The organism is Patulibacter brassicae (genome assembly GCF_033949425.1).
GTDB lineage: Bacteria > Actinomycetota > Thermoleophilia > Solirubrobacterales > Solirubrobacteraceae > Patulibacter > Patulibacter brassicae.
In genome coordinates this window covers 55,814-104,833 of the sequence record NZ_JAXAVX010000012.1, presented here as the reverse complement: position 1 = coordinate 104,833, position 49,020 = coordinate 55,814, and the positions used below count along the sequence as shown (strand labels likewise).

46 protein-coding genes, 1 tRNA gene, 1 pseudogene and 1 riboswitch (1 of these 49 running past the window's edge) are annotated in these 49,020 nt (G+C 73.3%); of the genes and pseudogenes, 24 read left to right on the top strand and 24 right to left on the bottom strand.

The window, feature by feature from the left end; all coding sequences use genetic code 11:
- Positions 1 to 181: 181 nt before the first annotated feature.
- Positions 182 to 775, bottom strand: a complete 594-nt coding sequence (locus tag SK069_RS17120; protein WP_319955470.1) for an RNA polymerase sigma factor — start codon at positions 773 to 775, stop codon at positions 182 to 184.
- A 181-nt stretch (positions 776 to 956) separates the two neighbouring features.
- On the opposite strand from SK069_RS17120, the gene SK069_RS17115 reads away from it, so the two are divergent.
- Entirely contained in the window at positions 957 to 1,724 is a 768-nt protein-coding gene (locus tag SK069_RS17115) for a hypothetical protein (RefSeq protein ID WP_319955469.1), read from the top strand.
- Between the two features lie 144 nt (positions 1,725 to 1,868).
- Here SK069_RS17115 and SK069_RS17110 read toward each other — a convergent pair whose 3' ends face one another.
- Together SK069_RS17110 and SK069_RS17105 are read right to left on the bottom strand one after the other, a co-directional pair.
- A complete protein-coding gene (locus SK069_RS17110; protein ID WP_319955468.1) occupies positions 1,869 to 4,421 on the bottom strand; it encodes a S8 family peptidase in 2,553 nt (850 codons plus the stop codon).
- Positions 4,414 to 5,388: an AAA family ATPase gene (locus SK069_RS17105; RefSeq protein WP_319955467.1), complete on the bottom strand. Its 975-nt coding sequence runs from the start codon at positions 5,386 to 5,388 to the stop codon at positions 4,414 to 4,416. The genes SK069_RS17110 and SK069_RS17105 overlap by 8 nt, the downstream gene beginning before the upstream one ends.
- A gap of 573 nt (positions 5,389 to 5,961) precedes the next feature.
- Positions 5,962 to 6,091, top strand: a riboswitch (cyclic di-AMP (ydaO/yuaA leader).
- Between SK069_RS17105 and SK069_RS17100 the strand changes: the two genes are divergently transcribed.
- On the top strand, positions 6,091 to 6,906 hold the full coding sequence (locus SK069_RS17100; RefSeq protein WP_319955466.1) for a M23 family metallopeptidase: 816 nt from the start codon (positions 6,091 to 6,093) through the stop codon (positions 6,904 to 6,906). It overlaps the preceding riboswitch by 1 nt.
- Positions 6,907 to 6,991: 85 nt before the next feature.
- On the opposite strand, the gene SK069_RS17095 is transcribed toward SK069_RS17100, so the two are convergent.
- The 14 genes from SK069_RS17095 to SK069_RS17030 all read right to left on the bottom strand — a co-directional run bounded on the left by SK069_RS17095 (position 6,992) and on the right by SK069_RS17030 (position 17,750).
- Positions 6,992 to 7,228, bottom strand: coding sequence for a hypothetical protein (locus SK069_RS17095; protein ID WP_319955465.1), 237 nt, complete (start codon positions 7,226 to 7,228; stop codon positions 6,992 to 6,994).
- Positions 7,229 to 7,296: 68 nt separating this feature from the next.
- On the bottom strand, positions 7,297 to 8,049 hold the full coding sequence (locus SK069_RS17090; RefSeq protein ID WP_319955464.1) for a hypothetical protein: 753 nt from the start codon (positions 8,047 to 8,049) through the stop codon (positions 7,297 to 7,299).
- Positions 8,046 to 9,407: a fenitrothion hydrolase gene (locus tag SK069_RS17085; RefSeq protein ID WP_319955463.1), complete on the bottom strand. Its 1,362-nt coding sequence runs from the start codon at positions 9,405 to 9,407 to the stop codon at positions 8,046 to 8,048. The genes SK069_RS17090 and SK069_RS17085 overlap by 4 nt, the downstream gene beginning before the upstream one ends.
- A gap of 56 nt (positions 9,408 to 9,463) precedes the next feature.
- Positions 9,464 to 10,093, bottom strand: coding sequence for a vitamin K epoxide reductase family protein (locus tag SK069_RS17080; protein WP_319955462.1), 630 nt, complete (start codon positions 10,091 to 10,093; stop codon positions 9,464 to 9,466).
- On the bottom strand, positions 10,090 to 10,782 hold the full coding sequence (locus SK069_RS17075) for a DsbA family protein (RefSeq protein ID WP_319955461.1): 693 nt from the start codon (positions 10,780 to 10,782) through the stop codon (positions 10,090 to 10,092). Before SK069_RS17075 ends, SK069_RS17080 begins: the two co-directional genes overlap by 4 nt.
- A complete protein-coding gene (locus tag SK069_RS17070) occupies positions 10,779 to 11,456 on the bottom strand; it encodes an SCO family protein (RefSeq protein ID WP_319955460.1) in 678 nt (225 codons plus the stop codon). Before SK069_RS17070 ends, SK069_RS17075 begins: the two co-directional genes overlap by 4 nt.
- 14 nt (positions 11,457 to 11,470) lie before the next feature.
- On the bottom strand, positions 11,471 to 12,220 hold the full coding sequence (locus SK069_RS17065) for a cytochrome c biogenesis CcdA family protein (RefSeq protein ID WP_319955459.1): 750 nt from the start codon (positions 12,218 to 12,220) through the stop codon (positions 11,471 to 11,473).
- A complete protein-coding gene (locus SK069_RS17060) occupies positions 12,217 to 12,978 on the bottom strand; it encodes a cytochrome c oxidase assembly protein (protein WP_319955458.1) in 762 nt (253 codons plus the stop codon). Before SK069_RS17060 ends, SK069_RS17065 begins: the two co-directional genes overlap by 4 nt.
- Complete coding sequence (locus SK069_RS17055) at positions 12,975 to 13,127, bottom strand: hypothetical protein (RefSeq protein ID WP_319955457.1); 153 nt, start codon at positions 13,125 to 13,127, stop codon at positions 12,975 to 12,977. The genes SK069_RS17060 and SK069_RS17055 overlap by 4 nt, the downstream gene beginning before the upstream one ends.
- A gap of 261 nt (positions 13,128 to 13,388) precedes the next feature.
- Positions 13,389 to 13,724 carry a hypothetical protein gene (locus tag SK069_RS17050; protein WP_319955456.1) on the bottom strand — a complete coding sequence of 112 codons (336 nt, stop codon included), beginning with the start codon at positions 13,722 to 13,724 and terminating at the stop codon, positions 13,389 to 13,391.
- Positions 13,725 to 13,765: 41 nt separating this feature from the next.
- Positions 13,766 to 14,377: a methyltransferase family protein gene (locus SK069_RS17045; protein WP_319955455.1), complete on the bottom strand. Its 612-nt coding sequence runs from the start codon at positions 14,375 to 14,377 to the stop codon at positions 13,766 to 13,768.
- Positions 14,377 to 16,515, bottom strand: coding sequence for a heavy metal translocating P-type ATPase (locus SK069_RS17040; protein WP_319955454.1), 2,139 nt, complete (start codon positions 16,513 to 16,515; stop codon positions 14,377 to 14,379). The genes SK069_RS17045 and SK069_RS17040 overlap by 1 nt, the downstream gene beginning before the upstream one ends.
- Positions 16,512 to 17,345 (bottom strand): ArsR/SmtB family transcription factor, encoded by an 834-nt coding sequence (locus SK069_RS17035; protein WP_319955453.1) that lies wholly within the window; start codon positions 17,343 to 17,345, stop codon positions 16,512 to 16,514. The genes SK069_RS17040 and SK069_RS17035 overlap by 4 nt, the downstream gene beginning before the upstream one ends.
- A 6-nt stretch (positions 17,346 to 17,351) precedes the next feature.
- A complete protein-coding gene (locus SK069_RS17030; RefSeq protein ID WP_319955452.1) occupies positions 17,352 to 17,750 on the bottom strand; it encodes a superantigen-like protein SSL4 in 399 nt (132 codons plus the stop codon).
- Between the two features lie 18 nt (positions 17,751 to 17,768).
- Here SK069_RS17030 and SK069_RS17025 point away from each other — a divergent pair, with 18 nt between their 5' ends.
- Positions 17,769 to 18,146 (top strand): hypothetical protein, encoded by a 378-nt coding sequence (locus tag SK069_RS17025; RefSeq protein ID WP_319955451.1) that lies wholly within the window; start codon positions 17,769 to 17,771, stop codon positions 18,144 to 18,146.
- Between the two features lie 456 nt (positions 18,147 to 18,602).
- Here SK069_RS17025 and SK069_RS17020 read toward each other — a convergent pair whose 3' ends face one another.
- From SK069_RS17020 to SK069_RS17010, 3 genes are all read right to left on the bottom strand, one after another.
- Entirely contained in the window at positions 18,603 to 19,328 is a 726-nt protein-coding gene (locus SK069_RS17020; protein WP_319955450.1) for a DUF6338 family protein, read from the bottom strand.
- A gap of 157 nt (positions 19,329 to 19,485) precedes the next feature.
- A complete protein-coding gene (locus SK069_RS17015; RefSeq protein ID WP_319955449.1) occupies positions 19,486 to 19,848 on the bottom strand; it encodes a hypothetical protein in 363 nt (120 codons plus the stop codon).
- Positions 19,845 to 21,254, bottom strand: coding sequence for a tyrosine-type recombinase/integrase (locus SK069_RS17010; protein WP_319955448.1), 1,410 nt, complete (start codon positions 21,252 to 21,254; stop codon positions 19,845 to 19,847). The genes SK069_RS17015 and SK069_RS17010 overlap by 4 nt, the downstream gene beginning before the upstream one ends.
- A 120-nt stretch (positions 21,255 to 21,374) precedes the next feature.
- On the opposite strand from SK069_RS17010, the gene SK069_RS17005 reads away from it, so the two are divergent.
- From SK069_RS17005 to SK069_RS16985, 5 genes are all read left to right on the top strand, one after another.
- Positions 21,375 to 21,457, top strand: a tRNA-Ser gene (locus tag SK069_RS17005).
- A 178-nt stretch (positions 21,458 to 21,635) separates the two neighbouring features.
- Positions 21,636 to 22,232, top strand: a complete 597-nt coding sequence (locus SK069_RS17000) for a TetR/AcrR family transcriptional regulator (protein ID WP_319955447.1) — start codon at positions 21,636 to 21,638, stop codon at positions 22,230 to 22,232.
- A 441-nt stretch (positions 22,233 to 22,673) separates the two neighbouring features.
- Positions 22,674 to 22,994 (top strand): 2Fe-2S iron-sulfur cluster-binding protein, encoded by a 321-nt coding sequence (locus SK069_RS16995; RefSeq protein WP_319955446.1) that lies wholly within the window; start codon positions 22,674 to 22,676, stop codon positions 22,992 to 22,994.
- Between the two features lie 39 nt (positions 22,995 to 23,033).
- Positions 23,034 to 24,476, top strand: a complete 1,443-nt coding sequence (locus SK069_RS16990; protein ID WP_319955445.1) for a cytochrome P450 — start codon at positions 23,034 to 23,036, stop codon at positions 24,474 to 24,476.
- A 32-nt stretch (positions 24,477 to 24,508) separates the two neighbouring features.
- Positions 24,509 to 25,750 carry an NAD(P)/FAD-dependent oxidoreductase gene (locus SK069_RS16985; protein WP_319955444.1) on the top strand — a complete coding sequence of 414 codons (1,242 nt, stop codon included), beginning with the start codon at positions 24,509 to 24,511 and terminating at the stop codon, positions 25,748 to 25,750.
- A 64-nt stretch (positions 25,751 to 25,814) separates the two neighbouring features.
- Here SK069_RS16985 and SK069_RS16980 read toward each other — a convergent pair whose 3' ends face one another.
- Positions 25,815 to 27,110, bottom strand: coding sequence for a flavin monoamine oxidase family protein (locus SK069_RS16980; protein ID WP_319955443.1), 1,296 nt, complete (start codon positions 27,108 to 27,110; stop codon positions 25,815 to 25,817).
- Positions 27,111 to 27,312: 202 nt separating this feature from the next.
- Between SK069_RS16980 and SK069_RS16975 the strand changes: the two genes are divergently transcribed.
- The 12 genes from SK069_RS16975 to SK069_RS16920 all read left to right on the top strand — a co-directional run bounded on the left by SK069_RS16975 (position 27,313) and on the right by SK069_RS16920 (position 39,883).
- Positions 27,313 to 28,155, top strand: coding sequence for an MlaE family ABC transporter permease (locus tag SK069_RS16975; protein ID WP_319955442.1), 843 nt, complete (start codon positions 27,313 to 27,315; stop codon positions 28,153 to 28,155).
- Positions 28,155 to 28,961: an MlaE family ABC transporter permease gene (locus SK069_RS16970; RefSeq protein WP_319955441.1), complete on the top strand. Its 807-nt coding sequence runs from the start codon at positions 28,155 to 28,157 to the stop codon at positions 28,959 to 28,961. Before SK069_RS16975 ends, SK069_RS16970 begins: the two co-directional genes overlap by 1 nt.
- A gap of 79 nt (positions 28,962 to 29,040) precedes the next feature.
- A complete protein-coding gene (locus tag SK069_RS16965; RefSeq protein WP_319955440.1) occupies positions 29,041 to 30,513 on the top strand; it encodes an MlaD family protein in 1,473 nt (490 codons plus the stop codon).
- On the top strand, positions 30,510 to 31,880 hold the full coding sequence (locus SK069_RS16960; RefSeq protein ID WP_319955439.1) for an MlaD family protein: 1,371 nt from the start codon (positions 30,510 to 30,512) through the stop codon (positions 31,878 to 31,880). Before SK069_RS16965 ends, SK069_RS16960 begins: the two co-directional genes overlap by 4 nt.
- A complete protein-coding gene (locus SK069_RS16955) occupies positions 31,877 to 33,355 on the top strand; it encodes an MlaD family protein (protein WP_319955438.1) in 1,479 nt (492 codons plus the stop codon). Before SK069_RS16960 ends, SK069_RS16955 begins: the two co-directional genes overlap by 4 nt.
- Positions 33,352 to 34,887 (top strand): MlaD family protein, encoded by a 1,536-nt coding sequence (locus tag SK069_RS16950; RefSeq protein ID WP_319955437.1) that lies wholly within the window; start codon positions 33,352 to 33,354, stop codon positions 34,885 to 34,887. Before SK069_RS16955 ends, SK069_RS16950 begins: the two co-directional genes overlap by 4 nt.
- Entirely contained in the window at positions 34,884 to 36,173 is a 1,290-nt protein-coding gene (locus SK069_RS16945) for an MlaD family protein (protein ID WP_319955436.1), read from the top strand. The genes SK069_RS16950 and SK069_RS16945 overlap by 4 nt, the downstream gene beginning before the upstream one ends.
- Entirely contained in the window at positions 36,173 to 37,585 is a 1,413-nt protein-coding gene (locus tag SK069_RS16940; RefSeq protein ID WP_319955435.1) for an MlaD family protein, read from the top strand. Before SK069_RS16945 ends, SK069_RS16940 begins: the two co-directional genes overlap by 1 nt.
- Entirely contained in the window at positions 37,582 to 38,196 is a 615-nt protein-coding gene (locus tag SK069_RS16935; RefSeq protein ID WP_319955434.1) for a cytochrome c oxidase subunit 3, read from the top strand. Before SK069_RS16940 ends, SK069_RS16935 begins: the two co-directional genes overlap by 4 nt.
- Complete coding sequence (locus tag SK069_RS16930; RefSeq protein ID WP_319955433.1) at positions 38,196 to 38,465, top strand: cytochrome C oxidase subunit IV family protein; 270 nt, start codon at positions 38,196 to 38,198, stop codon at positions 38,463 to 38,465. The genes SK069_RS16935 and SK069_RS16930 overlap by 1 nt, the downstream gene beginning before the upstream one ends.
- Positions 38,462 to 39,202, top strand: a complete 741-nt coding sequence (locus SK069_RS16925) for a hypothetical protein (protein ID WP_319955432.1) — start codon at positions 38,462 to 38,464, stop codon at positions 39,200 to 39,202. The genes SK069_RS16930 and SK069_RS16925 overlap by 4 nt, the downstream gene beginning before the upstream one ends.
- A gap of 12 nt (positions 39,203 to 39,214) precedes the next feature.
- Complete coding sequence (locus SK069_RS16920) at positions 39,215 to 39,883, top strand: TetR/AcrR family transcriptional regulator (RefSeq protein ID WP_319955431.1); 669 nt, start codon at positions 39,215 to 39,217, stop codon at positions 39,881 to 39,883.
- 363 nt (positions 39,884 to 40,246) lie between these two features.
- Here the strand turns inward: SK069_RS16920 and SK069_RS16915 are convergent, their stop codons facing one another.
- Positions 40,247 to 40,831: a TetR/AcrR family transcriptional regulator gene (locus tag SK069_RS16915; protein WP_319955430.1), complete on the bottom strand. Its 585-nt coding sequence runs from the start codon at positions 40,829 to 40,831 to the stop codon at positions 40,247 to 40,249.
- Between the two features lie 65 nt (positions 40,832 to 40,896).
- Here SK069_RS16915 and SK069_RS16910 point away from each other — a divergent pair.
- Together SK069_RS16910 and SK069_RS16900 are read left to right on the top strand one after the other, a co-directional pair.
- Positions 40,897 to 42,404 (top strand): annotated as a pseudogene (locus tag SK069_RS16910) (carotenoid oxygenase family protein).
- A gap of 23 nt (positions 42,405 to 42,427) precedes the next feature.
- Positions 42,428 to 43,894: an aldehyde dehydrogenase gene (locus SK069_RS16900; RefSeq protein WP_406628310.1), complete on the top strand. Its 1,467-nt coding sequence runs from the start codon at positions 42,428 to 42,430 to the stop codon at positions 43,892 to 43,894.
- Between the two features lie 45 nt (positions 43,895 to 43,939).
- Here the strand turns inward: SK069_RS16900 and SK069_RS16895 are convergent, their stop codons facing one another.
- Positions 43,940 to 45,178, bottom strand: a complete 1,239-nt coding sequence (locus SK069_RS16895; RefSeq protein ID WP_319955426.1) for a LuxR C-terminal-related transcriptional regulator — start codon at positions 45,176 to 45,178, stop codon at positions 43,940 to 43,942.
- Positions 45,175 to 46,428: a cytochrome P450 gene (locus SK069_RS16890; protein WP_319955425.1), complete on the bottom strand. Its 1,254-nt coding sequence runs from the start codon at positions 46,426 to 46,428 to the stop codon at positions 45,175 to 45,177. The genes SK069_RS16895 and SK069_RS16890 overlap by 4 nt, the downstream gene beginning before the upstream one ends.
- Before the next feature lie 160 nt (positions 46,429 to 46,588).
- On the opposite strand from SK069_RS16890, the gene SK069_RS16885 reads away from it, so the two are divergent.
- Together SK069_RS16885 and SK069_RS16880 are read left to right on the top strand one after the other, a co-directional pair.
- The gene (locus SK069_RS16885; protein WP_319955424.1) at positions 46,589 to 48,181 is read left to right on the top strand and encodes a GMC family oxidoreductase; all 1,593 of its coding nucleotides are present in this window, start codon (positions 46,589 to 46,591) and stop codon (positions 48,179 to 48,181) included.
- A protein-coding gene (locus SK069_RS16880; RefSeq protein ID WP_319955423.1) for a long-chain fatty acid--CoA ligase crosses the window boundary here: on the top strand, positions 48,178 to 49,020 show its 5' portion. Its footprint extends 837 nt past the window's final position; only the first 843 of its 1,680 coding nucleotides appear in the window; its start codon is at positions 48,178 to 48,180; its stop codon lies off the right edge, out of view. Before SK069_RS16885 ends, SK069_RS16880 begins: the two co-directional genes overlap by 4 nt.

The window sequence follows — 49,020 nt, the reverse complement described above, 5'->3', positions numbered from 1 at the left end:
CCGCACGCTCACGCAACTCGGTCGGGTACTTCTTCGGTCGGGCCATCTTCGATGCATCCTCTCCCAGGCGAAACCTGGAAACGAGGCCTCCACGAAAACCGGCCTGGCTCAAGCCGCAGGTGCTCGATCGCCTGGCCGCGACCGCCGGCCGCACCGGCCACGGCCCACCTCTCCAGCGCGCTCATGCGTCGCATCCCGTGACCTCCCGCACCAGCAGCGCATTGGACCGCAGCCGCCGCCGCGCCTTCCCCAACGCGCGATCAACCGCCCGCGTCGAGACCCCGCGACGCTCCGCGATCCCCGCATACGACGCCCCTGTGGCCAGCAACGCCAGCGACTCCCGCTGCCCAGCCGGCAACGACCGCAACGCCACCCCCAACGCACGGCGACGCGCCCGACGCTGCTCGCCCACGAGAACCGCATCCTCCGGCTGCACGGCGACGCCCACGCGCTCCTCGCGCACGAACACCTCCGTCTCGACCGCCGACCGCCGGGCGTCGCGGCCGGTGCGGCGCAGGAACTCCCGCCACGCCACGACCACCAGCCACGCTTCCAGCGCTGCCGGCTCGGCGCCGCGACGCTGCCGCAGACGGTGCAGCCGCAGCAGCGCGTCGCTGGCCGCGTCCTGCACCTCGTGATCCTCAAACGATCGCCGCGCGCGAGCGGCGACGACACGGCACAACCTGGGGTGCTGCTCCTCCCAGATCCGCCACAACGCCTCCAGCTCGATGGGCGTCTCGTCGGTCGACGGCGGGCAGCAGGTATTCGTAGACATCCAGGGCCTCCACCGGCTCGGTCGCGTGCTCTGACAGAGCCGCGACCAGCCGGCCACCGAACCGAGCGCCCTACCGTGCCGAGATGCTCGCCCGACGTCGGGCGGGGCCGGCTACCCTCGCGGCGTCAGAGCACGCGCCGACACCGGCGAGGAGGTCCGGACGTGGAGCTAGCCTCTCGCCATGACGGTGCCCGCCCTGGAGCCCAAGCTCGCGACGTTGCTCCTGCGGCTCGTTGAACTCGACGCTGGGCGGTACATGCAGTTCGTCCCGGTCTTTCGCGGCGGGATGGGCGGCTCGGAGTTTCTCGGTGTGGAGTTGCGTGATGGCGAGGTCTTCGACGAGGGGCCGATCAACGAACTCGGAGCACTCGGCTTGCTTGACATCGAGCCGACGACGAAGAGGCTCGGAAAGCTCCGGATTACGCCGCTCGGCCGGGAAGCGGCAGGCGACGTTCGGACCGCGGCGGCGGCAGCACATCAGCGGCGAATCGATCGTGGCGAGGACGAGGCCATCGACCTCGACTGGTCGGCGGTGGAACCCATCGCGGCCGGGATCTACCGCCTCCACAACGAGGCGGGAGGCGATCGAGGACTCAGCGGCCAGGTGGTGCGTGACCGGCTAGCGCCAGGCGTACGTGATGCACCGTTCGCGCGCATCCTTCGCGAACTCCGAGACGCAGAGTGGATCACCTACCGCAGCGAAGCTGGACCGGTGATCCCCAACGGCATCCGAGCCAGCCCGAAGATGGTCGGGCATTTTGGCCGATGGCCCTCGGGCGCGACGGACGACGACCTCGTGCTGGTGAGGTTGCTCTCGGCTATCGATGACGCTGCGAAGGACGCACCGCCAGAGAAGCAGGAGAACGCACGGAGAGCGCGCGACTTCTTCCTAGACCTAGGAGCGAAAGCAACTGCCGAACTCGCGGCACGCGTCGCTGGTGTCGGGTAGCTCTGGGGGAAGGGCTCGCACCGGCGCACCGTCTCGCCTGACGTAACCCGGGGCCGCACGCGCCGCGCCTGCCTCGAGAGCGGCATTCCTGACTGGTGCTTTGAACCGACCGGCGGCGACGGCACGCGGCAGGAGCCGGTTCTTCTACGTTCCCGGGGTCTGGATAGTCGCCGCTGTGGCGATCTCGGCCTGCGCCGCGATCGGCGTGTAGAGGTCGATGCTCTGCTCGTCGGTCTTGAGGGAAACGATGAGGGCGTAGCGGATCGTGCGGTTGGCGCGGTCCTTGCGCTTGTTGTTCTTCCACCATCCGCCGACCGGGTAGACGGCAAGGGCATCGCACGCGGCGAGCTCTTCGGCGGTCCCTTCCCAGAGGTCTTGGTGCAGCGAGCCGCCATTACGCTGGTTCTTGCCGATGAACCATCGATCGGTCTCGGCGGAGGACCTGGAGGGTGGCGAGTCGTCTTCCTCCTGCTCGGCTTCCTGGTTGACACGGCGCAGCAGCGCGTTGGTCGTCTCGGCTGGAGCTTGGAGCTCGAACCGGAGGCCGTGGGAGGCGTAGGTGTAGCGCTGGCGCCATCCGCGTCGCGAGGCGGCCGGCTCGATGAAGTAGGAGAGCGTGATCCGCAGCACGACCTCGGCGGCCGGGATCTCGCGCAGCGCGGCTGCGGGCCAGGGGAGGCGGTGCAGGCGGAAGCGCCGGGCCTTGTGCTCGTTTCCGTCGAACGGCACGAACTCGTCCTGGATGACGAGCGTGGCAGCGTTGGCGGCGGATGTCAGGACGGCGTCTTCGGTCGGGACGCCCCAGCCGTAGCGGCGCAGCAATGCGCGTCGCTGGGTCTTGGCGCTCTTGGCCCCGTCGAGATGCGCGCGCATCGCAGGCGTCCACTGCGCGGCGTGGACGAGAAGCGCACGGATTGTCTCGGGCCAGTAGCTCGGGTAGCGGGCCTGCGCGAGCGCCGCCAGGCGGGCGGCTTGAGCGGTGGCGGCGCTGGTTGCGTTGGCAGAGCCCAACGCGAGATCGTGACGCGCGTCCGTGGTCCGGATGGACAGCAGAGGGTGGCTGCCGTCGTAGTCGCCGGCACCGTCGGTCAGGACGTTCCCGCCCTCCATGCAGATCTCCGGCTTGTTCGGCCACATCGAGCCGAAGAGGCCTGCGGTGCGGCTGTGAGGCGAGATGTCACCTTCCGGCGCGACGGGGCTCCAGCCGGCGAACGTGGGATCGACCGGTCGATCGGTGAGTTCGGTGTGGGCGCCGACGGTGAGGACGTTCCACGCCTGGGCGGGGTCCTCGACGGGCGCCAGATCGCAGGCGTCGGGGTAGCCCGCGGTCTTGAGATCTTGTGCCTCGACGTTCCCAGCCGAGACGACGAACAGTCGGCTGGCCTTGCGGTCGGGTGCTCCGAGCAGCTGAAGCTGGTTGCCCGCGAGCGTGATGTCGACGCCTGCGGCAAGCGCGTCGACGCTCGCGGACCAGAGCGTGGGCTCGCCCGCGCCCCGGTCGGGCGTGGTCGTGACGGGCATGCAGAAGACGCGGCGGCGCCTCGCTGTGGCCTCGGGCTGTGCGACGGCATCCGCGGTGATGAGTCCGTACGCCAACGGGTCCGTTTGCGGTCGTCCGGGGTCGGGCAGGAACTTCACCGACTCGAGGCGGTGGTGGAGGGCAATGGGCTTCGTCGTGAGCAGCAGGTCGTCGAGCGATCCGTAGAGCGCGAGGCCGGCCATCGGGGTGCCGTGGTTCTCAGGGTCGCTGCCGCCGGGTGATCCGACGACGCTGTGGACGTCCGTGGGGTTCAGCGATCCGGCGAGCAGCGCATGGGTGTGCCGGACCCCGGTGTCGAGGTGGCAGACCGCAGGTGCCGTGGGGTCGCTTGTCGGTTGGATGCGGCTGACGAGGTCGGTGGTGAGGTCGTCTTGCTCGTCGTCTGGAAGGTCGTCGATCGTGTCGACGAACTCGGGGCGGCGGATCTCGGCGAGTGGCACGTCGGTGAACGGCAGTGCCTGGAGGTCGTCCCATCGCGCTTGGATCCAGACGACGAGTCGGTCGCTGAGCTCGAGCGAGCGGACGGCGAGCGGTGCCCCTATGACTTCGGCATAGCGGCGAACGCGCTCGGCTGCGTCGTCGGTGCGGCGCAACCAGAGCTCCCACCAGTGCTTGCCGTGGATCGGCGGGCGTTCGCTGGACTGCCAGAGGTCGTCCAAGACCGCTCGGCGGATCCGCCCGATGTTGGCGACGAGCTCTTGGTTCTTGGGGTTTCCCTTTTTCGTGTCTGTGTCGAGGTAGTCCTCGAAGCGCTTCAGGAACTGGGCGCGGTAGGTATCGCTGACCCACACCTGGGCACGTTCGGGACGCTCGTCTTCGGAAGGAGCGACCGACAGCAGCAGCCACCGTGGAAGCCGCTTCTTGTGGGTCGTGAATTGTTCGAGCGCGTCGAGCTTGAGCCGGTACGCCGTCTCGGCTCCTTCGAGCACGAGGACGACCCCGAGTGCGCGCAACTCGTCCAGCGTCAGCTCTTGCTCGTCGCGAAGCCGATCGAACTCGTCGAGCGCCTGCCGTAGCTCGCCCAGGCGGGCCTTCCCGTGGGCGCGGCGCTCGACCGGACGAATCGTCCGGTCGCCGCCTCCCCGGCGATGGAGTTCCTCGGTCTGGGCGCGATCGCGGACCCAGATGTGCGGGAACGTCGCGCTGGGATCAGGCACGGCTCGCGGTCTGACGGACACGGAGCGCGTCGACGAGATCCGCCGCGGTGACGTGCTCGTCGTCGCGCATGAGGGCCTGCTTGGCGGCGGTCTCGGCGGCTTGGACCAGTTCGGCGTGGCTGAGGCCGTCGACGAGCTCGATGACCAGCTGCCAGTCCACGTGCTTGGCGAGCGGCCCGAGGCGCGCTTGCATCACCGCGGTGGCGTGCTCGTGGTCGGGGAGCCCGTAGGTGATGACGAGGTCGAAGCGGCGGAAGAGCGCACGATCGAGGATCGCGCGATGGTTCGTCGCGGCGACGACGAGGCTCTCGGGGCCGGTGTTCTCGAGGAAGACGAGGAACGAGTTGAGGATGCGGCGTGCCTCGCCGACGTCGTTGCCGGACCGGTCGCCGCCGAGCGCGTCGAACTCATCGAAGAGATACACCGCGCGCTGGCTCTCGACCGCGTCGAAGACCGTGCGCAGCTTGCTGGCGGTCTCGCCGAGGAACTTGCTCAGCAAGCTCTCCAAGCGGACGGTCAAGAGCGGCAGAGAGAGCTCATGAGCCAAAACGGACGCAGTGAGCGTCTTGCCGGTCCCGGGAGGACCCTCGAGGAGGAGGCGATGGGCGGGGGCGAACCCTCGCTCTTGCAGCCGGTGACGCTGGCGCTGCTCGGCAATGACGCGGTGCACCTGGCCCAGCAGCGGGGAGGGACCGACGAGGTCGCGTAGGCCGACAGAGGGGTAGCTCGCCGTGACGAGATCCGCCAGATCCCCCCGCGGCTGAGCCAACGACGTGACCGAGCCCTTCGTCGCAACGGGTGCTCGGCGAGACGCGTCGATCGTCCGCTTCAGATCGGACGCCAGTCGGTTGTGGCCCTGACGGGCAGCCCGCGCAGCGATCTGCGAGGCGACGGCGTAGAAGGAGTCTTCATCGCCGGAGGCGTGGCTACGAACCAGCGCCTTGATGTGTTCGCCGGATCCGGCCATCGTCTCTGCCTCCTCTCGCGCCGCGTTTCGCCTTCGCAGCCACGATACCTGCGCGATCTCGCAGCCACGATACCTGCGCGATCAGCGCCAAAGGCAGGTGCTGATTACCAAACTCCGCCGATAGGCCGACTCGACCACGAGCTAGGCCGGACACTGACACCGTTGCCCGATGATCCAGCCCGCGCCGGTCGTCACTTCGGGGGGTTCGCGCGTGCAGGGCGTCTGCGCCCTCGACGGACGCGGTGCGGGCCTTCGATCGTGCTCTCGAACGCCTCGCGGCTCACCGCCACCTCGCGCTGCGCGCGTGCGGCGAACCGGCCGCGTCGGGTCTCACGGCTCGCGCTGGATCCGGCCGCTCATCGCGCGTCCCAGTATCCCGCACGGTCGCGGCGGCGGACCGGCGCGGCGACGCGCCGGCGACCGGCGCTGACGAGCACCCGGCGTCGAGATCAGGCGCGCCGGTCGATTCCTCAGACGCGAGAGCCGAGCTCGCCGCGCCGCGCGAGTCTGCTCGGCTCCGGGTCCGGGCGCCTGCTCCTGACTCGCGCCGCGGCCGTTAGAGTGGGCGCCGCCGAATCTCGCGGACCGTGTCCCGGGAGCGGGGGACCCGAGGATCTCGGGGCTTGTCCACGCGATGTCGTGGAGGCGCGACTCTCCTGCGCCAGCCCGTCAGCTAACCCCGTAGGCCGACGAGAGAGAAGCATGCTTCGCCCCACGGTTCACCACGTCGTCCTCACCGCCATGGCGGTGTGTCTCATCGGGCCGACAGCGGCGCGGTCCGACAGCGGCGGAACGACCGCCACCGTGGCGACGAGCACCGTCGGGTCGACGGCGGCCGCCGCCGCCCCGTCCCGGACGCGGACGGTCCGTCTGACTCGCCGCCAGCTGCGCAGCGTGCAGCGCCGCATCGGCGTTCGCGCGGACGGCGTCCTCGGACCGGGGACGCGGTCCGCATTGCGGCGATACCAGACGCGCAAGCGGCTGAAGCGGACCGGGCGACCGAATCTCGAGACCCTCCGCGCGATGCGTCTCGCGTTCGCTACCGCGGTGGAGGAGCGCCTCCGCGCCGCGGCCGCTCCCACGGCGCCGGTGGCCGGGTACGCCTTCCCGATCCGGGGCGCGTGGCGGTTCGGCGGCGCCCGGACGGGCTTCGGCGAGCGCGGTGGTGCGCACCAGGGCGTCGATCTGCTCGCGGGCTGCGGCGTACCGGTCGCCGCAGCATCCGCGGGGCGCGTCAAGACGAACGCGCGCCAGACGGCGGCGGGTAACTACCTCGTCGTCACCGACACACCGTCCGGCGAGGACCAGGTGTACATGCATCTGCGCGAGAAGCCCGACCTGCGCCCCGGTGATCCGGTCGCTCCCGGTCAGGCCCTCGCGACCGTCGGCGAGACCGGCAATGCCACCACCTGCCTGCTGCACTTCGAGCTCTGGAGCGCCCCTGGCTGGTACGAGGGCGGGAAGCCCCGGGATCCCCAACGGGATCTCACCAGGTGGTCCGGCGCCGCGGCCCGCTGATCACCGGTTCGTCCGGTCCCGGGCCCCCCGCAGGCGCACGACTGGGTGCGGGCTCCGACGCGCGCACCCGCGCTACCGCCAGATGCTAACGACGCCGGTTCGGCTGACGGGCCCGAGGTTCGGCGAGCTGCTCCCGCCAGTCCGGCCCCCAGATGTGATCGCGATAGCGGAGCACGAATCCGCCCCCGACGGCGAGCGCGACGAGCATCCGAACGGTGCCCGAGTCCGTGACGATCGAGGCGACGCTCCAGGCGGCGGCCTCGATCAGGACCAGAAGGCAGATCCAGAAGAGGCGTCCGCGGCGCGCCGGGGGCTCGTCCACGGGGCCGCTGCGCACCGCCCGCGCAGGCGGCGGCGCAGGGCGAGGCGCGCGCGGTCGCCGAGAGCGCGTCATCGGGATCCTCCTTCTCCGTCGGAAGGCTCCTCGTCATCGGTCAACCGGCGGTTGCGGATCACCACCGCCGTGCCGCCCGCCAACGCAAGGACGACCAGGCTCGGGAGGACCCAGCCGGGAACGCCGTCGCTCTGGCCGGAGACGTCCTCGATGTCCTCCTCCACGGCGGCGGCCGCTGCGCTGGTCGACGGGGCGGGCGTTGTCCGCGTCACCGTGGCCGTCGGGCGCGCACGCGGCCGCGCCGGCCGGTTCGGGCCCGGCGGGCTGCTGCGATCGTTGGTGACGCGCAGGCGTCGCCCGGTGCTCAGCGTGACGTAGGCCGAGACGTCCCAGTCCTGCCAGGAGCCGCGTCCTGCCGTGGGGATCTCGGCGTGGTGCGTGCCGCCCTCGTCGCGGTCGGTGGCGATGCGGACCGACCTGGTCCTGCCGGTGGGCCTGACCCAGTACACGACGCGCGACCCCTCCCCGCTCCCGGGGCCGTCGAGGGTCGTGGCGAGATCGACTTCGCCCGGCCCGGCGGCCGAGCCCTGCACGAGGATCCGGGTGCCTCCGTCGCCGCCCTCAGCGATGTCGATCCCGCCGTGGGCGCGCGCTGCGGCGGGCAGGGCGAACGCGACGATCGCGGCGGCAACGGGGAGCGTCATCGCGTCCCGGAAGGCGCGTGCGGGGTGCGTCGGCCGCTTCGCACCAGTCCTGGCGTCGATGGCTCGTCGAGGGTGGTCGGTGTCGCGGGGGTGGGTGATCGTCATGACAGCAGCCAGAGTCCGAGGGAGGTGAAGGCGACCATGACCGCGAGCATCCAGTACTGCGACCGGACGGCGGAGCGGGCGCCACGGAAGGTGAGCAGGGCGGTGTCGTGCGCGGCGACGAGCCCGGCGACGTGGCCTCCGACGAGTGCGACGACCTGCAGGTACCACGTCGCGTCGGGCGAGAGGACGTCGTAGTCGATGGTCCATCCGGCGGTGCCGAAGAGGTCGGAGCCGTCGCCGCGAGGATCCGAGAACAGGGATCCGAGCGCCTGGCCGTTGATGGCCAGCAGCGACAGGTAGTGCGCGATCGCGTACCCCAGTGCGATCGGCACGAGGCTGGGCGCGAAGCGGCCGAGCAGGTCCTGATCCCGCGTCCGCAACCGATCGACGCTGCGAACCCCGGCGATGCCGAGGAGCACGAGCGCGGTGACCAGGCCGACGCACAGCAGCAGCCCGACGGTCGCCGCAGCGGTGGCCGCTGTCGTGGTGTCCATGCCCAGGCCAGTGAAGCGCTGCTCGAGCCACGGACCGAGCGAACCGTCCGAGGTCCACAGCTCTCCGCCAGAGATGCCGTCGAACGTCGTCGTCCCGATGAGGGTCAGGACGACCGCGGGGAAGCCGGGGGACGAGCGGACGTCGGCCAGTCCGCTGCCAGGGAGACGCACGCGTAGGCGACCGTCTCGCCAATCGAGGGGCGAGAGCGTCGCGGCGAGGGCGAAGAACCGCGCGAAGCCGTCGGCGCGGTCGAGGAACTCCCGACCGTAGAGGCCGCTGCCGATGAGCATCGCAGCGCCGTAGAGCAGCGCCAGCACCGCGAGCAGGGACGGGTCATCGCGGTCGCCGGCCGCGAGCTCGAGCCACCCGAAGGTCAGGAGGACCATCGCAGCGGGCCACAGCCCGAGCCGGGTTGGATATCGGAGCGGTGCCGGGATCGCGTGCGGTCCCACGGTCCGCCGGGCGATCCACGCCCCGAGGTCGACGAGCGTTCTCCAGGGGCTCAGGGCGCGCCAGACGTCGCCGACCAGCACGGAGAGCACGGGAATCCCGACCCAGAAGCCGACGAAGACCAGCGTCGGGACGAGGTTGCCCTGCGGGTTCGACGTGCCTGTCAGCCCCGCCCACAGCGCCATCCCGTAGATGAGCAGACCGAGCGCGCCGAGCAGCGTCCTGCCGCTGGCACGCAACGGGAGGGACACCGCGATGCTTCGTCCCACGGCGAGATCGGCCAACCGCGGCCGGTGCCACAACAGGGAGAGCCCGACGAACGACACGACGAGCACCACGGCGGCCGCCCACGCGAACAGCCACTCGGGCAGCGGCAGCTGACGGCTGCTGTCCAGCCCGTGCGCGACTGCCATGGACGGTGTGGCCAGCATCGTGGCCGTGGCCGTGGCCGCGGCGAAAACGAAGCGCCTCATCCGAAGATCGACCCCCACGGCGCCCAGAAGCGCTCGGCGACCAGCCCCGCGACGAGCAGCAGCCAGGTCGTCACGACGATCGCGTGGTTGCCACGCAGGACCCGCGCCGCCGACGCCAGGCGGGAGGAGCCTGACGCGGCGCCTTCGAGATTGCGCAACGTGACGTACGCGAACGCTGGGATCGTGACCGCCCACATCGCCATGCAGAACGGGCACACGGCCTCGATCCGGTAGAGCGCCTGGAAGATCAGCCAGTGCACGAACAGCACGGCGAACGTCAGGCCGAGCTGCAGGGCGATCCAGAACGACCGGCCCGGCCGGGCCCCGCCGACGAGCGCGAGTCCGGCCGTGAGCAGGCCACCGAACCCCGCGAGGCCCAGGAACGGGTTGGGGATGCCGAAGAGCGCCTCTGCCTGGTCGCTGGTCATGATCGTTCCGCAATCGACGCTCTCCCCGAGCGAGCACGGCGGGACGTAGAGCGGGTTCTCGAGCAGCCGGAGCTTCTCGATCGCCAGCTCGCCGGAGACCGCGAGGCCGACGAGACCGGCGGCCAGCAGCAGGACGCCGATCCCCCGTCCCGAGGGTGGGGAGTCCGGACGCGACGGCAACGGCTGGGCGGTGCTCACGAGCCCGCGAGCGCTGCGTCGATCTCCCGACCGAGGTCCTCCGAAGACTGCGGCTGGATCATCCGTTCGTTCACGAAGAACGTCGGAGTTCCCTGGAGCCCGAGAGCAGCGCCGGCGGCGAGGTCGCGCTCGACGCGCCGTCGGGTCCGCGGTGAGGCGACGTCCGCGTCGAATCGAGCCAGATCCAGCCCCAGGTCCTTCGCGAACCCCCGGAACGTCGCTGCCTGGGAGTCGGACTGCTCACCCCACTGCCGCTGGGTCTCGAACATTCGACGGTACATCGGCTCGAGCTTGCCCTGCTGGTGCGCGGCCTCGACGGCGAGTGCGGCCGGGCGGGCGTTCCGGTGGCCCGGGAGCGGGAAGTACCTGATGTTGAACGTGACCCGCCCGTCGTACTTCTCGCGCAGCTGCTCGACGAGCGGATAGGCGGCGCCGCAGCCTTCGCATTCGAAGTCGAGGAACTCGGTGAACGTCACGCCACCGCGGCCTGGACGGCCGAGTCGCCGCGGGTCGTCGGTGACCACCCGCGGCCGGGCGGGAGCGGCCGAGCCGGTCGTGGTGGGGGCCTCGGCGATGGTCGTCCGGGTGGCCGGCGACTCGTCGTCGCTTCCGGACGCGATGGCGATCACCGTGACGACGACGGCGAACAGCGCGACGAGGGCGATCGGGACCTTGACGTTGCGACTCATGGTGAGCCTCCGGTGGTGGGTCGGGCTTGGAGGACGCGGATGTCGTGCAGCAGGCCGTCGTCGGTGACCTTGTCGGCCGGGAACGAGACCTGTTGGCGGCCTCGGTCGTCGAGGAGGACGACGTAGGCGCTGTGGTCGAACGCGGCACCCTGTGGCTGGATGCCGTACGCCCTCCAGACGGAAGCGAGCTGCTCGCGGCTGCCGAGGAGGTAGCGCATCCGGTCACCGAGCCGCATCCGGTTGAGGAACCGCTGGGCCGAGCTCGGCGTGTCGCCCTTCGGGTCGACGCTGATCGCGATCGCCGGGATCGGCTCGTCGAGCCGATCCAGCGCCCCGGCGATCTGCCGGGCGAGGATCGGGCACGTGTCCTTGCAGGTGCTGAAGAGGAAGGTCAACACGACCGGTTGGCCGCGCAGCTCGTCGAGGGTCGTGATCCGTCCCCGCTGGTCGCGCAGCCGAAACGGCGGCGAGGGGCGTCCGCCACGCGTGGCACCGAAGAACGCCGTCCGGGGGCCGATGACCCCGTCGGCAAGCCGTTGGACGGGATCGGTCGGACGGGCGAGAGCGAGGACCGCGACGACGCCGAGGGCCACCAGGCAGGCGACCACCGACGCGTAGAGGAGGCGCGGGGGGATCCCCGGGCCAGGGCGTTCGGGGACGGGCGGGTCGGCCATCGGGCTCCTCGGGGTCATCGCTCGATCGCGCGCAGGACGGGAGACAGGCCGAGGCCGTCGAGCAGCTCGCGGGCGTCTCCGGCGAGGCGCGTCATCTCGTGGTTGGCGGTCAACCACCCGACGAGGAGCAGGACGCAGCCCCCGATCACCGAGAGCGTCCGGTAGTGGTCGCGCAACACCCGCGCGGTCGCGGTCACCCGTTCGAAGGCCACGGCCGCCAGCAGGAACGGCACGGCGAGGCCCAGGCCGTAGAAGAGCAGCAGGAAGGCACCGCCACCGGTGCCGCTCCGGGTCGCTGCTGCGGTCAGGATCGCCCCGAGGATCGGCCCGGTGCAGGGCGTCCAAGCGAGCGCGAAGGCCATCCCGGCGAAGAAGGGGTTGCCGGAGGCAGCACGGCGCAGCGCGACGGCGGGGCGTGCCGAGCGATCGAGCATCGGCAACAGGGGTGCGAGGAGGTACAGGGCTCCCATGACCATGAGCAGGACTCCGGAGACGACCTCGAGCGTCGATCGGTGCCGGGCCAGCGGCGCGCCGATCCCCGTCGCGAAGAGCCCCAGGACGACGAAGATGAGCACGAAGCTGCCGCAGAAGACGAGGCTGGGACCAAGCAGCCGACCGACGCTCGGCCGACGGTCGCCAGCGGCCACCGCGTCTCCGGTGAGCACGGACAGGTAGCCGGGGACGAGCGGCAGAACGCAGGGCGACGCGAACGACAGCATCCCGGCCGCGAACGCCGCGAAGACGGTGGGATCCGCGGCGCTCACGCGGCATCCGTCTCCTCGTCCTCGTCACTGTCGGAGAGCGCCCGAAGGAACAGCCGCACGACCTCGATCGCGAGGAAGGGCTCTGCGACGACCAGCAGGATGCCGCCGGCCAGCGCTTGGTCGTTCTCGGCGTCGATCCCGAGGGTCGGCGGGACCGCCTGGTAGGTGTCGTAGACGAGGCTCGGGTACCAGGCCAACCAGATGCCGAGGACGCCGATCAACAGGTCGGTGACCGCCAGATAGCCGAGCGCTCGGAAGCCGCGCAGTCGCGACGGGCCCACGATCGGCCACAGCCACACGACGCCGACGGCGATCAGCGCGAGATGGCCCAGGTCGGTCAGCGGTGGACGCTCCAAGGCTCCGTCGAGCACCGGCGGGACGTGGGCGCCCCAGATCACGACGACGCCGATCGCGGCGGCGATCGCGGCGCCACTCGGCCGGGCGATCCAGCGCCAGGCCGGATGCTGCTCGACGCGCAGCAGGACGTCCCGGGGAGTCCCTGCGAGCAGCAGCGCCGGGATCGCCGAGAACGCCAAGAGGTGCTGCACCATGTGCGCGGACATCAGCCGCTCCTCCCCGAGCCACTCCAACGGCCCGGCGAGCACGACGACCGTCAGCGCGAGCGCACCAGCGAGCGACGCGCGCTGACGGCTGGTCCATCCCGGACGACCGGCGAGGCGCAGAAGCGCTCCGCCGCTAGCCGTCGCGGCGAGCGCGACGGGGACGAGCGTCCCGTCGGCGGCGCCGAGCCAGTTCATCGGCCGGGCTCCTCGTCGTCGCGCCACTCTCCGTCGTCAGTCTCGGGCAGGTGACGGCCGGCGATCAGGAGCCCGCCCGCCAGCAGCGCGACCGGGACGAAGTACAAGACGATCTGCCACCAGTGCCCGACGTGGGCAAGGACGAGCACGTCAGTTCTCGATACCGGGGCGGTAGCCGGCGAACAGCAGTGCGAGCGTCACTGCGGTGAGGGCGAGGACGAGGACGAAGATCGCGAGGGCGACCTGAAGCGAGGTGGGCTTGCGCATACGGCTCTCGGGAAAGGTCAGCGGAGGGGCGTCGCGCGTGCGCGACGCGCCTGCTCCGAAAAAGGGCGGCGATTCCAGGGGTGCCCGGCTCGGCAGAGGGCGAGCCGGCGTCCGTCAGCGGGGCCGCGAGTGCGGCCGCAGGGCTAGCGGAGGATCAGGCTGGCCGGCGGTGGCCGAACCGCCAACGCGCTGCCGAGCAGGCGCCCGCCGCGGACCGCCGCCGTCGTGCGCCCGCGGAGCGCCACGAGACCGCGCACGACGCGGAAGATCACGTCGGGCGGCGGTGAGGCGAGCAGCCAGCGGGCCGCGCCCGCCAGCGGACGCCCGAGCAGGACGGGCAGCAGCAGGAGCAGGGCCGGGAAGGCGTGCGCCGACTCGACGCAGCGAGCGACGCCGTCCAACAGCAGCAGCGCCACGGAGAGGGCGAGTGCGACCGCGAGGATCGTGACGAGCAGACGCCCGTTCCGTCGCCGGAGCATCGGTTCCGTACGGTAGCCGGTCGGTACGCGGCGCGATCTGATCATCCGGGTCGGCGACGACCGATGCCGGGTACGAAACGGCCGGCGCGGGCGGCATAGGCGGCGTAGGCGGAACCGTGCACCCGGGCGAGGTAGGGCTCCTCCGCCCAGCGGACCTGGAGCTGGACGGCGAGGAGCAGGGCGAGCAGGCCGCCGAGCGCCACGACGTTCGGCACGAGCGCCAGCAGGCCGGCGGCCACGACGGCCATCGCGGTGAAGACCGGGTTGCGGACGCGTGCGAACGGGCCGCCGGTGACGAGCGTCGTCCGCTCCCCCGCGTCGACGCCGATCCGCCACTCGCGGCCCATCTCGCGCTGGGCCGCCAGCGTCAGGACGCTGCCGGCGACCACGAGCGTCACGCCGGCCACCGCCGCGAGGGTGCCGTCGGCGGCCTCCAGCGGCGCGACGGCGCCGGTGAGCTGCAGCAGCGGGGCCAGCAGCCCCGCGGCGAGGGCGACGACGAAGAGGACGCCGCCCCACCACTCCGGGCGGGTCGGCGAGCCGCTCAGGCCGACGAAGCCGGTGCGGCCCGTCGTGCGCAGCTGGACGACGGTCCGCCAGCCGAAGGCGAGGAGCAGGAACGCGCCGTAGAGCGCGAGCGCCGGGCCCGGCATCAGCGGGCCGGGGTCGGGCGCAGCGCCGGCGCCGCCGGGACCGGGCCGGAGGGCGCGGCGGCGGACCGCGGCCAGCGCGCGGCGCGGACGCCGTTGGCGATCACGAGGACCTCGGCCAGCTCGTGGATCGACACGACGGCCGCCAGGCCGAGGGCGCCCGTGGCCGCGAGCGGCACGAGCGCCAGGAGGATCGCCCCCGAGAGCGCGAGGTTCTGCCGCATGATCCGGTTCGCGCGCCGGGCGTGCCCGATCGTCCGGGGCAGGGCGCGCAGGTCGTCGCCGAGCAGCGCGACGTCCGCAGTCTCGATCGCGACGTCGCTGCCCATCGCCCCCATCGCGATCCCGACGTCGGCGGTGGCGAGCGCCGGTGCGTCGTTGATGCCGTCGCCGACCATCGCGACGGTCCCCCGGCCCTCCGCGCGGAGCCGGTCGACGATCCGGGCCTTGTCCTCGGGGCGCAGCTCGGCGTGGACGTCCGCGATGCCGGCGCCGACGGCGAGCGCGCCGGCCGCCCGCGCGTTGTCGCCGGTGAGCATCGCCACCCGCCGCACGCCGTGGTCGCCGAGCCGGGCGACGGCGACCGGCGCCTCCTCGCGCAGCTCGTCGCGTACGGCGACCGCTCCGGCGAGGCGCCCCGCGCGCTCGAGCAGGACGACGGTGGCGCCCTGCTCCTGGAGCGTCGCGATCCGCGGCGCCCACGGTCCCGGGGACACGAATCCGGGCCGACCGAGGCGCACGGCCTCCCCGTCGACGACGCCGACCAGGCCGTCGCCGGGGATGGCCTGCACGTCGTCGGCGACGACCGGGTCGGGGGACGCCGCGAGGATCGCTCGGGCGAGCGGGTGCTCGCTGCGGGCCTCGAGCGCCGCCGCGAGCGCCAGGACCTCCTCCCGACGGTGGCGCTCGTCGTGCAGGACGTCGACGACCCGCGGCGCGTTGCGCGTGAGCGTCCCGGTCTTGTCGAGCGCGACGGTCCGTACGCCGCCCAGCGCCTCCAGCGCCGCCCCGCCCTTGATGAGCACCCCGGCGCGGGTCGCCGCGCCGATCGCGGCCACCACGGTGACCGGGACGGCGATCGCGAACGCGCACGGCGCCGCCGCGACGAGCACGACGAGCGCCCGGCCGATCCACTCCGCGGGGTCCCCGGAGACGGCGCTGCCGACCACCGCGATCAGCAGCGCCGCGACGAGCACGCCGGGCACGAGCGGCCGCGCGACGCGGGCGGCGAGCCGCTGGCCGGCGCCCTTGCGCTCCTGCGCCTCCTCGACGATCCGCACGATCCGGGCCAGCGAGTTGTCGGCGGCCGTGGCGGTCACCTCGACCTCCAGCGCGCCGCCCCCGTTGATGGTGCCGGCGAGGACCTCGTCGCCGGGACCGCGCTCGACCGGCATCGACTCGCCCGTGATCGCGGCGACGTCCAGCGCGGACCGTCCGCGGACGATCGCGCCGTCGGTCGCGAGCCGCTCGCCGGGCCGCACGACGAGGACGTCGCCCCGGCGCAGCGCGGCGGGGTCGACCTCGACCTCCCGCCCGCCGCGCAGGATGCGCGCGCGATCGGGCACGAGGTCCAGCAGCGCTCGCAGGCTCCGGCGCGTGCGGGTGACCGCGTAGCTCTCCAGCGCCTCGCTGATCGCGAAGAGGAACGCGAGCGTCGCCGCCTCGGTGACCTCGCCGAGCGCGATCGCCCCGACGCCGGCGATCGTCATGAGCGTGCCGACGGAGAGCCGCCGGGCCAGCAGGCCCCGGATCGCGCCGGGCACGAACGTCGCGCCGCCGGCGAGGATCGCCAGCGCGGCGAGCCCGAGCGCGACGCCCTCGACGGCGCCGAGCGCCCCGGCGGCGAGGGCCAGCCCGAGCGCGACGCCGGAGACGACGGCCAGCCGGATCTCGCGCACGTCGCGCAGCCGGGGCGGCGGCGCGACGTCGTGGTCGGGGATCGCGCAGCCGCACTCGTCGTAGCGGACGGCCGGCGCCGGCGCGCAGCACGCGTCGAACGGGTCGCTCGCTCGGGCCGGCGCCGGCGCCGGCGTGCAGCAGGTCGCGGTGGCCTCGCGATCGCTGCGCGCGCAGCCGCAAGGGCCGCCGGTGGGGTCCGGCTCGGTGGCCAGCGGCAGCTCGCGCGGACGGTCGGCGCTCATGCCGGCACCTCCGCGGCCGGACCGGTGAGCGCGTCGAGCAGGCCGGCGCCCGCGGGCGTCAGCCGGTACATGACCATCCGCCCCTCGCGCCGGTTCGTCACGAGCCCGGCCGCGCGGAGCTTCCGGACGTGGTGCGAGACGACCTTCTCCGGCCGCTCGACGACCCACGAGAGGTCGCAGACGCAGAGCTCCTCGCCGTCGCGCAGCGCCAGCGCGACGACGAGCCGGGTCGGGTCGCCGAGCCCGGCCGCGCGCTCGGCGAGGCGCTCGGCCTCCTCGGCCGCCGGTCGCGACCGGCGCAGCGCCTCGGTCGAGGCAGAGGAGGTCGCAGGCGTCGCCGGACATGACGATATCCTAACGATCGTTGGTATATGCGTCGGGTCGACCGCCGGCCGCGCGCGCCCGCGGCGGCGGGACCCGTCCGTCGTTCGCCCCGCGTCCCGCCCCGGTGGGGTACCACCCTCCTCGATCCCGGCGTACGCCGCCGGCGCGGCCGGCGCCGCCGACCCGGTGAAGCTCGACAGCGGGTCGCTCAGCACCTCGGCGTTCGCCACGAGCGCGATGAACCGCGACGGGGTCGCGGTCGCCGGCTGGGTGAAGGGCACGAACTTCACGACCGACCGCACCGTCGTCGTCCGCGTCCGCGCCGCCGGGGAGTCCTCGTTCGGCACCGAGGTCGCGCTGACCCGGACCACCGACGGGTCGCTCGACGAGTACGGCGAGCCCGTGCCGGGCGCCAAGCCCGAGCGCGGGCCGTTCGCCGCCGTCGCCCCCGACGGGACGATCGTCGTGGCGTGGAGCCAGACCGACGCCAAGGTCCACAGCGGCACGCGGGCCTACGTCGCGGTCCGCCGCCCCGGCGCCGAGAGCTTCGAGACGCCGCGGCCCGTCACCGACCTGGCCACCACGGCGAGCGCGAACGAGCGCGTGCGCGCGATCGCCGTCGGCGCCGACGGGACCGTGGCGCTGAGCCTCCTCGGCGCGACCGAGGAGGGGGTCGTGCGCCTCGACGTCGCGCGGCTCGCGCCGGGCGCCTCGGCCTTCGGGCCGCTCGTCGCGGTGAACGGCGCGCTCCGGGGCGGCTTCCAGAGCCAGAGCTCCGGGGCGTCGATCGCCGTCGACGGCGCGGGGCGCATCACCGCCGCGCTGGACACCGGCGGCACGACCGCCGACGACGCCGGCAGCGCGCCGAGGCCGCAGAGGCCGTCAAGGAAGGCACCGCGACGAACCTGCAACGACGTACGCTCGCGAGGTTGCGTTCAGACCGCCAGGCCGCGCCGCCGAAGGGCCCGGCGATCGAACCGATCAAGGCACGCCGTGAGGCGCTCGTGGCCGAGCGCGCCGAAGTCGAGGCGGAGATCCAAGCTCTCGCGACCGCCGAGGACATCGACAAGGCCAGGAAGGCGGACGAGGTCGAAGGGAAGCGCCGAACGAGACGGGAACTCCAGGATGCGGCGCGGAAGGCCGATCAGGCGGCCCGTGACCGAGTGCGCGTCGGCAAGCCAGCGACGCAACGGGAGCCGGAGCACGTCATCAGCTTGCAAGTCTCGATGAACGGGGACCGCGACGTGAACTCCGGATGCGGTCCGGTCACGCCGGAGCAGATCGCCGAAGGACGAGGCGCCGCGTAACACCAGCGCGCTCACAGAGACGATGGCAGGATCGCCAGGGACAGCCTCCGCGGCAGCGGAGCCCGACCGTCGCCGTCGCCCTGCTATTCAGCTGTTCGGCTTGCCAGGGCCGCGGCGGTCGGCGGGCGCGGGGGGCGGCGTCGCCGGACGAGGCTGTGCGATAGCCCGCGGGCTCATGCCACGCTCTTCCCGAGGGCTCGCTCCTTCGATGATGCGTCGAGCGGCGCTGTGGCCAGCGGTCTCTTCGCGGGACGGGTCGTCGGTCATCGCTGGCTACCGCTCGGCGGCGGCGGCGGGGGCGCGTCGGTCGGCGGGAGGAGGCGGCGGCGTGGCACTGCTCTTGCCGCTGGGGACGGGCGTGTAGCCCCCGCGCTTGATGCCCCAGGTGGTGGTCTTGGGGTCGCGCCCTTCCTTGGGGGCGTGGCCGTTCGGGGCGTGCCGCTCCATAGCCGTAGTCTAGCTTCGTTCGTCGTGGTTCTCGACCGGAGCCTCGGCGTGCTGGCCTTCCGCTCGGGGCTCGGGCTCGTCGTCGTCTTCCGTTGGGCGGTAGAGCTCGATCCGGGCGATCTGGTTGGCGGGGATCCAGACGCCGTAGCCCTGTTCGACGGCTTGGTCGAACCAGCCGTGCTCGTTCAGCGTCCAGCGCTTCTCGAGGTAGAGGTCCTGGCCGTCGCGTGTGTACCCGGCCATGCTGTTGGCGTCGAAGAGCCCGGCGGTCTTCTCGCCATCGACGAGCGTGACGATGATCAACGCGCGCTCCCGTCGCTGGAACCAGTGATCCCAGGCCGAGCGCGTGTTGTGGGCCGGGTCGACGTCGAGCCTCTTCAGAACCTGGCCTCTGGTGGTGGAGTTGTGCCAGCGGAAGCTGGCGCCCGCGATCACGAGTGGCGCGAGCAGCAGGACGTAGCCGGCGGCCGCGACGTAGACGGCGAATGGGCTCTGGCCGCGCCACGCGGTCGTGATGTCGTCGGTGCCGAAGCTGGTCAGTGGCGCGGTGATGGCCAGCGCGGCCGCGGCCACGCCGTAGATGGTGGCGCTGTAGGCCAGCGCGACGAGGATCCGTTCGAGGTCGCCGGTCACCGAGCGGGTCAGGAACAGTCGGTCACGCATGAGGGTCGCGACGAACCCCGGCATGACGAACGCGAAGAGGACCAGCAACGCGGTTCCGGTCTGCGGCACCATGCTCGACTACCGGCTCCGTCGCCGATGGCAGGGCGTCGCAGGGCTCCTCGTAGCTCCCGCGCCAGGGAGCGTGCGCGTCGGTCCGACGTCCCCGACCTCGGCGGCTTCGACACCGGCCATCGTCGCTCGCCCTCCCTGCGAGGTCACGGCCGCTCGTTCATCGGATCGACTGCTCATGCGGCAACCTTGGACGGGCCTTCGTCCGCCGTGACGGGAACTTCGTAGGCGGCGTGATGCCGTCGATCACGAGGGCGTCGGTCTTGCCCTGGAGGTAGCGGTTCGTCGTGAGATGCGGGCGTGGCCGAGCACGTCGCGGGCGCGGAGCCGAGGTGTGCGAGCGCAGCAGCTCGATCAGTTCTGGAGAGGGCGTGCTCATCGCGGTCCGGCGGCTATCCTTCGCGGCGAAGGCTTGGAGCGTTTCCCTGCCGCGCACGCTGCGGCACATTCCCAAGTTTCGGGTTGAGAGGCTGCCTCCGGGCAGCCTCTCCCATTTCGATGCGGACTGCTCGGCGTTGCTCACGCTGCGTCTTCGAGGTCGACGTCATAGGCGGCGTTGACGACGGCGATGGAGCGCTTGTTGACCTTGCCGTGGGTGTAGCGGTCGGTGGTCGAGACGCGCTGGTGGCCGAGAGTGGTGGAGGCGAAGACCTGGTCGACGCGTTGGGCGAGGATCGAGCCGGCGGCGTGCCGGAGGCCGTGGAGGGTGACGGGGTGCAGCCCGGCCTTCTTGCGGGCGGCGGTGTAGCGCTTGCGGATCGCGCTGTCGGAGAGCGCCTCGCCGCGGCGGTTGCAGAAGACGTAGTCGTCGGGGCCGGTGAAGTGGTCGCGTTGCAGCACGCGCGCGAGCGCCTGGGCGGCGGGTCGCGGCGCGGGGACCTCGCGGGGCCGCCACGACTTCGGGGGCTTCTCCTGGCCGGCGGAGAACGCGTTCTGGACGTCGAGCATCGCCCCGGTCATGTCGGGCGCGAACGCGATGTCGCGGACCTTGAGGGCGCGGATCTCGCCGAGCCGCAGCCCGGTGTAGAAGAGGATCCGGAAGAGGTCGCCGTCGCGACGATCTTCCGCGGCTCGCAGCTGGCGCTCCTGGGCCTGCCGCTCGCGCTGGCGCTGGGATAGCGGGGCGGGCGTCGCGGGCCCGTGGTGCTTGGGGTTGGCGCGGCCGCGAGGCCGGCGGTGGGCGCCTTGCTCGGCGGCGCGGGCGAGCGCTTCGACCTCCTCGACCTCGTAGTAGTCGACGCGGGCGGGTGGGGGCTGGCGGCGCTTGTCGGTCGGCTCGACCGGGTTGGCGGGGAGCTTGTAGGTGTCGAGGCGCTGGCCGTAGGCGTAGATGGCGTGGATCAGGTCGCGGTGCTTGTTGACGTTGCGCGGCGTGAGGGTCTGGTCGAGCTCTCGGAGCCAGTCGGAGACCTCGCGCGGCTCGACCTCGATCGCGCGACGGTCGCCGAACCGCTTTATCAGCCGGCCGGGGCTCTTGCCCTTGCCGCGCTTGTGCGGCTCGCCGGGCTCGCGCAGCATGTATCCGTAGTCCTCGACCGTCGACGGCGCGGCCGAGCGGACGTGCTGAAGCCAGTCCAGCCACTCGTGCGCGAGCGCGCGCACGGTGATCCGCTCGGCAGGCGTCGGCTCGCGGCGCTTCGCCGCCTGCCGCTCCCGGTAGCGCAGGACCGCGTCGGGGGCCGCGGCGATCGCGCGCCGCTCGTCGTAGTAGCCCTCGGAGACGCGGCCGCGGCGCTTGGTCCAGATCGGCCGACCCGCCTCGTCACGGCCGGCGAAGTCCAGCCACGCCTTCCCGATGCGCTGCTTCGCGGGCCGACTCGGCCCGTCGGGCTGCGGCTCGTGCCACACGGCTTCGTAGTACGCGCGCGGCTGGGCTCCGGCCCCGGGCGTCACGGTCACCGCCGGGGCGACGTTCAGGACGGTCGCCATGCGCCGATGCTAGCAGGTGCGTAGCGTGCTTCTGCTGGTGCGTAGCGGATCGTCGGTGCGTAGCGGATTGCGTAGCGGATGCGAGTAATCTGGCTTATATACTGGAGAAATTCGTATCACGGAATGCGCTTGGTTCCGCTGTTTTCGTTGTTTCCGCCTGGATCGCACCCAGGAGGTCGCCGGTTCGAGCCCGGCTAGCTCCATGAGACACCGGAAGGCCCGCGCGAGCGGGCCTTTCGCGTTCGAGCGCCGGAGGCGCCTGGGCCGCTTCGCCGAGGTAACGGGCGGCAGTCGAGGGCCGGAAGGGCACCGCAACGACCTCCGGGTCGGAAGCTTCCCCCGGCCGCAAGCCTCGGGGCGGGGCGTTGATACCGTCCTTCCATGGCCGTCCTCTCCCGCCGAGCGCGTGACGCCGAGGCGCGTCGGGCGAGTCGGGAGGCGCTCATCGCGGCGACGCTCGAGCTGCTTGCCGAGGGCAGTGCCTTCGCCGACCTGAGCATCGAGCAGATCGTCCGGCGCGCGGGTCTCTCACGCCCGACGTTCTACGCGCACTTCCGGGACAAGCGCGCGCTGATCCTCGAGCTCGGGCAGACCCTGCTGGACGCCGTCGCCGTCGCCGCCGACCCGTGGCTGGCCGACGGGACCGGCTCGCTGCGCACGACGCTCACCGGGGTGCTCGTCGCCTTCCGCGAGCACCGGCACGCGACGGCCGCGATCGTCGAGGCGGCGACCTACGACGACGACGTCGCGGCGTTCTGGCGCGCCTTCCACGAGCGGTTCATGGTCACCGCGGCCGCCCGCATCCGCGTCGAGGACCCGGAGCTCGACCCGCTGCGCGCCGAGGCCCGCGCGTTCGCGCTCGTCTGGATGACGGAGCGCGCGATCACCGAGCACCTCGCCTCCGGCACGATCGACGAGACGGCGCTGCTCGAGGAGCTCGTCGGGTTCTGGGAGCACGCGCTCCCGCCTGCGGCGTAGCGGCCCGCGGATCATCGGCGCGGTCCGCCCTCGGCCGGCCCCGTCTCGGACGACTCGAGTCACGTGGAGCGGCCTGGTGGTCGTGGATGACTCGAGTCACCTGGAACGGCCTGGGCGTCATGGATGACTCGAGTCACTTGGAGTGGTGTGGTGGTCGTGGATGACTCGAGTCACCTGGAGTGGTGTGGGCGTCATGGACGACTCGAGTCACCTGGGGTGGCCTGGTCGTCGAGGGCAGCGCGCGCCGCTCAGCCGGCCCCGGAGCGCAGGGTCCGGACCCCGCAGGACCGGGGGTGTTCGGGCCCGTCACGAAGTCGACTTGACACGTCGTAAAGCGTGGACGTAAGGTCGGCAGCACGACGGCGCTCCCGACCCGGCGGCTCCCCGGAGCTGACAGCCGGCCGCGGCGCGCGAGGACTCCGACACGGGCAGGCAGGGACCATGGGCACCATCACCTTCGTCGAGTACGACGGCACCTCCCACGACGTGGACCTCGTCGAGGGCGCGTCGCTCATGGAGCTCGCGACGAGCAACGGCATCCCCGGCATCGACGGCGACTGCGGGGGCGAGGCCTCCTGCGGGACGTGCCACGTCATCGTCGACGACGCGTGGATCGCCACGACGGGGACGCGCTCCCACGTGGAGAGCCAGATGGTCGAGATGTCGCCGGAGTGCGCGCCGAACTCGCGCCTCGGATGTCAGGTGAAGGCGTGCCCGGCCCTCGACGGCCTCACGGTCCGCCTTCCCGAGTTCCAGATGTAAGGCGCGTCACGGCGCGAGACAGGCGGAGAGGAGACGGGGATGACGACCATCGATGGCGCGCTCGGCAGGGCGAGGGCGGCGGTCGCCGACAAGGTCCAGGCGACCGTGCCGGTCGACCGGCAGGTGCGGGCGGCGCACCTCGTGGAGAAGGCGAAGCGGGCGGCCGGGATGAGCAAGCCGCTCGTCTTCACCGAGCGGCCGATCCCGGATCCGGCCGACGTGCCGCTGACCGAGATCGACGTCAGCAACCCCTTCATGAACCGCCAGGGGAAGTGGTACCCGTACTTCGCGCGGCTGCGCGAGGAGGCGCCGGTCCACTACCTCGCCGACAGCCCCTTCGGCCCGTTCTGGTCGATCACGCGCTACGCGGACATCCAGGCGGTCGACTCGAACGCCGAGGTCTTCTCGGCCGAGCCGCACATCATCCTCGGCCCGCCGCCGCTCGACATCGCGATGTTCATCGCGATGGACCCGCCCAAGCACGACGTCCAGCGCAAGGCCGTCCAGGGGGTCGTCGCGCCGCGGAACCTCAAGGAGATGGAGTCGCTCATCCGCGAGCGCGTCCAGGACGTGCTCGACCACCTGCCGGTCGGCGAGCCCTTCGACTGGGTCCAGGCGGTGTCGAAGGAGATCACGGGCCGGATGCTCGCGACGCTCCTGGACTTCCCGTTCGAGCAGCGGCACAAGCTCACCTACTGGTCCGACGCCATCAGCGGGACGGCGGAGGGCACCGGCGGCACCACCCACCAGGACGAGTTCTACGCCGCGTCGGAGGAGATGGCCCGGAGCTTCATGGCGCTCTGGCACGACAAGGCGGCGCGCCGCGCGGCCGGCGAGCCCGACGGGTTCGACCTCATCACCCTGATGCAGACGTCGGAGGACACGAAGGACCTGATCAAGAAGCCCCTCGAGTTCCTCGGCAACCTGGCGCTGCTCATCGTCGGGGGCAACGACACCACCCGCAACTCGATGTCCGGCGGCGTCTACGCCCTCAACCGGTTCCCGGACGAGTTCGAGAAGCTCAAGGCGGACCCGTCGCTGATCCCGAACATGGTGTCGGAGATCATCCGCTGGCAGACGCCGCTGGCGTACATGCGCCGCGTCGCCAAGCGGGACGTCCACTTCGGCGGGCAGTTCATCCGCAAGGGCGACCAGGTCGTCATGTGGTACGCGTCGGGCAACCGCGACGAGCGCAAGTTCGAGGACCCCGACGCCTTCCGCATCGACCGCAAGAACGCCCGCAACCACATGTCGTTCGGCTTCGGCGTGCACCGGTGCATGGGCAACCGCCTGGCGGAGATGCAGCTGCGCATCCTCTGGGAGGAGCTCCTGGCGCGCTTCGATCGGATCGACGTCGTCGGCGAGCCGGAGTACGTGCAGTCGAACTTCGTCAAGGGCTACGACCGGATGATGGTCCGGCTCACGCGCAAGCCGGGCGTCCCCGAGGCCGCCGCACGCGCCGAAGAGCCGTCGACCGTCTGAGCGCGCGTCCGCACGGGGATCGAGGAGCGGTCATGGGAGCGGAGCGCGTCGTCGTCGTGGGCGCCGGGCACGCCAGCGCCCAGCTGTGCGCGAGCCTGCGCCAGCACGGCTGGTCGGGCGAGATCCTGCTGCTCGGCGACGAGCCGTCGCTGCCCTACCAGCGCCCGCCGCTGTCCAAGGGCCTCCTCGCGGGCGAGGCAGCGCTCGCGGACCTGCTCATCCGCAAGCCCGAGTTCTACGAGAAGCAGCAGGTCGCGTTCCGCCACGGTCGCGTCGCGGGGATCGACCGCGCGTCGGGCGCCGCGCTGCTGGAGGACGGGGAGGTGGTCGGCTACGACCGCCTGGTGCTGTGCACGGGAGCGCGGCCGCGGTCGCTGCCGGTCCCCGGCGGGGACCTCCCCGCCGTCCACGTCCTGCGCGGCGCCGCCGACGCCGAGGCGATCCGGGCGCGGCTGGCCGACGTCGAGCGGGCGGTGGTGGTGGGCGCCGGGTACGTCGGGCTGGAGGCAGCGGCCTCGCTGCGGAAGCTCGGCGTCGCGGTCACGGTGCTCGAGGCGGCCGACCGCGTCCTGCAGCGCGTCGCGACCCCCGGGATCTCCGCCTTCTACGACCGCGTCCACCGCGAGGAGGGCGTCGACCTGCGGGTGGGCGTCGGCGTCGCGGCGATCGAGGGCGACCGTGCGGTCCGCGGCGTCCGGCTCGCGGACGGGGCGCGCATCACCGCGGACCTCGTCGTCGTCGGCATCGGGGTCGTGCCGAACGTCGAGCTGGCGCGCGAGGCCGGGCTGGCGGTCGACGACGGCATCGTCGTCGACGCGGCGGGGCGCACGGACGACCCGCGGATCTTCGCGGCTGGGGACTGCGCGTCCGCCCACGACGCGCGGTACGGCCGGCGACTGCGCCTGGAGTGCGTGTCGAGCGCCGTCGATCAGGCCAAGCGCGTCGCGGCGGCGATCTGCGGCAAGGACGACACCAGCCCCGCGCTGCCGTGGTTCTGGTCCGACCAGTACGACGTGAAGCTGCAGATCGTGGGGCTGCGCGACGGCCACGACGAGACCGTGGTGCGCGGCGACCCGGACGACGGCCGGGGCTTCGCCTGCTTCTCCCTCGCCGACGGCCGCCTCGTCGCGGCCGACTGCGTCAACCGGCCGCAGGAGTTCGTGTTCGCCAAGCGCGCGATCGCCGAGGGGATCGCCCCGGACCGCGCGGCCCTCGCCGATCCGGCCACGCCACTGGCGTCGCTGCTTCGCGCGCCGGCGCCCAGCGCCGGCTGAGGCCGGGCATCCGCGGCGCGGCCCCGTCGGAACCGGCGTCCCCGGGCTCACGGCCGGGGCGAGATCACGACGCCGCCGGGGCCACGGCGTCCAGGTCGCGGGCCGCGCGCTCACCGGCGCGCAGCGCGCCCTCGATCCCGGAGTGGGTCAGGAAGTCGCCCGCGAGCCGGATCCGCGGAGGCATCGCGTCGCGAAGTCCCAGCATCCGGCGGTAGTGCCCGGGCGTCGGCGCGATGAGGCCGGCCTCGAGCTCGAAGAGGCGCTCGATGTCGGGCTCCGCGGGGCCGAGCGTCTCGGCGACGGCCCGTCGCGCGGCCTCGAACGGGTCGCGACCCGCGAGCTGGGCGGTGTCGAGGTAGACGCTGACGTTCTCGCCGCCGGGCGGGGCGGACCCGGGCGCGCGCCGGGCGTTGCGCAGCACGCCGTAGTCGTGATGGCGTCCCTCGCCGGCGCGCACGACGAGGTCGTACGGGACGGCCGGCCACGGGTCGCGGTGGTAGCCGAGGAGGACGTGGAACGTGCGGATGGGGACCACGCGACGCAGGGCGTCGGTGAGCTCCGGGCGCACGGCCGGCTCGACGAGTCGCGCGGCGGTCAGGACGTCGGTGGCGACGACCGCGGCGTCGGCGGTCATCCGGTCCCCGTCGAGGACGACCGAGACCCCGGCGTCGTCGTGCGCGAGCTCCCGGACCGGCGTCTCGAGCCGGACCTCGGCTCCGGTGCCCTCCAGCAGCCATCCCGCGATCGCGCCCATGCCGTCGGCGGGGACCGTGAGCTGCGTGCGGGTGATCTGGTGCATGAGCGCGCGCGCGAACCCGGCCGAGATGACCTCCGGGTCGGCGCCGGTCAGGGGGCCCATGAGCGGACGCAGGACGTGCTCGTACCCGGCGTCCCCGAGCGTCCGTCGACCCCACTCGGCGAGGGTCTCGCCGTCGTCGCTCGCCGCGAGGTCCTCGAGCGCGAACGGCCCGGCGCCGCTGGTGAGGACCAGGCGACCGACGCGCGCGGCCATCCGCGCACGGTCGCGCCAGCCCAGCTGGGGGAGGCCGAGCAGGGTCCAGGGGCGGTCGAAGCGGACCTCGTGCCGTCCGCCGTCCGGGTCCAGAACCGCGGTCCGGGCGGGCCAGCGCGCCATCTCGGCGGTGCGACCGGCCGCGCGCAGGAACGCCAGCGTCCGGTCGTACTGGCCCATGACGAAGATCGCGCCGGAGTCGACGCGGAAGTCCCCGACCTGCACCGTCCGCGTCCGGCCGCCCACGCCGTCGCCCGCCTCGAGCACGACGACCTCGTGCCCCCGCTGCGTCAGCCGCCGGGCGGCGGCGAGCCCGGCGATCCCGGCCCCGATGACGATGACCCGCATCTCGTTCCCCTTCCTCGTCGCGGCGCACGTCTCCGGACGGTCTGTCCGGCCATCACGACTGGTCGCTTTGCCGGCATCCGATCGCACGCACATAAAGAGCAGTTGAAGATATGGACGTAGTGTATTGACGAGACGTCTCGTCGATCGGTAGCCTGCCGCAGCCGCGGGGCCGATCGGTCGGTTCCGCGGAGGGAGAGGACGCATGAGCCAGCCAGGCACCACCGCCGTCGCCGCACCCGCCAGCGCTCCGCGCCGGCGCGTCGCGCTGCCGACCGCCCCCGAGTTCGTCGTCGAGATCGGGGGCATGTTCCGGCTCGGCGCCCAGGCCGTCTCCCGAGCCCTCCGGGCGCCCTACAGCTACGGCCCCGAGTTCGTCGCGCAGTTCCGCTTCGCCCTGCGGCTGTCGCTCTTCCCCCTGGTCGTCACGTCGTTCGCGCTCTCGTTCGGCCCCGCCGGCATCCAGGCCAGCAACTTCCTCGGGCTCTTCGGAGCGCTCGACCGGCTCGGCGGGCTCTACGTGCTCATCGTCGTCCGCGAGTTCGCGCCGCTCGTCAGCGGGATCGTCGTCGCTGGTGTCGCCGGGACCGCGATCTGCGCCGACCTCGGAGCGCGGGTCGTGCGCGAGGAGGTCAGCGCGCTGAGCGTGCTCGGGATCGACCCGGTCAAGTCGCTGGTCGTCCCGCGCCTGCTCGCCCTCGTCCTCGTCTGCGTGCTCTGCGACGTCCTCTCGCTGCTCTCCGGGCTCGTCGGCGCCCTCGCCGTGATCGTCCAGAACGACGCCCCGCTCGGGCCGTTCTTCTCCGCGTTCTTCTCGACGGCGACCCCGCTGGAGCTCGGCGCGTCGTTCGTCAAATGCGCCCTCTACGGCGTCGCGATCGCCCTGGTCTCCTGCTACAAGGGCCTCCACGCGAAGGGCGGACCCGAAGGCGTCGGACGCGCGGTGAACCAGTCGGTCGTCGTGACCTTCCTGGCCATCGGCGCGATCGACTACGCGTTCACGCAGTTCCTGCTGGCGACCAACCCGATCCTCTCGGCGGTCCGCTGATGAGCAGCGCGATCCGCCTCTGGCATCGCGGCCGGGACGGCGTCCTGCGGTTCGGCGACGGCATGGCGCTCACCGGGCGCACGCTCGGCGGCGTCGTCGACGGGCGCGTGCTCCGGTACGGCAGCGAGGTCCTCCGCCAGGCGGCCGTGCTCATCAGCGGCTCGCTCGTCGTGATCCTCGGGATGGTCTTCGCGCTCGGGCTCGTCGTCGGCGTCGAGGGCTCCTATGCCGCCCAGCAGGTCGGGGCGCCGTCGGTCGCCGGCGCGTTCGCCGCGATCGGCGACCTGCGCGAGATCACGCCCTACGCGTTCGGCTACATGTTCGCCGCGAAGGTCTCGACCGGCTTCGTCGCCGAGATCGGGACGATGCGGATCACCGACGAGGTCGACGCGCTGGAGGTCATGGGGATGGACTCCGTCCTCTACCTCTGCTCGACCCGGCTGCTGGGCACGTGGATCGTGCTGCCCGCCATGTACCTCGTGGCGCTCATCGTCGGGTACGTCGGCTCGTACCTCGTCGCGGTCGTCCAGCTCGGGCAGGTGTCGCCGGGCGGCTACTTCGAGCTCTTCTGGAAGTTCCAGAGCCCCCAGGATCTCCTCTTCTCCGGCATGAAGGCCGTCGCGATGGCGACGTTCGTGGTGCTCGTCGGCTGCTACTACGGCTACCGCGTCCGGGGCGGCCCGGTCGAGGTCGGCGCCGCCACCGCCCGCGCGATGGTCGTGAACCTCATCGGGGTCCACTTCATCGGGATCATCGGCTCCCAGGTCTTCTGGGGAGGATCCCCGCGACTCCCCATCGGCGGATGACGGCCGTGCTCCATCGCGGCGGCTCCCAGTGCCACATGGGCCCGCCCCACCCGCGACTCCCCATCGGCGGATGACGGCCGTGTCTCGTCCCTCGAGAACGCGACGCCGCGCCGGGCTCCTCCTGCCCGTCGCGCTGCTCGTCGTCGCCGTGCTCGCGGCGTTCCTCGTCCTGCGCCCCGACGACGACTACGTCGTGCACGCCCGGTTCGCGAACGCCGGCCAGCTCGTCGACGGGGGCCTCGTCGAGGTCGGCGGCGTGCCGATCGGGAAGGTCGCGTCGATCTCGATCGACGACCGGGGCTATGCGGACGTCGCCCTGCGGATCGAGGACGACCGGTTCGTCCCGCTGCGCCAGGGGACCCGCGCCACGATCCGCTCCGTCGGTCAGGCGACGCTGACGAACCGCTACGTCGAGCTCGGCACGGCGCCGCGGTCGGCCGCCGCGATCCCCGACGGCGGATCGCTCGCGGTCCGCGACGCGCGAGGCATCGTCGACCTCGACGCGATCCTCAGCTCCGTCCCCCCGACCATGCGGCGCGACCTCCGGGCGCTGTTCGCCAACGGCGCCGCGATGTTCGCCGGGTCGGGCGCGCCCGCGTTCAACCGGACGCTGCGCAAGCTCGAGCCGGCGATGGCGCAGGTCGACGCGGTCGCGGCCGAGGTCGGCTCCGACCAGGCGCAGCTCGAGCGGCTCGTCGCGACCGCCGCCGCGGCGTCGTCGGCCGTCGCGTCGCGCGCCCCGGACCTGGAGCGGGCCGTGCGCGACTCCGCGATCACCTTCGGCGCGATCAGCCGGCAGCGCGCCGCGCTGGCGGGCGCGCTCGACCACGCGCCGGCCGTGCTGCGGCAGGCCGGAGGCACGCTGCGCCGGGTCGCCGCGACCGTCCAGGAGCTCCGCCCGACGCTGCGCGAGGTCCCCGTCTCCGAGACGCCGTTGCGGGAGTTCCTGCGCCGAACCCCGAGGACCGTCGGCGCGCTGCGCGGGCCCCTGCGCGAGACGACGGCCCTGCTGCCGTCGGTCGACCGCGCGCTGCGCGAGGTCCCGACGCTCGAGCCGCTGATCGCGAAGGGCCTGCCGGCGCTCGACGCCGGGACGCGCAAGGCCCTGCCGATCCTCGAGGGCGTGCGCTTCTACGGCGCCGACTTCCTGCTCGGCGTGGTCAACGGCCTCGTGACCATCGCGACCGGCCAGTACAACCAGCAGGGCCACTACCTGAAGGTCGAGTTCGTCCAGAACCCGCAGACCGCGCTGGGCGGCACGCTCGCGTCGATCATCCCGAGCTTCTCCGAGGCGCTGGGCGGGCTCGTGCCGGGGCTCTTCAACGCGGCGCGCAAGCAGAACGACCGCTGCCCCGGCGGCAGCGCGCCGCCGGCCCCCGACGGGTCGAGCCCGTGGCTCCCGCGGCAGGGCCTCTGCGATCCCACGCAGAGCATGTCGAAGCTCGTCAACGACCCCGGCGCGCTCTGCCAGACCTCGTCGGTCTGCACGGGCGACGACCGCTCGAAGGCCTTCGACCTGCCCGCCCGCGACGACGAGGAGGACGGACGATGAGCCGCAGGTCGATCACCCTGCTCGCCGCGGCGCTCGTCGCGCTCCTGCTCGTGGGGGCGATCCTCGTCCGCGGCGACCGGCGCGACGACGACGCGTACCGGTTCGCCGCGATCTTCGACACCGCCCAGGGGATCGTCCCGGGACAGCTCGTGAAGGTGGCGGGCGCCCGCGTCGGCCAGGTCGAGCACGTCCGGCTGACGCCCGACCACCGCGCCCGGTTCGAGCTGCGGATCGACCGCCGCTTCGGGCCGTTCCACTCCGACGCGCGCTGCCGGATCCTCCCCGAGGGGTTCATCAGCGAGAGCTTCATCCAGTGCGAGCCGGGCACGCCCGGCCGCCCCGCGCTGTCGACCGCGCGCGGCTCCGGGACGACGCTGCCGACGGTGCCGGTCGGGCGCACGACCGCGTCGGTGCAGCTCCAGCAGGTGCTGGACACCTTCTCGCTGCCGGTGACCGAGCGCGCCCGGGTGCTCATCAGCGACCTGGGGCTCGGGCTGAGCGGCCGCGGCGGCGATGTCAACGCCGTCCTGCGCCGCGCCAACCCCGCGCTCGACGGCGCGCGCGCCCTCCTCACGACCCTCGCCCGCCAGCGGTCGAGCATCGAGTCGGCGATCTCGGACACCGACCGGGTCCTCGCGAGCCTCGCCGCGCGCCGGGGAGCCGTTCGCGGCTTCGTGCGCGAGACGCGACAGGTCGCCGCGACGACGGCGGGCCGGCACCGCGACCTCGAGCGGTCCGTCGCCGCCGCGCCGGCGTTGCTGCGCGAGGCCGAGACGTCGCTGGCGGCCCTGCGCGACGCCAGCCGCGACCTGCTCCCCACGGCCGACGCCCTGCGCCGGTCGGCGCCCGGCGTCACGCGCCTCAACGCGCTCATGGGCCCGCTCTCGGACGCCGCCCGGCCCGCGCTGGCGAAGATCGATCCGGCGTTCCGCGCGACCCGGGCCGCCGTGCCCGGGACCCAGCGGCTCGTGACGAACCTCGCGCAGGCCACCCGCCAGCTCGGGGCCCCGGCCCGCGACGCGCGCGAGCTGCTGGAGAGCTCCCGCGACCGCGGAGCGCTCGAGTCGGTGCCGAACCTCCTCTACTCGATGGCCACGGTGTCGGCGACCGCCGACAGCAGCGGGCACGTCGCGACGATCGCGGTCACCGCGGCGGTCCGCTGCATGCTCGATGCGACCGCGCGCGGCTGCGAGCACCGGTACGGCGCACCGGGCCGGGGCCGGATCCCGATCAACGATCCGGCCGCCGAGGCACGCGGCCGCCGGGCGACCTCGCGGGCCGCGCAGCAGCCCGGCGGACTGCTCGGCGCGCTGCCCCAGACCACCCAGCGCGACCTGCGTCGCGCGCTCGATCGGCTGCTCCGATGATCCGGCTCCGTCGCAATCCGACCCGTCGCCGGCACGAGCCGAAGGGCGCCCTCGTCGCGGCTGGGGTCGCCGCGATCGCCGCGCTGCTGCTCGCGCTCTACGTCTCGTGGAACGCGAGCACCGGCGTCCCGCTCCAGCCGTCGTACGAGCTCTCGGTCGACCTCGCCGACGCCCAGCGCCTGGTGCGCGCCAACGACGTCCGGATCGCCGGCCAGCGGGTCGGGCTCGTGACCGAGGTCGAGGCGATCCCGGCCCGCGACGACGCCGGCGCCGCGCAGCCCGTCGCGCGCGTGCGCGTGAAGCTTCCCCGTTCGCACGACCCGATCCCGGTGGACTCGATCGCCACCGTCCGCCCGGCCTCCGTCCTCGGCGCCAGCTACCTCGACATCCAGCTCGGCCGCTCGAAGCGCACCGTGCCGGCCGGCGGGCTCCTGCCGGTGCGGCAGAGCCGCCCGACCGTGCAGCTCACGGACCTACTGGACGTCTTCGAGCGCTCGACCTCGGCCGACATCCAGCACGGCATCCGCGAGGTCGGCGGCGCGCTCGCCGGCCGCGGCCCCGACATCGGCTCGGCGATCGAGGGCCTGCGCGGGGCGCTGCCGGCCGGGACCGCCGTCGCGCGCACCCTGAACGATCCGCGGACCGACCTCGACGGGTTCGTCGCCAACGCGGCCGCGATGCTCCGCCCGCTCGGTCGCCAGGCCGAGGCCCTCGCCGGGCTCGTCGACGACGGGGCTCGGACGTTCGCGGCCCTGCGCCGGGCCCGCGACCCGCTCGCCCGCACCCTGGAGACGTTCCCCGGGGCGGCACGGACGACGACCGCGGCGCTGCGGCGTCTCGGTCCCGCCGCCCGGGACCTCGCCGTCGCGGCGCGCGCCCTGCGGCCGGCGGCCGACGTCCTGCCGTCGGGGCTGGGGACCTTCATCGGGTTCCTCGCCTCGGCGACGGTGGGCTTCCGCGCGCTGGACCGCACGGCCCCCCGGCTCCAGCGCACGGCGGAGACGCTGCGCGCGTTCGCGCTGCGCCCCGAGCCCGACGGCGCCGTCCGCAAGCTCGGCGAGACGTTCACCGCCGCCGCCCCGGTGGTCGCCGGCCTCCGCGACGCGCAGGTCCACTGCAACGGCCTCGGCCTCTTCGGCGAGACCTTCAGCTCGCTGTGGGGCGATCTCGGCGTCGGCCACGGACCGTCGATGGCCGCGCTCGTCCTGAAGAACTTCGGGGCCAGCCCGCTCGAGATGCTCCAGAACGAGAAGCCCCTCCCGACGCTCCACACGAACTACACGCCGCGCGAGAACGCCGAGGAGTGCGAGGCCGGCAACGAGCCGTTCGCCCCCGGTCGGCAGCGCCTGACGAACCCGGCGGGCCTGCAGGCGCGGACCACCGTGCGCACCGACGCCGACCCGGCGCTGCTGCGGCAGGCGCGCGCCGCGGGCCTGCTCGACGACCCGCCCGCCGCGATCGGAGGATCCCGATGAGGTCTCGTCGCGAGCGGACCCGTCCCGCGGCGTCGGTCTCCCCACGACGACTCGTCGCGTCGGCGGCCGTCGGCGTGGCGCTCATCGTCGCCGCGCTGCTGTTCGCGTTCGCCCGCGACGCCGTCGCCCCCGGCGGCTACGAGGTCCGGGCGATCTTCCGCGACGCCGGGCAGCTGCGCGCCGACAGCGCCGTGCGCACCGGCGGCCTGGACATCGGGAAGGTCACCTCGGTCACCGCGTCCCCGGACGGCACCGCCCTCGTGACGATGCGGATCGCCGACCGCGACACCGTCCTGCGCACCACCGACACGCTGCTCGTGCGAGCGCGCCTGGCGTTCGAGGGGAACTTCTACGTCGACGTCGTCCCCGGCGACCCCCACGGGCGGGCGCTCGCGGCCAACGACACGATCCCCGCCTCGCGCACGTCGCGGTCGGTGCAGCTCGACGAGGTCCTCAGCACCCTCGACCGGCCTGTGCGGGACGAGTTCCGGCGGACCGTCGCGGGCCTCGCGGACGGGTTCGGGCGGGGCGCCGACGGGACCTCCGGCGCCGCGGGCCTTCGCCGCGCCGGCGTCGAGCTGGACCGCAGCCTCGGCGCGGTCCGCCGCGCGGCCCGCGCGAGCCGCGGGCGCGCGCCGCGCGACCTCGCCGCCGCCCTGCGCCAGACGGGGTCCTTCACCGGGGCGCTGGGCGCGGATCGCGCGTCGCTGGCCGACGTCGTCTCGGGCTACTCGGCGGTGCTCCGGACCTTCGCCGAGCAGCAGCAGGACGTCGGCGCCTCGCTCGTCGCCGCCGACCGCCTCCTGTCGGGGGCCGCCGTCCCGCTGCGCCGGATCGACGGCGTCCTGCCGTCGCTGCGACGGGTGTCGGCCGCGCTGCGGCCCGCGCTCGCGGAGCTCCCGGCCACCCTGCGCCCGCTGAACCGGGCGTTCGCCCAGGCCGAGCGCGTCGGCCGACCGGACGAGCTGCGCGCGCTCGTGGCGCAGCTGCGACAGCCCGTCGGCGACCTGCCCCAGCTCGCCGGACAGGTGCGCTTCGCGCTGCCCTACACGGCGTCGCTCGGCGCGTGCCTCGCGAACGTCGTGGTGCCGGCGCTGAACATGCGGGTGCCCGACGGCGACCTGAGCGTCGACCAGCCCGCGTGGCTCGAGCTGCTCCACGCCTTCTCGACCTTCGCGTCCGGGTCGCCGGGCTTCGACGGCAACGGCACGACGCTGCGCGCCGGGCTGACGGTCAGCGACGGGGCGCTGCTCGGGGCGGTCCCGGGACTCGGGAACCTCTTCGGCCTCGTCCCGAAGGACCTCCAGACGCTGCGCCCGCAGTGGCTGGGCAACTACCAGCGGCCCGCACGGCGGATCGACGCCGACTGCGCCGCCCAGCGGCTGCCGGACCTCGCGATGATGGTCGGCACCGGGCGCGACGCCGCCGCGTTCCGCGGCTTCCGCCGGATCGACACGAAGCCCGCCGGCGCGCGGGAGACGCGGGCCGCGCTGCAGGAGCTCCGCGGGCGCCTCCAGGGAGGATCGCGATGACGTCGTCGCCCAACGCGCGGCGGATCGCGCTGATCCTCGCGCTCACCGCCGCTGGGCTGGTGGCGCTCGGCTACCTGCTCGTGAAGCAGCGCTTCCCGGTCCCGTTCCGCGAGCTGTACGACGTGCGCGTCGTGCTGCCGGCGGCCGACGGGGTCGCGCCGGGGTTCGGCCAGCCGGTGAACGTCGCCGGCGTGAAGGTCGGCACGATCACCGAGGCCGAGCTCGTCGACCGCCAGGCGCACGTGACCCTGCAGATCGACGCGCGGCAGCTTCCGCGGGTCTACCGCGATGCCCGCGCGCAGCTGCGGCCGGTGACCCCGCTCTCCGACATGCGGATCGAGCTGGACCCGGGGACCCCGAAGGCCGGGGTCATGCCCGACGGCGGGCTCATCGCGCAGCGCCGCGCCACCTCTCCGGTGCCCCTCGCGACGCTCCTCAACGGCCTGGACGCCGATACGCGGGACTTCCTCACCGCGCTGCTGGCGAGCGTCGGGGAGGGGACGGCCGACCGCGCGCCGGACCTGCGCCGCGCGCTCGTCTCCTTCGGTCCGACCGTCGCGCAGCTGCGCGCGGTGAGCGAGGCGCTCGACGGCCGCCGCCGGGCGCTCTCGCGACTCGTCCACAACCTGTCCTCGGTCACGGAGGCCGCGGCCGACGACGGCCAGCTCACGCAGCTCGTGCAGGCGGGCGACACGACGCTCGCGGCGCTGCGCCGCCAGGATCGGCCGCTGCGCGCGACCCTGCGCCAGCTGCCCGGCGCCCTGGGCGCCGCGAACGAGGCGCTGACCCGCGCGGGGTCCCTGTCGACGGCGCTGCGCCCGGCGCTCGACGACCTCGAGCCGCCGATCCGCGGCCTGGCGCCGACGCTGCGGACCCTGCGTCCGCTCGCCGGGGACTTCGCCGACACGGTCGAGCGGGAGTTCCGGCCGCTCGTGCGGCGCGCGCAGCCGCTCGCGACGGAGCTCGCTCCGGCCCTGCGGCAGACGAGCGCGGTCCTCCCCGATCTCTCCCGGGTCCTGCAGACCACGCAGTACCTCGCGAACTCGCTCGCCTACAACCCCGCGGGCCGGCAGGAGGGAATGCTCTACTGGATCAACTGGTTCGCGCACAACCTGAACTCGGTGGCCTCGACCGGTGACGCGCACGGCAACTTCTTCCGCGTCGGGTTGCTCGTGAGCTGCTCGACCCTCGGCGCGGTCCACGATCTCGGGCCGCTGCTGAAGGGCGTGCTCGGCGTCCCCGACGGCGGGTGCCCCGCGGTCGCCACCACCGGAGGGTCGCGCTGATGGAGACCGGGACCCCCACGTGGCGCGCGGTGCTGTTCCCGCTCGTCTTCGCCCTGGCCAGCGCCGTGGTCGCGATCGGCCTGTGGCGCTCCTTCGGCGGCGAGCTGCCGCTGCAGCCGCGCGGCTACGAGGTCACCGTGCGCGTGCCGCGCGCGGACGCCCTGTACGCGAACAACGACGTGCGGATCGCCGGCGTCAGCGTCGGCCGGATCAAGGACGTCACGGTCCACGGGCGGCGTGCCGACGTCGTGCTCGAGCTCGACGCGCGGTTCGCCCCGCTGCGGCGGGACGCGCGCGTGACCGTCCGCAGCAAGTCGCTCCTCGGGGAGGGGTACGTCGAGATCGCTCCCGGCCCGCGGTCGGCGCCGGCGGTCCCCGACGGCGGCCGGCTGTCCGCCACGCGCGTGCAGCCGACGCAGCGGCTCGAGGACGCCCTGCAGACCTTCGTGCCCGGCGCGCGCCGGGACATCCGCGGGATGGCGCAGGGCATCGCCCGGGCGTTCGACGGCCGTGCCGACGCCGCGAACGCGGCGATCGGCCGCACCGCCCCCACGGTGCGCAACCTCGACACCGTGCTGGACCAGCTGCGCGGGCAGGACACGGCGCTCGCCGACATGGTGCGCTCCTCCAGCGCGGTCTTCGCCGCGGTCGGCCGGCGCTCGAGCGACCTCTCCGCCGCGATCACCGAGGGTCGCGCGGTGCTCCGCACGACGGCCGGGCGGGACCGGGCGCTGGAGGCCACGGTCGCTGAGCTGCCGGCGTTCCTCGCGGCCCTGCGCGACGCGTCGTCGCGGCTGGGCGACGCGAGCGGCGACCTGCGGATCGCGGCCGGCTCCCTGCGCGGGACCGCGCCGCTGCTGACGACCGCGGTACGGGCCGTCAACGCCGATCTGCCGGAGTTCCGGCGCCTCTTCGACCGCCTGCCCACGACGCTGCGGATCGCCGACCGCGCGCTGCCGTCGGCGCAGCGGACGCTGACGGTCGCCGGCCCGGCGCTCGGCGGGCCCTACGCCGCGATGCGGGAGCTCATCGAGTTCCTGCAGCTCGCCTCGGCGAACACCGACGAGGTCGTCGCGAACTTCTCGAACATCCCGGCGACGATCAACGGCGTGTTCCGCGGTCCCGGCGGTCGAGACGTCCACATCATCCCGGCGGTCCTGTCGGTCTGGAACGAGATCATCGGCGGCTACACGAAGCGGCTCCCGACGAACACGTCGAACCCGTACCCGAAGCCCGGCGCGTCGCGCGGGCTGGCCCGGGACGGCTCGCTGCGGGCCTATGACTGCCGGCACGTCCGCAACCCGCTGATCGTGCCGCCGACGGGCGGGACGCCGACGTGCCGCACGCAGGGGCCCTGGACGTTCAACGGCCGCACCGCGTACTACCCGCGGCTGGAGCGCGCCGCGCCGTGACCACCGTCGACCGACCGGCCGAGGCGCCATCGGCCCCGATCGCTCGTGCGGACGACGCACGACGGATCCCGGGCGAGCTCGGCACCTGGCTCTTCATCGGCGGCGAGCTGCTCGTGTTCGCCGTCCTCTTCGTCGCGTACCTCGAGGTGCGCGCCGAGCAGCCCCGCGCCTTCACCGACGCGCAGGGCTCGCTCAGCCTCGCGCTGGGCACGATCAACACCGTCGTCCTGCTCACGAGCTCGTGGCTGGCCGCCGCGGTCCCGCGCGCGCTCGCGGCGGGGGATCGCGTCGCCGCGCGCGGCCTGGTCCGGGCGACGCTCGCCTGCGGGCTCCTCTTCGTCGTCCTGAAGAGCGCGGAGTGGATCGACAAGGCCGGCAGCGGTGCCACCCCGGCGTCCGGGGACTTCTTCATGTGGTACTTCGTGCTGACCGGGCTGCACATGCTGCACGTCCTGGTCGGTCTCGGCGCGCTGCTCTTCGTCCTCCGCGCGCTGCGCCGGCAGCCGGATCCCGCCGTCGTCGAGCGCGACGCGGAGTCGGCGGTGAGCTACTGGCACCTCGTCGACCTCCTGTGGGTCGCGCTCTTCCCGCTCCTCTACTTCGTGCACTGATGCTCTCCTACCTCCAGGGGCGCCTCGCCCTCGTCTGGGCCGGCCTCGTCGCGGCGACCGTGCTGTCGCTCTTCGTCAGTCGCGAGGACGGCGCCACCTCGGCCGAGGCCGCCGGGGCGGTCGTCCTCGTGATCGGCTTCCTGAAGATCTGGGTCATCGCCCGCGAGTTCATGGACCTGCGCTCCGCCGATCGTCGCCTGCGCCTCGCGGTGCAGGCGTGGACGGTCGTGGTGTGCGCCGTGCTCGTCGCCGTGCTGGTGCTCCGATGAGCACGCCGGCCGAGCTCGCGCTGCTCCAGGAACGGGATCGCCGCCGCGGCTTCCGCCTGCTCGCCTGGAGCGGGCCGGCGTCGATCGTCGTCGTGCTCGTCGGCTGGGGCGTCCTGGCCGGGTTCGTGCCGCCCCCGAGCCCGGACATGCGGGCCGAGGAGGTCGCCGCCCTCTGGCGGGAGGACCCGGAGCTCAAGCGCCTGGGGCTGACGATGTGCGTCTGGGGCGGTGCCCTGTACGTCCTGTTCGCGGCCGGGATCGCCCAGGCGCTGCGCCGCGTCGCGGGATCCTCGGTCCTCGCGCTCGCCCAGTTCTCGATGGGGGCCTTCGGGATGGTCTTCTTCTGCTGGAACTTCCTGCTCCTGGCCACCGTCGGCTACCGCCCGGACCAGCCGGCCGAGATCGTCCGCGCGTTCAGCGACGTGGGCTTCCTCATGACCTTCCCGCCGGTCCAGCCCTTCACGCTCCAGGTGGTGCTGATCGGCGTCGTGATCCTGCAGGACCGCCGACCGGTGCCGCTGATCCCGCGGTGGCTCGGGTTCGTGAACCTCTGGGTCGGGTTCCTCTTCCTGCCCGCCCAGGCTGCGGTCTTCGTCCACGACGGGCCGGTCGCGTGGGACGGCTTCCTCACGTTCTGGGTCCCGGTCGGGGTCTTCGCGATCTGGTTCCCGCTCATGTGCTGGGCGATGCTCCGCATGCGCGCGGAGGACCCGGCCGCAGCCGCCGCTCCCGCGTAAGCTCGGAGGCCGATGCGATCGGTCCCTCCGTCGGCGAGCGAGAAGCGCGCCATCCGTCACGCGGCGTTCCGTCGGCGGCTGCTCGAGGGGGTCGAGGGCCGCCTGAACGAGGGCGCCGTGTACTCGGAGCTCACCGTGGAGCAGATCGCCTCCGACGCCGGGGTGTCCCGCTCGACCTTCTATCTCCACTTCCGCGACAAGAGCCACCTGCTCGAGGAGTTCTTCGCGGATGTCGTCGGGGACATCACCGACGCCGCGAGGGGCTGGTGGGACCTCCCGCCCGACGCCGGCTACGACGACGTGCACGACGCGATCCGGAACATGCTCGTCGTGTGCCGGCCGCACGCGGCGCTCATGTCCGCGGTGACCGAGGCCGCCGGCTACGAGCCGGCGCTGCGCGCGCACCTCGACGCGCTGATCACCGAGGGTGCCGGAGAGGTCGAGCAGCACATCCTCCACGGCCAGGCCCGCGGGAGCGTCCGGGCGTTCCCGGCCCCGACCTCGGTCGCCGCCTGGCTCGCGTGGACGGCCGAGCGCGGCATGGGCAAGCTGCTCCCGAACACCGACGACGCGGCGCTCGCCGAGCTGTCGCTCGGGCTCACGACGATCATCTGGAGCACGCTCTACGACGGCACCGGACGTCCGGGGTCCGGCGGTCGCGACGACGGCTCGGGCGCGTAGCCGGCGTGCGAACCTCCGGGACGTGCCGGTCCCGGTCGTCTTCTCGACGGAGGCCGTCGATTCCCAGAGCGCACGGAACGGCACGACGTTCACGGCGCCGAGCGAAGGCCTTCACCAGATGCAGGCGCAGACGGTCGCCAAGGAGACGGCCGGGCCGAGCAGCACGGTCGGCGCGTCCTTCCGATCGCTGTCGGCACGGTCGGCCGACCCGCGGTGGCCGCCCCGACCGGCCGGTCGCCACCGCCGCGAGCGGCGGACCCAACGGACGGGACACGTCCTTGATCGCGGATGCGCGCGGCGGTCGTCCTCACCCGCGCCGTCGGCCGCCGGGTCAGCTCGCCCGGACCGCTGCGGTGAACGATCTCAGCGGTCCAGCAGCAGGCGCATGGTCGCGCGCGCGGTCTCCTCCGGCGAGCCCGCGGTCAGCTGGCCGAGCGCGTCGCGGTGCAGCACCGCCAGGCCGTGGACGGTCGACCAGGCGAGCGTCGCCAGCTCGTCCGGCGTCGCATCGTGGTGCCAGCCGTCGGCGATCGCCGCGCGCACGGCGGCCACGAGGGTCTCGACGGCCCGTCGGCGGGCGTCCTCGAGCTCCGGTCGGCCGACGCCGACGTCCACGCGCGTGAGGAGCCAGAACAGCGCCGGCCGCCGCGTCGTGGCGCGAACGTACGCCACGCCCATCTCGACGAGGACCGCGCGTCCCCCGGCGTCCTCGGGCTGGTCCTCGCGCGCCGCGGCGATCTCCTCCTGGAGGTAGCGGTAGCCGCGCGCCGCGAGCGCGGCGAGCAGGCCGGCGCGGTCGCGGAACGCGAACCCGGGCGCCTGGTGGGAGACCTCGGCCCGGCGCGCGACGGCGCGGAGGCTGATTTCCGTCGTGCCGTGCTCGGCGATCTCGGCCTCTGCGGCGTCCAGCAGCCGGTCGGCGAGCGTCGCGCGGGTCTCGGTCGTCACCGGACCAGTATCGACGGCCCGCCCGCTTGACAGTGTCAACGCCGACGTGGGAAGTTCGCTTGACAATGTCAAGCGGCCCGCGGGCCGCCTGTCCCGAACCGGGGAGGACCATCATGGCGACGACCACCACCCAGACCGAAGCGCTGCCGACGGCCGGCACGCGCCTGCAGGGGCACACGACGCTCGACGAGGAGATCCGCGTCGACGCCCTGCCCGTCCGAGGCACGCTGCCCGACTGGCTGACCGGGACGTTCATGCGCGCGACCCCGGCGCGGTTCGAGGTCGGCGAGAAGCAGCTCGGCCACTGGTTCGACGGGTTGGCGATGCTCAACGTCTTCTCGATCGCCGACGGGCGGGTCGCCTACGCCAACCGCTTCCTCCAGACGCCGCGCAAGCTCGACGCCGAGCAGGGCCGCTACCGGGCCACGATCTCGGTCGGCACCGACCCGTGCAAGCGGCTCGGCAAGCGCCTCATGACGATGTTCGACCCCGACGGGCACTTCGAGCCGAACATCAACATCGCGCGCTTCGGCGAGCGGTACTTCATGGCCACGGAGGCGCCGTTTCCGCTGGAGTTCGACCCCGACACGCTCGACACGCTCGGCTTCGCCGACATGGGGCACGACAGCCGCGACGCCCACGTCCTCTACGACCACATGCAGTTCGATCCCGCCGAGGGGACCGAGATGGTGACGGTCGTCGCTCGGCTCGGCGTGCGCAACGAGCACCGGATTGACGCGATCGACGCGCAGGCCCGCCGCCGGCCGATCGGCAGCGCGCCGGCCGGCCGGCCCCCGGAGTACATGCACAGCTTCGCGATGACGGAGCACTACGTCGTGCTGCCGCTGCAGCCGCTGAGCTACTCGCTGCCGGGGATCCTGCGGTCGGGCAAGTTCACCGAGTGCCTGGACTGGCACCCTGAGGACGGCGCGCGGTTCGCCGTCGTGGACCGCCGAACCGGCAAGGTCCACAGCACGCACGCGGCGCAGCCCTTCTTCTTCTGGCACACGATCAACGCCTACGAGGACGGTGACGAGATCGTCGTCGACATCGTCACCATGGACTCCCCGCAGTGCGTCTGGGACATGGAGATCGAGAAGCTCCGCGATCCCGACCACCACGCGGTCTTCTGCGGCGCGCCGACCCGCTACCGGCTGCCCCTGAACGGCGGCGCGGCCGTCGAGCGACGGATCGCCGACCTCCGCGTCGAGTTCCCGCGGATCAACGACAGCCGCAACACCTTCCACTACCAGTACGCCTACCTCGCGGCCTACCGCGACGCCGAGAGCGACTGGTTCGACGCGGTGGTGAAGCTCGACGTCGACTCGGGCGAGCACCACGAGTGGCACAGCCGGGGTGCTACCCGGGCGAGCCGATCTTCGTCCCGGCGCCCGACGCCGAGCACGAGGACGAGGGCGCGGTGCTGAGCGTCGTCCTGGACTCGCACGCCGGCCGGTCGTTCCTCGTCGTCCTCGACGCGCGCGACCTGTCGGAGATCGCCCGCGCCGAGCTGCCCCATCACCTGCCGTTCAACTTCCACGCCCAGTTCTTCGGCGACCGCGTCGGGGCGTGAGCGACGAGGAGCGCACGAGCACCATGAGCACGCAGACGACCATCGACCAGCAGCACCTCTTCATCGGCGGCGCGTGGGTCGCCCCGCGCGGCGGGCACCGGATCGCGGTGATCTCGGCCAGCACCGAGGAGCCGATCGGCTCGGTGCCCGAGGCGACGAACGCCGACGTCGACGCCGCCGTCGCCGCGGCCCGCCGCGCGTTCGAGGATCCGACGGGCTGGGCGACGTGGGAGCCCGAGCGCCGCGCCGCGACGCTCGAGCGGCTCGCCGACGCCCTCGACGCCCGCGGCCCGCAGATCGCGCGCCGCGTGGCGCAGCAGAACGGGATGCCGATCGCGATCGCCGAGCAGACCGAGGCGGTCTTCCCGGGGCTCCTCGCCCGCTACTACGCCGGCCTCGTGCGGCAGCTGCCGGAGGCGGAGGACCGCGTCGGCCTGCTCGGCGGGCGGATCCACGTCCGGCGCGGCCCGATCGGCGTCGTCGCGGCGATCGTGCCGTGGAACTTCCCGCAGGTCCTGACGATGTTCAAGCTCGCGCCCGCCCTGGCGGCGGGATGCTCGGTCGTCGTGAAGCCGAGCCCCGAGACGGTCCTCGACGCGCAGCTGCTCGCCGAGGCGATCGAGGAGTCCGGCATCCCGGAGGGCGTCGTGAGCATCGTGCCCGCCGGTCGGGAGGTCGGCGCGTACCTCGTCTCGCACCCGGGGATCGACAAGGTCGCCTTCACCGGCTCCACGGCGGCCGGGCGGGCGATCGCCACGGCCTGCGGCGGGCTGCTGCGCCCGGTGACGCTCGAGCTCGGCGGCAAGTCGGCGGCGATCGTCCTGGACGACGCCGACCTGGCGTCCTCGGTCGAGGAGCTGTTCGGGGCGACGCTGCTGAACAACGGCCAGACCTGCTTCCTCGGCACGCGCGTCCTGGCGCCGCGGGAGCGCTACGACGAGGTCGTCGTCCTGCTCGGCGCGCTCGCCGACGGGCTCGTGGTCGGCGACGCGCTGGACCCGGCGACCCAGATCGGACCGCTCGCCTCCGCCCGCCAGCGCGACCGCGTCGAGGGGTACGTCGCCACCGGCCGCGCAGAGGGCGGGCGCGTCGTGGCCGGCGGGACCCCGGCGGCGCAGGACCGCGGGTTCTTCGTGCGGCCGACGATCTTCGCCGACGTCGACAACCGGGCGACCGTCAGCCGCGAGGAGATCTTCGGTCCGGTGCTGGCGGTCATCCCGTACGACGGCGTCGACGACGCGACCACGATCGCCAATGACTCCGACTACGGGCTCGGCGGCTCGGTCTGGACGAGCGATCCCGAGCGCGGTCAGGCGGTCGCCACGCGGGTCCAGACCGGCAGCATCGGGATCAACCACTTCATGCTCGATCCGGCGGCGCCGTTCGGGGGCGTGAAGGCCAGCGGGATCGGACGGGAGCTCGGTCCGGAGGGGCTGGCGGCCTACCAACAGCTGCAGTCGATCTACCACCCGCCCGCCCCGGCGGCGTAGGCGCCGCCCGCCCCGGCCGAGCGGCCGGGGCGCACCCCTGGGGGTCTACCCCAGGGCGCGGCGCGCGGCGGGCTCCCCGCCCGCCGCACGCCGCTCGGCGTCGCGCTCGAGCTGCAGGAAGCGCGATACGGCCTCGGCGCGGTTCGCGGCGCCGAGCTTGCGCAGGATGTGCTTGACGTGCGTCTTCGCGGTGCCCGCCGAGATGACGAGGCGCGCGGCGATCCCGGCGTTCGTCTCGCCCGCGGCGAGCAGCCGCACGACCTCCAGCTCGCGCCGGGTCAGGGCCGCCGGCGCTGCCGGCTCCTCCCGCGGCAGCAGCGGCGCCACCGGGGCGAGCGGGCGCGTCGTGCGCACCTCGCCGAGCCCGAGCGCCTCGACGCCGGTCGCGCGCAGCGCGGCGAGCGTCTCGCGATGGGCGCCCTCGACCGCCCGCTCCAACTCGCGCAGGCGCGTGGCCTGCAGGGCGCGCTCCAGCGCCCGGCCGTAGGCGTCGGCGAACATCCACAGCGCGTCGCGGTCCAGGCCGCTGACCGCGCGCCTGCGGGCGTGGTGGTCAGCGTGCAGGAACCCCGCGACCCGTCCCTCGAGCAGGACCGGGGCGGCGGCGTAGCTGCGCGCCTCCGAGACCTCGGCCATCCGGCGGTGCACCAGCGGGTCGGTCTGGACGTCGTCGACGACGATCGCCTCTCGGCGCCGGACGAGCGTCGTCTCGCGCAGGGAGCCGTCGAGCCGTCGCGGCTCGTCCCGACCGACCCGTACGAGGTGCTCGGCCCGCTCACGGTCCTCGCCCATGAAGCACGACCGCGGGACGAAGCAGCCGCGCTCGACGGCCGACAGGAGGCTGCGATCGAAGCCGAGCCGCGCGGCCGCCACCGGCCCCCGGTCGAGGACCTGGGCGAGGCTCTCGGCGTCGGAGAGGAGCTCCAGCGCCGCCCGGACGCGCGCGAGCGAGGCGGCACGCGCGTCCGTCAGGTGGTGCTCCAGGTCGCGGTCCAGCTCGCGGCAGCGGCCCAGCACGTCGATGAGGCGCGAGCGACGGGCGGGGGTCGCGGCGTCGAGGACGGCCAGCGCGTCGCGCCACGTCCGCTCCAGCAGCGCTCGCGTCGACTCGAGGTCCAGGGGGCTGATCGTTCCGTCGACGCCGAGCAGCGGTCCCGCGGTCGCGAGGAGCTCGTCGACCTCGCGCCGGGCGCGCGGCCCGACCGGCGGGGCGTTCCGCGGCCAGGGGCGCTCGGACGGGCCAGCGGCCGGGGCCGCCGGTCGCGGGACCCCCGGCGTCCTCATCGCGGCGGCGTCCAGGTGCACGGCATCCGCTCGATGCCGTTGATGAAGTTCAGCGCCAGCCACTCGGGCTCGCCGGTGATGTCGGGGATCCGGGTGTAGACCTCCGACAGCAGCGAGCGCAGCATCGTGCGGGCCAGCGCCGCCCCGAGGCAGTAGTGCGGGCCGCCGCCCCCGAACGCGACGTGGCGGTTCTTCGGCCGCAGGATGTCGAAGGAGAACGGGTCGGGGAACGCGTCCTCGTCGCGGTTGCCGGAGCAGTACCAGAGCACGACCTTGTCGCCGGCCTTGATCTCGGCGTCGCCGATCGTCACGTCCTGCGTCGCGGTGCGGCGCATGTGCAGCAGCGGCGACGCCCAGCGCAGGACCTCCTCGACGGCGCCTTCCACGCGGCCGTCGATGTCCTCGATCAGCAGCGCCTTCTGCACGGGGTGCTGCGCGAAGACGTTGATCGCGTGCGCGGAGGCGTGGCGGGTGGTGTCGTTCGCGGCCACGGCGAGGAGCACGAAGAACGCCGCGATCTCGTCGTCGTCCATCCGCTGGCCCTCGAACTCGGCCTGGATCACCCAGGTCATGAGGTCGTCGCCGGGCTCGGCGCGGCGCTGATCGGTCAGCAGGGCGGCGATCTCATGGAGCTCCATCACGGCCTCGACGAAGTGCTCGAGGCCGGTCTTCCCCTTCGTCGCCGCGGGATCGGACCACGAGAGCAGGCGCTGGGCGGCGTCGATCGTGCGGTCGTGGACCTCGCCCGCCGGCAGCCCGAAGAAGCTGCCGAAGATCCGGCCGGGGAGCTGCTTGGAGACGAGCTCGACGAAGTCGCCCTCGCCCAGCGGGGCCATCTCGTCGATCAGATCGCGGGCGTGGCCGCGGACCCAGTCGCCCATCCGCTTCATGTTCGCCGGCTTGAACGCCTCCATCGTGATTCCGCGCAGCTCGGCGTGGCGCGGGTCGTCCATCGCGATGAACGACTGCGCTGCCTGCGTCATCAGCGGGTCGAAGGTCTCCATCGTGATCCCCTCGGCCGAGGAGAAGACGTCGGGATGGCGGCTGGCGAAGCGGATGTCGTCGTACTTCGTCAGCGACCAGAAGCCCTGGGTGTTGAGCTCGGGCGGCAACAGGTCGGACTCGGCCGGTCCGCTCCACGGGACGGGGTTCTCGCGCCGCAGCACCGTGAACGCCGCGTCGATCTCGTCGGGGGTCTGGGCCCAGAACGCCCGCGTCGCAAGGTCGATCTGGTCGAGGGTGGTGGCCATGCGCTCCTCCTTGGGCTGGACGCCGAGGATCGTCCTGCGCGGCGCGGCGGCGGTGCTGGGGAGTTCTCCGAACCCCGGGGCATCCCGATCGTCGAAATCCCGAACGGCGCCGCGGACCCCGGCCGTACGGTCGCGTCGACCACACCCGAGGAGGCACCTGATGAGCCACTACATCGTCGTCGGCGCAGGGTCCGCCGGCTGCGCCCTGGCGGCGCGACTGACCGAGGATCCCGCCGTCGAGGTCACCCTGATCGAGGCCGGCGGTCAGGACGACGCGGACGAGATCCATGTCCCGGCGGCGTTCGGCTCGCTGATGAAGAGCCGCTTCGACTGGGACTTCGACTCCGAGCCGGAGCCCGCCCTCGCGGGGCGTCGGCTCTACCTGCCGCGCGGACGCGTCGTCGGCGGGTCGAGCTCGATCAACGCGATGATCTACATCCGCGGCAACCGCGCCGACTGGGATGGGTACGCGGCCGCCGGGGCGACCGGCTGGGGCTACGAGGACGTCCTGCCGTACTTCAAGCGGTCCGAGACCAACGAGCGGGGCGCGAACGAGTACCACGGCGCCGACGGTCCGCTCACGGTCAGCGAGAACCGCTCTCGCAGCCCGCTCATGCAGGCGTGGGTGGCAGCTGCACGAGAGGCGGGCCTTGCCGCCAACGAGGACTTCAACGCGGAGTCCCAGGACGGCGTCGGCTTCTACCAGGTGACCCAGCGCGACGGCCGTCGCTGGTCGACCGCGCAGGCCTTCCTGCGTCCCGCGCTCGATCGCCCGAACCTCGAGCTCGTCACCGACGCGCTCGTGCACCGCGTCGTCGTCGAGGGTGGTCGGGCGGTCGGCGTCGAGCTGTACCACGACGGCCGCCTCCAGCAGCGGCGGGCCGAGGTCGAGGTGATCCTCGCGGCGGGCGCCTACGGCTCTCCGCAGCTGTTGCTGCTCAGCGGCATCGGTCCGGCTGCGGAGCTCGCGCCGCTGGGGATCGACGTCGTGGCCGACCTGCCGGAGGTCGGCGAGCACCTGACCGACCACCCGATGAGCGCCGTCGGGGTCTGGACGGACACCGAGTCGCTGCTCACCGCGACCGCGCCGCACCACCTCCAGCAGTTCGCGCGCGAGGGCCGGGGGCCGCTGACGTCGAACTTCGCGGAGGCCGGCGGCTTCCTGCGGACCGATCCGTCGCTGGATGCTCCGAACGTCCAGTTTCATGCGGCGCCGGCGCCGTTCGTCGAGGAGGGCCTGGCGGTCGCCGTCGATCACGCCTGGGTGTCCAGCGCCTGCCTGCTCACCCCGGAGAGTCGCGGCAAGGTGTCGCTGCGGGCGCCGATCCCGAGCTCGAAGCCGCGGATCGTGCACCGCTACTTCGAGAGCGAGGCCGACCGGGCGGCGATGATCGAGGGCGTCCGTCGCGCGATGCAGATCGCCGAGCAGCCGGCGCTCGCTCCGCACGTCCGCGAGCGGATGGTCGGTGCGTACCCCGCCTCCGACAGCGACGAGGACGTCTGGGCGCACATCCAGCGCACCGCCCAGACGCTGTATCACCCGGCAGGCACCTGCGGGATCGGCCGCGTGGTGGACGCCGAGCTGCGCGTGCAGGGCGTCGAGGGCCTGCGGGTGGCGGACGCGAGCGTCCTGCCGGTCGTGCCGCGCGGCAATACGAACGCGCCGGCGATCGTCGTCGGCGAGAAGGCCGCCGACCTGCTGCGCGGCGTGCCCGCGGCGCAGGCCGCGGACCGGGCGGAGGTCGCCGCATGAGCCCGCTGCCGGGCCTGATGCAGCACGACCATCCGCTGACGATCGCGGGGCTCGTGCGACGGATGGCCACCGTCACGGCCCGTTCCGAGGTCGTCGACTTCCGGGCCGACGGTCGCACGACGCGGCGGAGCTTCGCCGGCGTCGCCGACCGCGCGGCGCGCCTCGGCGCGCACCTCGGCGCGCTCGGCGTGCGGGAGGGCGATCGCGTCGCGACGCTCGCCTGGAACTCGGCGCAGCACCTCGAGGCGTACCTGGGGATCCCGGCGATCGGCGCGGTGCTGCACACCGTCAACCTGCGCCTGACGCCCGAGCACCTCACCTACGTGCTGAACCACGGCGGCGCGCGCGTGCTGCTCGTCGACCGCACGCTGCTCGGGCTGCTGGAGGCGGTCGCCGACGACCTGACCGAGCTCGAGCACCTCGTCCTCCTCGGCGAGGGTCCGGAGCCGGGTGCGGCGCTGGAGCGCTTCCGCAGCGAGGACCTCGACGCGGCGCTCGCCGACGTCGCGCCGCTGGCCGCGTGGCCGGAGGTCGACGACCGCGCCGCGGCGGCGCTCTGCTACACCAGCGGCACGACCGGCAACCCGAAGGGCGTCCTGTACTCGCACCGGTCCAGCGTGCTGCACGCCCTCGCCGCCGGGATGGTCGACACGCTCGCCGTCGGTCGGGGGGATCGTGTCTTGCCGATCGTCCCGATGTTCCACGCCAACGCGTGGGGCCTGCCGTACGCGTGCGCGCTGACCGGCGCCTCGCTCGTGTTCGTCGGGCGGGACATGTCGGCCGCGACGATTGCCGCGGCGATCGCCGCCGAGCGGGTGACGATCGCCGCGGGCGTGCCG

Excerpts from the sequence above, each read along its gene's own strand:
- SK069_RS17120 (WP_319955470.1), bottom strand. The coding sequence starts at position 775 with ATGTCTACGAATACCTGCTGCCCGCCGTCGACCGACGAGACGCCCATC.
- SK069_RS17115 (WP_319955469.1), top strand. The coding sequence starts at position 957 with ATGACGGTGCCCGCCCTGGAGCCCAAGCTCGCGACGTTGCTCCTGCGG.
- SK069_RS17105 (WP_319955467.1), bottom strand. The coding sequence starts at position 5,388 with ATGGCCGGATCCGGCGAACACATCAAGGCGCTGGTTCGTAGCCACGCC.
- SK069_RS17100 (WP_319955466.1), top strand. The coding sequence starts at position 6,091 with ATGCTTCGCCCCACGGTTCACCACGTCGTCCTCACCGCCATGGCGGTG.
- SK069_RS17090 (WP_319955464.1), bottom strand. The coding sequence starts at position 8,049 with ATGACGATCACCCACCCCCGCGACACCGACCACCCTCGACGAGCCATC.
- SK069_RS17085 (WP_319955463.1), bottom strand. The coding sequence starts at position 9,407 with ATGGCAGTCGCGCACGGGCTGGACAGCAGCCGTCAGCTGCCGCTGCCC.
- SK069_RS17075 (WP_319955461.1), bottom strand. The coding sequence starts at position 10,782 with ATGAGTCGCAACGTCAAGGTCCCGATCGCCCTCGTCGCGCTGTTCGCC.
- SK069_RS17070 (WP_319955460.1), bottom strand. The coding sequence starts at position 11,456 with ATGGCCGACCCGCCCGTCCCCGAACGCCCTGGCCCGGGGATCCCCCCG.
- SK069_RS17060 (WP_319955458.1), bottom strand. The coding sequence starts at position 12,978 with ATGAACTGGCTCGGCGCCGCCGACGGGACGCTCGTCCCCGTCGCGCTC.
- SK069_RS17050 (WP_319955456.1), bottom strand. The coding sequence starts at position 13,724 with ATGCTCCGGCGACGGAACGGGCGTCTGCTCGTCACGATCCTCGCGGTC.
- SK069_RS17045 (WP_319955455.1), bottom strand. The coding sequence starts at position 14,377 with ATGCCGGGCCCGGCGCTCGCGCTCTACGGCGCGTTCCTGCTCCTCGCC.
- SK069_RS17040 (WP_319955454.1), bottom strand. The coding sequence starts at position 16,515 with ATGAGCGCCGACCGTCCGCGCGAGCTGCCGCTGGCCACCGAGCCGGAC.
- SK069_RS17020 (WP_319955450.1), bottom strand. The coding sequence starts at position 19,328 with ATGGTGCCGCAGACCGGAACCGCGTTGCTGGTCCTCTTCGCGTTCGTC.
- SK069_RS17010 (WP_319955448.1), bottom strand. The coding sequence starts at position 21,254 with ATGGCGACCGTCCTGAACGTCGCCCCGGCGGTGACCGTGACGCCCGGG.
- SK069_RS17000 (WP_319955447.1), top strand. The coding sequence starts at position 21,636 with ATGGCCGTCCTCTCCCGCCGAGCGCGTGACGCCGAGGCGCGTCGGGCG.
- SK069_RS16995 (WP_319955446.1), top strand. The coding sequence starts at position 22,674 with ATGGGCACCATCACCTTCGTCGAGTACGACGGCACCTCCCACGACGTG.
- SK069_RS16990 (WP_319955445.1), top strand. The coding sequence starts at position 23,034 with ATGACGACCATCGATGGCGCGCTCGGCAGGGCGAGGGCGGCGGTCGCC.
- SK069_RS16985 (WP_319955444.1), top strand. The coding sequence starts at position 24,509 with ATGGGAGCGGAGCGCGTCGTCGTCGTGGGCGCCGGGCACGCCAGCGCC.
- SK069_RS16980 (WP_319955443.1), bottom strand. The coding sequence starts at position 27,110 with ATGCGGGTCATCGTCATCGGGGCCGGGATCGCCGGGCTCGCCGCCGCC.
- SK069_RS16975 (WP_319955442.1), top strand. The coding sequence starts at position 27,313 with ATGAGCCAGCCAGGCACCACCGCCGTCGCCGCACCCGCCAGCGCTCCG.
- SK069_RS16970 (WP_319955441.1), top strand. The coding sequence starts at position 28,155 with ATGAGCAGCGCGATCCGCCTCTGGCATCGCGGCCGGGACGGCGTCCTG.
- SK069_RS16960 (WP_319955439.1), top strand. The coding sequence starts at position 30,510 with ATGAGCCGCAGGTCGATCACCCTGCTCGCCGCGGCGCTCGTCGCGCTC.
- SK069_RS16955 (WP_319955438.1), top strand. The coding sequence starts at position 31,877 with ATGATCCGGCTCCGTCGCAATCCGACCCGTCGCCGGCACGAGCCGAAG.
- SK069_RS16950 (WP_319955437.1), top strand. The coding sequence starts at position 33,352 with ATGAGGTCTCGTCGCGAGCGGACCCGTCCCGCGGCGTCGGTCTCCCCA.
- SK069_RS16945 (WP_319955436.1), top strand. The coding sequence starts at position 34,884 with ATGACGTCGTCGCCCAACGCGCGGCGGATCGCGCTGATCCTCGCGCTC.
- SK069_RS16940 (WP_319955435.1), top strand. The coding sequence starts at position 36,173 with ATGGAGACCGGGACCCCCACGTGGCGCGCGGTGCTGTTCCCGCTCGTC.
- SK069_RS16930 (WP_319955433.1), top strand. The coding sequence starts at position 38,196 with ATGCTCTCCTACCTCCAGGGGCGCCTCGCCCTCGTCTGGGCCGGCCTC.
- SK069_RS16925 (WP_319955432.1), top strand. The coding sequence starts at position 38,462 with ATGAGCACGCCGGCCGAGCTCGCGCTGCTCCAGGAACGGGATCGCCGC.
- SK069_RS16920 (WP_319955431.1), top strand. The coding sequence starts at position 39,215 with ATGCGATCGGTCCCTCCGTCGGCGAGCGAGAAGCGCGCCATCCGTCAC.
- SK069_RS16900 (WP_406628310.1), top strand. The coding sequence starts at position 42,428 with ATGAGCACGCAGACGACCATCGACCAGCAGCACCTCTTCATCGGCGGC.
- SK069_RS16895 (WP_319955426.1), bottom strand. The coding sequence starts at position 45,178 with ATGAGGACGCCGGGGGTCCCGCGACCGGCGGCCCCGGCCGCTGGCCCG.
- SK069_RS16890 (WP_319955425.1), bottom strand. The coding sequence starts at position 46,428 with ATGGCCACCACCCTCGACCAGATCGACCTTGCGACGCGGGCGTTCTGG.
- SK069_RS16885 (WP_319955424.1), top strand. The coding sequence starts at position 46,589 with ATGAGCCACTACATCGTCGTCGGCGCAGGGTCCGCCGGCTGCGCCCTG.